General features: G+C 63.6%; 53 protein-coding genes, 1 tRNA gene and 1 pseudogene (2 of these 55 only partly in view). 27 read left to right on the top strand and 28 right to left on the bottom strand.

Translation table 11 applies throughout. The annotated features are described in order from the left end of the window. Window positions 1-2,013 carry the 3' portion of a molybdopterin-dependent oxidoreductase gene (locus AB1A62_RS11330; protein ID WP_366661592.1) on the top strand. Its footprint begins 399 nt before the window's first position, so the window shows 2,013 of its 2,412 coding nt (coding positions 400-2,412); its start codon lies off the left edge, out of view; it ends in the stop codon at window positions 2,011-2,013. A gap of 343 nt (window positions 2,014-2,356) precedes the next feature. Here the strand turns inward: AB1A62_RS11330 and AB1A62_RS11325 are convergent, their stop codons facing one another. From AB1A62_RS11325 to AB1A62_RS11285, 9 genes are read right to left on the bottom strand one after another with little or no spacing between them, the layout of a single operon-like run. Further along, window positions 2,357-3,760, bottom strand: coding sequence for an aldehyde dehydrogenase family protein (locus tag AB1A62_RS11325; RefSeq protein ID WP_366661591.1), 1,404 nt, complete (start codon window positions 3,758-3,760; stop codon window positions 2,357-2,359). Window positions 3,761-3,775: 15 nt separating this feature from the next. Next, window positions 3,776-4,771, bottom strand: coding sequence for a helix-turn-helix domain-containing protein (locus tag AB1A62_RS11320; protein WP_366661590.1), 996 nt, complete (start codon window positions 4,769-4,771; stop codon window positions 3,776-3,778). Continuing rightward, window positions 4,768-5,424, bottom strand: a complete 657-nt coding sequence (locus AB1A62_RS11315; protein ID WP_366661589.1) for a S8 family serine peptidase — start codon at window positions 5,422-5,424, stop codon at window positions 4,768-4,770. The genes AB1A62_RS11320 and AB1A62_RS11315 overlap by 4 nt, the downstream gene beginning before the upstream one ends. Next, window positions 5,421-7,163 carry an ABC transporter ATP-binding protein gene (locus AB1A62_RS11310; RefSeq protein WP_366661588.1) on the bottom strand — a complete coding sequence of 581 codons (1,743 nt, stop codon included), beginning with the start codon at window positions 7,161-7,163 and terminating at the stop codon, window positions 5,421-5,423. The genes AB1A62_RS11315 and AB1A62_RS11310 overlap by 4 nt, the downstream gene beginning before the upstream one ends. After that, window positions 7,160-8,239 (bottom strand): quinohemoprotein amine dehydrogenase subunit beta, encoded by a 1,080-nt coding sequence (gene peaD / locus AB1A62_RS11305; RefSeq protein WP_366661587.1) that lies wholly within the window; start codon window positions 8,237-8,239, stop codon window positions 7,160-7,162. Before peaD ends, AB1A62_RS11310 begins: the two co-directional genes overlap by 4 nt. Before the next feature lie 13 nt (window positions 8,240-8,252). Further along, on the bottom strand, window positions 8,253-8,576 hold the full coding sequence (gene qhpC, locus AB1A62_RS11300) for a quinohemoprotein amine dehydrogenase subunit gamma (protein ID WP_366661586.1): 324 nt from the start codon (window positions 8,574-8,576) through the stop codon (window positions 8,253-8,255). After that, window positions 8,573-9,997 (bottom strand): quinohemoprotein amine dehydrogenase maturation protein, encoded by a 1,425-nt coding sequence (gene peaB / locus AB1A62_RS11295; RefSeq protein ID WP_366661585.1) that lies wholly within the window; start codon window positions 9,995-9,997, stop codon window positions 8,573-8,575. Before peaB ends, qhpC begins: the two co-directional genes overlap by 4 nt. Before the next feature lie 17 nt (window positions 9,998-10,014). Next, window positions 10,015-11,538 (bottom strand): quinohemoprotein amine dehydrogenase subunit alpha, encoded by a 1,524-nt coding sequence (gene peaA, locus AB1A62_RS11290; RefSeq protein ID WP_366661584.1) that lies wholly within the window; start codon window positions 11,536-11,538, stop codon window positions 10,015-10,017. After that, window positions 11,514-12,872: a tryptophan 7-halogenase gene (locus tag AB1A62_RS11285; RefSeq protein WP_366661583.1), complete on the bottom strand. Its 1,359-nt coding sequence runs from the start codon at window positions 12,870-12,872 to the stop codon at window positions 11,514-11,516. The genes peaA and AB1A62_RS11285 overlap by 25 nt, the downstream gene beginning before the upstream one ends. 160 nt (window positions 12,873-13,032) lie before the next feature. Here AB1A62_RS11285 and AB1A62_RS11280 point away from each other — a divergent pair, with 160 nt between their 5' ends. Continuing rightward, a complete protein-coding gene (locus AB1A62_RS11280; protein WP_366661582.1) occupies window positions 13,033-14,043 on the top strand; it encodes an AraC family transcriptional regulator ligand-binding domain-containing protein in 1,011 nt (336 codons plus the stop codon). A gap of 382 nt (window positions 14,044-14,425) precedes the next feature. On the opposite strand, the gene AB1A62_RS11275 is transcribed toward AB1A62_RS11280, so the two are convergent. Further along, window positions 14,426-14,566 carry a hypothetical protein gene (locus AB1A62_RS11275; RefSeq protein ID WP_366661581.1) on the bottom strand — a complete coding sequence of 47 codons (141 nt, stop codon included), beginning with the start codon at window positions 14,564-14,566 and terminating at the stop codon, window positions 14,426-14,428. An 81-nt stretch (window positions 14,567-14,647) separates the two neighbouring features. Here AB1A62_RS11275 and AB1A62_RS11270 point away from each other — a divergent pair, with 81 nt between their 5' ends. The 8 genes from AB1A62_RS11270 (at window position 14,648) to AB1A62_RS11235 (ending at window position 19,711) form a co-directional block, all read left to right on the top strand. Then, window positions 14,648-15,067: a group III truncated hemoglobin gene (locus AB1A62_RS11270; RefSeq protein WP_366661580.1), complete on the top strand. Its 420-nt coding sequence runs from the start codon at window positions 14,648-14,650 to the stop codon at window positions 15,065-15,067. A gap of 73 nt (window positions 15,068-15,140) precedes the next feature. After that, window positions 15,141-15,881: a DUF2189 domain-containing protein gene (locus AB1A62_RS11265; protein ID WP_366661579.1), complete on the top strand. Its 741-nt coding sequence runs from the start codon at window positions 15,141-15,143 to the stop codon at window positions 15,879-15,881. Then, window positions 15,878-16,168: a DUF1971 domain-containing protein gene (locus AB1A62_RS11260; protein ID WP_366661578.1), complete on the top strand. Its 291-nt coding sequence runs from the start codon at window positions 15,878-15,880 to the stop codon at window positions 16,166-16,168. Before AB1A62_RS11265 ends, AB1A62_RS11260 begins: the two co-directional genes overlap by 4 nt. Further along, window positions 16,158-17,780, top strand: coding sequence for a cytochrome-c oxidase, cbb3-type subunit I (gene ccoN / locus AB1A62_RS11255; protein WP_366661577.1), 1,623 nt, complete (start codon window positions 16,158-16,160; stop codon window positions 17,778-17,780). Before AB1A62_RS11260 ends, ccoN begins: the two co-directional genes overlap by 11 nt. Before the next feature lie 6 nt (window positions 17,781-17,786). Next, on the top strand, window positions 17,787-18,518 hold the full coding sequence (ccoO, locus tag AB1A62_RS11250) for a cytochrome-c oxidase, cbb3-type subunit II (RefSeq protein ID WP_366661576.1): 732 nt from the start codon (window positions 17,787-17,789) through the stop codon (window positions 18,516-18,518). Continuing rightward, window positions 18,515-18,682 (top strand): cbb3-type cytochrome c oxidase subunit 3, encoded by a 168-nt coding sequence (locus tag AB1A62_RS11245; RefSeq protein ID WP_366661575.1) that lies wholly within the window; start codon window positions 18,515-18,517, stop codon window positions 18,680-18,682. The genes ccoO and AB1A62_RS11245 overlap by 4 nt, the downstream gene beginning before the upstream one ends. Further along, window positions 18,673-19,545 (top strand): cytochrome-c oxidase, cbb3-type subunit III, encoded by an 873-nt coding sequence (gene ccoP / locus AB1A62_RS11240; RefSeq protein ID WP_366661574.1) that lies wholly within the window; start codon window positions 18,673-18,675, stop codon window positions 19,543-19,545. Before AB1A62_RS11245 ends, ccoP begins: the two co-directional genes overlap by 10 nt. A gap of 40 nt (window positions 19,546-19,585) precedes the next feature. Next, complete coding sequence (locus tag AB1A62_RS11235) at window positions 19,586-19,711, top strand: hypothetical protein (RefSeq protein WP_282103102.1); 126 nt, start codon at window positions 19,586-19,588, stop codon at window positions 19,709-19,711. A gap of 40 nt (window positions 19,712-19,751) precedes the next feature. On the opposite strand, the gene AB1A62_RS11230 is transcribed toward AB1A62_RS11235, so the two are convergent. Continuing rightward, entirely contained in the window at window positions 19,752-20,207 is a 456-nt protein-coding gene (locus AB1A62_RS11230) for an Rrf2 family transcriptional regulator (protein ID WP_366661573.1), read from the bottom strand. Window positions 20,208-20,315: 108 nt separating this feature from the next. On the opposite strand from AB1A62_RS11230, the gene AB1A62_RS11225 reads away from it, so the two are divergent. From AB1A62_RS11225 to AB1A62_RS11205, 5 genes are read left to right on the top strand one after another with little or no spacing between them, the layout of a single operon-like run. Beyond that, complete coding sequence (locus AB1A62_RS11225) at window positions 20,316-20,825, top strand: cytochrome C oxidase subunit I (RefSeq protein ID WP_366661572.1); 510 nt, start codon at window positions 20,316-20,318, stop codon at window positions 20,823-20,825. Beyond that, window positions 20,826-22,286, top strand: a complete 1,461-nt coding sequence (locus AB1A62_RS11220) for a cbb3-type cytochrome c oxidase subunit I (RefSeq protein ID WP_366661571.1) — start codon at window positions 20,826-20,828, stop codon at window positions 22,284-22,286. Then, window positions 22,286-22,885 carry an SCO family protein gene (locus tag AB1A62_RS11215; RefSeq protein ID WP_366661570.1) on the top strand — a complete coding sequence of 200 codons (600 nt, stop codon included), beginning with the start codon at window positions 22,286-22,288 and terminating at the stop codon, window positions 22,883-22,885. The genes AB1A62_RS11220 and AB1A62_RS11215 overlap by 1 nt, the downstream gene beginning before the upstream one ends. Next, window positions 22,882-23,442, top strand: a complete 561-nt coding sequence (locus tag AB1A62_RS11210) for a hypothetical protein (RefSeq protein WP_366661569.1) — start codon at window positions 22,882-22,884, stop codon at window positions 23,440-23,442. Before AB1A62_RS11215 ends, AB1A62_RS11210 begins: the two co-directional genes overlap by 4 nt. A gap of 6 nt (window positions 23,443-23,448) precedes the next feature. Continuing rightward, window positions 23,449-24,264 (top strand): formate/nitrite transporter family protein, encoded by an 816-nt coding sequence (locus AB1A62_RS11205; protein ID WP_366661568.1) that lies wholly within the window; start codon window positions 23,449-23,451, stop codon window positions 24,262-24,264. A 47-nt stretch (window positions 24,265-24,311) separates the two neighbouring features. Here the strand turns inward: AB1A62_RS11205 and AB1A62_RS11200 are convergent, their stop codons facing one another. The 4 genes from AB1A62_RS11200 to AB1A62_RS11185 form a co-directional block, all read right to left on the bottom strand. Beyond that, window positions 24,312-25,436, bottom strand: a complete 1,125-nt coding sequence (locus tag AB1A62_RS11200; protein WP_366661567.1) for a hypothetical protein — start codon at window positions 25,434-25,436, stop codon at window positions 24,312-24,314. A gap of 134 nt (window positions 25,437-25,570) precedes the next feature. Beyond that, window positions 25,571-29,656, bottom strand: coding sequence for a Pls/PosA family non-ribosomal peptide synthetase (locus AB1A62_RS11195; protein WP_366661566.1), 4,086 nt, complete (start codon window positions 29,654-29,656; stop codon window positions 25,571-25,573). A gap of 292 nt (window positions 29,657-29,948) precedes the next feature. Beyond that, window positions 29,949-31,289, bottom strand: coding sequence for a diaminobutyrate--2-oxoglutarate transaminase (ectB, locus tag AB1A62_RS11190; protein WP_366661565.1), 1,341 nt, complete (start codon window positions 31,287-31,289; stop codon window positions 29,949-29,951). Window positions 31,290-31,401: 112 nt separating this feature from the next. Then, on the bottom strand, window positions 31,402-31,722 hold the full coding sequence (locus AB1A62_RS11185; RefSeq protein ID WP_366661564.1) for a hypothetical protein: 321 nt from the start codon (window positions 31,720-31,722) through the stop codon (window positions 31,402-31,404). A 150-nt stretch (window positions 31,723-31,872) separates the two neighbouring features. Here AB1A62_RS11185 and AB1A62_RS11180 point away from each other — a divergent pair, with 150 nt between their 5' ends. Next, a complete protein-coding gene (locus AB1A62_RS11180) occupies window positions 31,873-32,190 on the top strand; it encodes a hypothetical protein (protein ID WP_366661563.1) in 318 nt (105 codons plus the stop codon). Between the two features lie 178 nt (window positions 32,191-32,368). Here the strand turns inward: AB1A62_RS11180 and AB1A62_RS11175 are convergent. From AB1A62_RS11175 to AB1A62_RS11165, 3 genes and pseudogenes are all read right to left on the bottom strand, one after another. Further along, window positions 32,369-32,444 (bottom strand) — tRNA-Thr (locus AB1A62_RS11175). A gap of 189 nt (window positions 32,445-32,633) precedes the next feature. Further along, window positions 32,634-32,837, bottom strand: a pseudogene (locus tag AB1A62_RS11170) (integrase core domain-containing protein); the annotation flags it as partial. Window positions 32,838-32,874: 37 nt separating this feature from the next. Then, window positions 32,875-33,897: a LysR family transcriptional regulator gene (locus AB1A62_RS11165; RefSeq protein ID WP_366661562.1), complete on the bottom strand. Its 1,023-nt coding sequence runs from the start codon at window positions 33,895-33,897 to the stop codon at window positions 32,875-32,877. Between AB1A62_RS11165 and AB1A62_RS11160 the strand changes: the two genes are divergently transcribed. The 3 genes from AB1A62_RS11160 to AB1A62_RS11150 are packed head-to-tail and all read left to right on the top strand — an operon-like array spanning window position 33,896 to window position 36,708. Continuing rightward, complete coding sequence (locus tag AB1A62_RS11160) at window positions 33,896-34,732, top strand: hypothetical protein (RefSeq protein WP_366661561.1); 837 nt, start codon at window positions 33,896-33,898, stop codon at window positions 34,730-34,732. The genes AB1A62_RS11165 and AB1A62_RS11160 overlap by 2 nt on opposite strands. 2 nt (window positions 34,733-34,734) lie before the next feature. Beyond that, on the top strand, window positions 34,735-35,490 hold the full coding sequence (locus AB1A62_RS11155) for a sulfotransferase family protein (protein ID WP_366661560.1): 756 nt from the start codon (window positions 34,735-34,737) through the stop codon (window positions 35,488-35,490). A 36-nt stretch (window positions 35,491-35,526) separates the two neighbouring features. Then, a complete protein-coding gene (locus tag AB1A62_RS11150) occupies window positions 35,527-36,708 on the top strand; it encodes a Coenzyme F420 hydrogenase/dehydrogenase, beta subunit C-terminal domain (RefSeq protein ID WP_366661559.1) in 1,182 nt (393 codons plus the stop codon). Window positions 36,709-36,913: 205 nt separating this feature from the next. On the opposite strand, the gene AB1A62_RS11145 is transcribed toward AB1A62_RS11150, so the two are convergent. Then, complete coding sequence (locus AB1A62_RS11145) at window positions 36,914-37,801, bottom strand: LysR family transcriptional regulator (RefSeq protein ID WP_366661558.1); 888 nt, start codon at window positions 37,799-37,801, stop codon at window positions 36,914-36,916. Between the two features lie 93 nt (window positions 37,802-37,894). Between AB1A62_RS11145 and leuB the strand changes: the two genes are divergently transcribed. Genes leuB through AB1A62_RS11110 form a run of 7 tightly spaced genes read left to right on the top strand, consistent with a single transcriptional unit; the run spans window position 37,895 to window position 46,264 of the window. Further along, on the top strand, window positions 37,895-38,980 hold the full coding sequence (leuB, locus tag AB1A62_RS11140; RefSeq protein ID WP_366661557.1) for a 3-isopropylmalate dehydrogenase: 1,086 nt from the start codon (window positions 37,895-37,897) through the stop codon (window positions 38,978-38,980). Continuing rightward, the gene (locus AB1A62_RS11135) at window positions 38,977-40,614 is read left to right on the top strand and encodes a GMC family oxidoreductase N-terminal domain-containing protein (protein ID WP_366661556.1); all 1,638 of its coding nucleotides are present in this window, start codon (window positions 38,977-38,979) and stop codon (window positions 40,612-40,614) included. Before leuB ends, AB1A62_RS11135 begins: the two co-directional genes overlap by 4 nt. A gap of 21 nt (window positions 40,615-40,635) precedes the next feature. Then, the gene (locus tag AB1A62_RS11130) at window positions 40,636-42,114 is read left to right on the top strand and encodes an aldehyde dehydrogenase (protein WP_366661555.1); all 1,479 of its coding nucleotides are present in this window, start codon (window positions 40,636-40,638) and stop codon (window positions 42,112-42,114) included. An 18-nt stretch (window positions 42,115-42,132) separates the two neighbouring features. Further along, window positions 42,133-43,152, top strand: coding sequence for a sterol desaturase family protein (locus tag AB1A62_RS11125; protein WP_366661554.1), 1,020 nt, complete (start codon window positions 42,133-42,135; stop codon window positions 43,150-43,152). Continuing rightward, entirely contained in the window at window positions 43,149-44,486 is a 1,338-nt protein-coding gene (locus AB1A62_RS11120; protein WP_366661553.1) for an MmgE/PrpD family protein, read from the top strand. The genes AB1A62_RS11125 and AB1A62_RS11120 overlap by 4 nt, the downstream gene beginning before the upstream one ends. Further along, window positions 44,483-46,048: a trimethylamine methyltransferase family protein gene (locus AB1A62_RS11115; protein WP_366661552.1), complete on the top strand. Its 1,566-nt coding sequence runs from the start codon at window positions 44,483-44,485 to the stop codon at window positions 46,046-46,048. The genes AB1A62_RS11120 and AB1A62_RS11115 overlap by 4 nt, the downstream gene beginning before the upstream one ends. Before the next feature lie 3 nt (window positions 46,049-46,051). Further along, entirely contained in the window at window positions 46,052-46,264 is a 213-nt protein-coding gene (locus AB1A62_RS11110; RefSeq protein WP_366661551.1) for a hypothetical protein, read from the top strand. Window positions 46,265-46,543: 279 nt separating this feature from the next. Here the strand turns inward: AB1A62_RS11110 and AB1A62_RS11105 are convergent, their stop codons facing one another. Beyond that, on the bottom strand, window positions 46,544-47,035 hold the full coding sequence (locus AB1A62_RS11105; RefSeq protein WP_366661550.1) for a hypothetical protein: 492 nt from the start codon (window positions 47,033-47,035) through the stop codon (window positions 46,544-46,546). A 167-nt stretch (window positions 47,036-47,202) separates the two neighbouring features. On the opposite strand from AB1A62_RS11105, the gene AB1A62_RS11100 reads away from it, so the two are divergent. Beyond that, entirely contained in the window at window positions 47,203-48,192 is a 990-nt protein-coding gene (locus AB1A62_RS11100; protein WP_366661549.1) for a hypothetical protein, read from the top strand. 6 nt (window positions 48,193-48,198) lie between these two features. Here AB1A62_RS11100 and AB1A62_RS11095 read toward each other — a convergent pair whose 3' ends face one another. From AB1A62_RS11095 to thiC, 8 genes are all read right to left on the bottom strand, one after another. Further along, on the bottom strand, window positions 48,199-49,557 hold the full coding sequence (locus tag AB1A62_RS11095; protein WP_366661548.1) for an amidase family protein: 1,359 nt from the start codon (window positions 49,555-49,557) through the stop codon (window positions 48,199-48,201). Between the two features lie 115 nt (window positions 49,558-49,672). Beyond that, window positions 49,673-50,377: a hydroxymethylpyrimidine/phosphomethylpyrimidine kinase gene (locus AB1A62_RS11090; RefSeq protein ID WP_366661547.1), complete on the bottom strand. Its 705-nt coding sequence runs from the start codon at window positions 50,375-50,377 to the stop codon at window positions 49,673-49,675. Continuing rightward, complete coding sequence (locus AB1A62_RS11085) at window positions 50,374-51,342, bottom strand: HesA/MoeB/ThiF family protein (protein WP_366661546.1); 969 nt, start codon at window positions 51,340-51,342, stop codon at window positions 50,374-50,376. The genes AB1A62_RS11090 and AB1A62_RS11085 overlap by 4 nt, the downstream gene beginning before the upstream one ends. Then, window positions 51,339-51,944 carry a thiamine phosphate synthase gene (locus AB1A62_RS11080; RefSeq protein ID WP_366661614.1) on the bottom strand — a complete coding sequence of 202 codons (606 nt, stop codon included), beginning with the start codon at window positions 51,942-51,944 and terminating at the stop codon, window positions 51,339-51,341. The genes AB1A62_RS11085 and AB1A62_RS11080 overlap by 4 nt, the downstream gene beginning before the upstream one ends. Next, the gene (locus AB1A62_RS11075; protein ID WP_366661545.1) at window positions 51,944-52,711 is read right to left on the bottom strand and encodes a thiazole synthase; all 768 of its coding nucleotides are present in this window, start codon (window positions 52,709-52,711) and stop codon (window positions 51,944-51,946) included. Before AB1A62_RS11075 ends, AB1A62_RS11080 begins: the two co-directional genes overlap by 1 nt. 1 nt (window position 52,712) lies before the next feature. After that, window positions 52,713-52,910 carry a sulfur carrier protein ThiS gene (gene thiS, locus AB1A62_RS11070; RefSeq protein WP_366661544.1) on the bottom strand — a complete coding sequence of 66 codons (198 nt, stop codon included), beginning with the start codon at window positions 52,908-52,910 and terminating at the stop codon, window positions 52,713-52,715. Then, window positions 52,879-53,847 (bottom strand): FAD-dependent oxidoreductase, encoded by a 969-nt coding sequence (locus AB1A62_RS11065; protein ID WP_366661543.1) that lies wholly within the window; start codon window positions 53,845-53,847, stop codon window positions 52,879-52,881. The genes thiS and AB1A62_RS11065 overlap by 32 nt, the downstream gene beginning before the upstream one ends. Continuing rightward, window positions 53,844-54,948: the 3' portion of a phosphomethylpyrimidine synthase ThiC gene (gene thiC, locus AB1A62_RS11060; protein ID WP_366661542.1), read on the bottom strand. Its footprint extends 710 nt past the window's final position; 1,105 of the gene's 1,815 nt are visible here — the last part of the coding sequence; its start codon lies beyond the right edge, outside the window; the stop codon is at window positions 53,844-53,846. The genes AB1A62_RS11065 and thiC overlap by 4 nt, the downstream gene beginning before the upstream one ends.

The following is a 54,948-nucleotide window of genomic DNA, read 5'->3' as shown; positions in this document are numbered from 1 at the left end:
GACATTGAGCTTAATCAGGTGATCGTCTTCAACGCTAACCGCTGCATCCAGTGCCAGCGCTGCGTGCGCATGTGCGAGGAAATCGTCGGTGACGTGGCCTTAGGCACCGCCGAGCGCGGGCTGGATTCGGAAATCACCGGCACCGGCAACAGTCTGAAGGACTGCAGTCATTGCGGCAACTGCATCGAGGTCTGCCCGGTGGGCGCGCTGATGAGCATCCCCTACCGCTACAAGGCGCGCCCGTGGGACATGCAGAAGACCGAAACAATCTGCAGCATGTGCGGCACCGGCTGCAGCATGACGGTGGAGACACGCGACGGTGAATTCAAACGAGTGAAAAGCCGCTTTGATACCGGGATAAATGGCGAACTGCTGTGTGCCAAGGGCCGGTTCGGTTTTGACGCCATCGGCGGCGGTACCCGTATCCTTGAGCCGATGATCAGAAAGAACGGCAGCCTGGCGTCGGCCAGCTGGGCCGAAGCAATCGGCCTCATCGCCGCAAAGGCCTGCGAAGCCCGGGAGCAGGGCGGCCGCATCCAAGGTCAGATTTCTCCGCGGCAGACCAATGAGACTGCGTTCATGTTTCAGCGGCTGGTGCGGCAGGTCTTCAGCTCCCCGGATATTCGCTCCAGCAGCCGCTTCAGCGGTTTGCAGGCTGAAGGGGCAATTGAGGCTCTGGCGCAGACCGCGGGGGGGCTTGCGGCCCGCAGGCCGTTGGAGAGCCTTCTGAAAGCGGACTGCATTTTCGTGCTGGGATCGAATGTGACCGATGAAAATCCGGTTAGCGGCTATCTGATCCGCGCCGCGATGGCGGACGCCGGCAGGCGGCTGCTGGTGGCATCTTCCAGACCTTGCGGCCTGGACGGAATAGCGGCCGCTCAGCTGCGTCTGCTGCCGGGCCGGGAGGCGCAACTTCTGGCTCTGCTGACGGCAGGCGGGCAGGAGATGGAGGACCGCACCATGGCCGGGTTTGCAGCCGCCGCAGAACCGGTTTTGGCAGACGCGGAAAGTATTGCCCTGCTGGTTGGGTGTGAATTCCTGCGCACCGCCGCAGCTGCCGAAACCCTTCAATGGATAGCCTATGCGGTTGCCCACTACGCAGGCCAGGGTAAGGCAGTGCAGCTGCAGTTCCTGTTCGACCGGCCCAATCAGCTGGGCCTGTGGGATATGGGCTGCTTGACGGGTGTACTGCCGGGCTGGCGGCTTGGCGGGGGCGCCGCGGCCTCAGCGGATGAGGCACCGGGGCTGCTGTATGTCCTGGGCGCGGATCCGGCCCGCAATTGGCCGGACGGCGGACCAGGGAACCGGGGCGGGTGGCGGACCGGCTGCCTGGTTGTGCATGGGCCGTATATGAACGCCACGGCGGAACTGGCGGACGTGCTGTTGCCCGCCCCGCCATATGGCGAGGAAGACGGTACCTTCACCAGCAACGAAGGGCGGGTGCAGCAGGTGCAGGCGGTCAAGACCGCTGGCTATGCCGGACCGGTGCCGCGGCAGGTGTTCAGTCAGATTGCCCAAGCCATGGGTGAGGATCTGCAACCGGTTGCGGTAGAACCGGTTCAGGCCGCGATTGCAGCGGAGGTGCCGGGATTTGGGATGTTCACGGCGGACGGGGCACCTGAAATTTCTGCGGAGGCGGTACGGGCACCTGCCTTGCCGCCCTTACCTGCCGACGAAGTTAACCTGGGACAGGAACGCTATCTTGTTACTGGCGACGGCCTGTTCCACTCGGGCCAACTGTCAACCCGTTCGGAGTGTCTGTCCTCGCTTAGCGGCGGACCTTATGTGGAGTTGAATCCGGGAGAAGGCCATGATCAGGCCGCAGGTGCGCTGTCAGCACGGATCTCGCGCAAGGGGGCGAGCTTTACCGCACCGCTGAAAATCAACACCGCTTTTGACGATAAGACTGTTTTTATTCCGGAATGCTTTCTGGCGAAAGGCGGCAGTAATCTGCTTGCAGATGCCGGCTACCCGCCAAAGGTGACGGTGGAAGTATCATCTCTGACAGATTGAGTGTTAGGGCGCCCTCAAGTTATGGCAGCTGGCTGCGTAAAATTCGAAGTGGCGGCATGCCCTTTGCATCTCCGCTGTGAGCAGCGGTAGAGTTGGGGGCCAGTTAAAGGCCCTTACTCCAATCCTTGAAATGTTCTTGGGCCATGTTGACAACTGGCACAGCCAAGGGCGGATTGACGTGATTCCGGCAAAGCCCATCAGGCGCTCGGCGATATTGCTGACCCATCGCTTACTGCAGCGCAGGGCTTACTGCAGCGCAGGGATGGTGATGCAGGGGACCAGATCACTCGGCCCACCAGGACCGGGCTGCCGCGGCAGCAACCCGGCGGGGGTGCAGGGGGGATCAGCCGCGGGCGACGTTGATCACCTGCATCTGGGTGTATTCCGCCAGCCCCTCGACCGATTGCTCTACGCCGAGGCCAGAGCCCTTGAAGCCGGCCATCGGGATATGCGGGCCTATGTTCAGCTGCTGGTTCACCCAGATGGTGCCGGATTCGATGCGCCCTGCGATCTCGGTCGCCCTGGCGGTATCGGCGGAATGCACTGACCCGCCCAGCCCGTAGTCGGAGGCATTGGCGCGGGCGATCACGTCTTCAATGTCGTCAAAGCGGATCACCGGCAGCACCGGGCCAAACTGCTCCTCGTCGACGATCTTCTGCCCGTCGGTCACGTCGCGCACGATGGTGGGGGGCACGAAATAGCCCGGACCATCCTTGGCGCTGCCCCCGGCAATGATCTGCCCGCAGGCGCGAGCGTCCTTCAGGAACCCCTTTATTTTCTCGAACTGCGCCTTGTTCTGGATCGGGCCAATAGTCGTCCCTTGCTTCATGCCGTCGTCAACCACCGCCTGTTCGGCAAGGGCGGCAAGCTCGCCGCAGAACGCCTCATAGATATCACTGTGCACATAGGCGCGCTTTACCGCCAGGCAGACCTGCCCGGCATTCAGGAACGCCCCGCCGTAGACCTTTTCCGCAGCGGCCTTAACGTCCACATCCGGCAGCACGATCGCCGGGTCGTTGCCGCCCATCTCCAGCGTCACCCGCTTCATGGTGTCCGCCGCACTCGCCATGATCCGCTTGCCGGTCTCGGACGAGCCGGTAAAGCCGATCTTGGCCACATCCGGATGCGCCGTCAGCTTGGGACCAAGGCCATTGGCATCGGTGATGATGTTCACGAGACCCGCCGGGAAGATCCGGGCGCAGATTTCCCCCAGCTTCAGCGCCGCAACCGGGGTGGTGGGCGCGGGCTTCAGCACAATGGCATTGCCCGCCATCAGCGCAGGCCCGATCTTCCAGCAGCACAAGAGCAGCGGGAAATTCCAGGCGATGATGCCCGCCACCACACCCAGGGGCTTGTGCCGGGTCTCGATGCGGAATTCGGCGTCGTCCTGGATCACCCGGTCCGGCAGTTCCAGCGTCGCGGTATGCGCGAGGTATCCTTGCGACCAGGCAACCTCGCCCTGCGCCTCGGGCAGCGGCTTGCCTTGCTCCAGTGTGATCAGCCGCGCCAGCTCATCCGCCTCCTCGCCAATGGTGGCGGCCAGCGCCTCGACCTTGGCTCGCCGTTCGGCCATCGGGGTGTCCGCCCAGGCCTTCTGCGCGGATTTGGCTGCGGCTACCGCTTCGTTCATCTGCGCCTCGGAGGCATGTGGCACGCGGGCAAACACCTCCTCTGTTGCCGGGTTGATCACCTCAATCATGCGCTCCGCCGAAACCTGTTCGCCGTTGATCAGCATGCCATAGTCCATTGCTGTTCTCCCTGTTTATCCGTCAGCCGGGTTTGATTGAAAAAGACAAGCACGGCCCGGCGGCGCGGTCTTGGGGGCAGGCGCCAATGAGTTTGCGTCCTGCGCCAATAATCCGTTGTGGTTGCAGGTGCTCAAGAAACCGCGCGGCGAGCAGCCGAACCGTTGGCGGAAGCTGCGGTTGAAATGGGAGATGTCGCCAAACCCTGCGCCATAGGCGACCTGGGCAATCTGCACGCGGGCGCCCTGCCGCGCCGCATGGCGCAGCTTGTCCGCCACCGCGGCCAGCCGCGTGCGGGTCAGGCAGTCGGTGAAGGTCGTGCCGTTTTCCTGAAACTCGCGCTGCAACTGGCGGCGCGACAGCCCGGTGCGCGCGGCCAGCGTATCCACTGTCAGCCCTGGATCGGTGCTCAGCAGATCCAGCGTCTCGCGCACCAGCCGGAACCTGTACTTGCGGCTGCCAAGGCAACCGGCTCCCGGGTGCGCTCCGGCCCCGGCAAAGGCCAGTGGCACCAGGTCATAGATATAGCCTGCGGCGTCATCCGTGCCATCCGCATCCAGCAGCCCGCACAGGCTGGCGTGCAGCGGATGCGCCGGGGTGATCTTGCAGCCTGCCGCGGGTATCTCCCGGCGCCGCTCCAGCACCAGCGCCCGCGGCAGATGCGCCGACAGAAAGGCGGCAGGCCCGCCACTGATGCTCAGCTCCGCCGCGCGGGTGGAATCGAGCAGCAGAAACTCCCCGGGCCTCAGCAGTGTCTCGCGGCCCGCGTGCAGGATGCCGGTTTCGCCCTCCATTTGGCGCAGCAGAAAGAAATGCTCCTGATCGTCGCGAAGGATGCCCTTGCGGGTGCGCTCGATGCGGGCGGGCAGGCAGCGGACCTCGGCCACATCGACGCCGCTGCGCTGGCGCATGTTGAAGGTTCCGGCCCAATCCCGGGCGGTCCGGTCGGGAGCCGCATAATAATGGCCGCAGCTGGCACGCAGGGCGCTGTTCCAATGGTCAAAGCCGTTCATGCAGCCTGCGGGCCTTCCGCCCCGACACGTTCCCGGCCAGTGAAGGACGGGGTTTGCAGCATCGCCTCAACCCCGCCACCCGTGCAGGCCCGGGCCAGCAGCCCACTGAAATACGCCGCCGCCAAGCTGGCGCCCCGCACCGGCGCGCCGGGACTGCCCGGGCAGGCGCCGAAGCGCACCGTGGGCAGATTCAATAACGACCACTGGCCAGCGCTGCAGCGGGCATCACCCTGCACCGAAAGAACCCCTGCGCACCCCGCCGGAAAAACCGGCGCGCCGCGTGCCGGGGCCGAAGCCACCAGCAGCTTCCCCGCCGCCACAACTTCCGCCACGGCCTCCGCCAGCAGCGGGCTGGCCTCCGCATGGCCGAAGGAGCAGTGAACGATCCCCGCCTCCGACTCCGCTGCCTGGCGCAGTGCCTCCGCCACGATGGCGAGCGAGGTGGACAAGCGGCCCGGAAAGATGCTGAGCCCAAGGACTTGCGCCTCCGGCGCATTGGCACGGATAGCGGCCGCCATGTGGCTAGCATGCAGCGCCGCCGGGCTTTCGGCGGCACTCGGATGTATCCCGCAGATATCTGTTCGCGCGGCGAGGCCGGGGGTGTCCGCTGCCAGCGGCCCGTCAATCAGCGCTATTAGCGGTGCGCGGGTCATGGGTTGACCTCCGTTAGGTCGATTTTGATGTCGAAACCCCCGCCCGCCGCCGCGCCGCCGTGGGCGGTCAGGATGCGGGTGGCATCGGGGAAAGCCGTGTCGATATGGGCAAGGATTCGGGCCGCAGTGGCCGGATCCACCTCAGACAGCGCCTCATCCAGGATCAGGATGTCAAATGGCGTCAACAGCGCCCGCAACAGGCACAGCCGCTGCCGCTCGCCGCCTGACAGGGACAGCCCGCTCTCGCCCAGTATAGTGTCCAGCCCCTCCGCCCCGCGGAACCGCTCCGCCAGGCCAAACAGCTCCAGCAGCGCCCAGACCTGCGCTTCCTTCTCAGGATCAGCCCAGAAGGCGCGGCTCTGGAACAGGTTCTCCCGCAGGCTGGCCCGCAAGGTAAACGGCCGCTGCCCGGCATAGGCCATCCGCTCCGGCAAACCAGCCCCGCCCAGCAGGCTCAGATCCGCGCCACCCAAAGTGACACGCCCTGCCAAGGGCTGCGCCCGCCCGCACAGAACCGCCAGCAAGGAGGTTTTGCCCGCGCCGCTCGCCCCTCTCAGCGCCACCTTGCTGCCCTCAGGGATCTTCAGGGTCAGCGGCCCCAACGGCGGCGCCGCCCCGCGGGAGACAGACACGCCCTCCAGCCGCAACGCATACCCGGCAGGCGCAAAACCGGTCGCCCGCGCAGGGCCATCCACCTGCATCACCGCATCCAGCCGCGCCGCCGCAACCTTGACCCGCGCCTGCGCGTGCCACAAGCCCAGCAGCGACTGCATCGGCCCGGTCATGAAGCCCATGTAGGCCGCAAACGCGATCAGCGAGCCCAGCGGCCACTCGCCGCGGATCACCATCAGTCCGCCGATCAGAAAGATCGCCGACCGGGTCAGTGCCGACAGCAGCACGGGCAAAGCACGGGTGAACTCGCCCCAGAGGTTCTGCGCAACCAGCCGCTGGCTCAGCCCGGCATGGTCGCGCAGGCTGCGCCGCTGCGCCCATGCCGTTCCGCGGGCGGCCTGAAGCGCGGGCAGGCCGAACAGGGTCTCCGACAGCCCTGCGGAGTACCGCCCCTGCATCTCGCGCACCGCCGCCGCGTGGCGCTCGGTCCGGGGCCGCGCCCAGATCAGAAAGGCCAGCTCCGCAGGCGCCAGCAGCGCCGTCAGCAGGCCCAGCCGCCAGTCCAGCACCATCAGCATCGCCGAGCCGCCAATCAGCCGGATCAGCGCCGAGGAGCCGCCCAGCACCGCGTTGAAGGCAAACTTCTGCACCTCCGCCGCGTCGCCATCAATCCGCGCCAGCAGCTCACCCGCGCGCTGGCTGGCAAACCAGCCCGCCGGTTTGGCGGCCAGCCGCGACAGCAGCCTCTGCCGCATCCGCGCCAGCATCCGGACCGAGGCGCGCATGTGCAGGATGCTGCTCAGCGCGCCGGTGCCGGTGGCCACAAGGCCGATCCCAAACAGCGCCAGCGACCAGATCACCAGCTGCGCCGTATCCCCTGCCATCAGCCCGCGGTCGATCACCAGCTTGCTGATGTAGGGTGGCAGCAGGCCTAGCCCGGCGGCAGCAAAGCTGATCAGCAAGAGCACCCCCAGCCGCCGCCGGTGCGGGCGCAGCATGGGCAGCAGCCACCCCGCAGTGGCGGGCGTGAAAAGCGCCGCACCTGCACGCGATGGCAGGCGCGCCCAGGCCCGGGCGGCAGCACCGCCGCCCGGCTGGGAGGAGAGTTTGGCCGCAGGCCCGTTCATCCCTGCGGCACGACGTGCAAGGTGGAGACCGACATGTCCCCGCCGGAAGGCATTCGGATCTCGCCCACGCGTTCCAGCGTCTCGCTGTCATAGACACCGATGTCGTCATTTGTGCCCGCGACATAGATCTCACGCCCGTCGCTGGAGACGTTGATGACGTAGTAGGTGTGCGGCAGGTCCACCCGCTTGACCAGTTCCTTGGTCTCCAGGTCGTGCTTGGACAGCTGAGTATAGACGCCATAGAGGTGTTTGGGATCCGTCGCGCTGCGCACGGCGGAGAACATCAGCACCTCGAAGGAGGCGAAATCGGCGATCTCGGTCTCCCCGGTGGTGAGGTCAACCGACTGATACCCCCAGACAAAATCCGCCAGCTCCTGCTGGGTTTCATCGGTGAACACCGCCGCCGTGTACATCAGCAGCATCTCGTCGTTCTGGCTGCCAGTCGGCCAGAACGCCAGCACGTCCGGCGGGCTGTAGGTGGGGCGGTCCCAGCTGGCATTGGCAATCGCCACCTCGGTTTCGCCGTTGGAGGGATCCACCCGGTAGATTTCGTGCCCTGCGACATAGACATTGCCGTTGCGGTCGCTTGCCATCAGGGTGGAGCGGCGCGGTGCCTCGAACACCCCGGCAGGCTTGGCCTCCAGCCCGGCGCCAGCGTCATAAACGGCAAACTCCGGCTGCATCACCTCATAGCGGTCGGTCTTCTTGCGCACCGGATTGCGCACCGTGTAGATCTGGCTGCCGTCCTTGGACACCGCCAGCGACGCCAGCGAGCGGCGGGTCACGTCACCCTCGGACTGGGCGGCATGGAACACCTTTTCGCAGGTCTCGATATCAACCCCGACCACGTCCTGCCAATGGTTCAGCAGCACATAGGCAATGCGGTTGTCCGGCGACATGGCAATGACGCCGGGCGTCACATTCGCCCCCAAGTCGCAGTCGGCCTTGACCGAGCGGTCGGTGGCATCAAAAACGTAGAGGTTGGAGGGCCGGGCCACCGTCACCAGAAGGTCGCCAGCGGCCAGCGGCAAGGCTGAAGCGCAAAACGCAGCAGCAGCAAAAAGCGCGGATTTCATGATGCGGGTCTCCTCAGGTTTCGGCGTCGGTGGGGTAGGTGGCGCCAAGCGCCCGCCAGTCCTTGGCGGCATTGGGCGCGCCCTCGTCCCAGTTCTTGTGGTTGACCATGATGTCGGGCACCTGCGCGGGCCACCAGCAGGGGTCGGAGCAGCCGTAAAGGTCCGCCTCCATCGGCTGGCACAGGGCGGCGAGGCCGCCAAAGGGGTCGACCTCCCAGCCGGGATCGAACGTGGTGGCGCAGCCTGCGGTCACGGTCTGCATCGCGCGGACCTCTTCCATCTGGCCTTCGGCCGCAGCCTGCTGAACGCGTTCGGCTTTCTGATTGAGCGGTTTCATTTTCCAAACGCCCTCCTCGGCGCAACATGGTGGTGAAAGAACTGCGGTGCCTGGGCGATCAGCCGGGCATAGGCGGCGACGCCAAAGTCGATCCAGTCGCGCATCAGGTCGCAGTAATGATAGGTAGGCATCATCGGGTCGCTGAAATGGGCATAGCTCTCGTGATAACAGCCGCCCGCGCACAGGTTGCGGATCCGGCAGGTGGCGCAGCCTTTCTCGGTGCGGTCGGAGCGTGCCTTGATGAACCCCGACAGTTCCTTGCGCTTGATCCCCTCATCGACGCTGCCGAACTGGTCCATTTCCGATCCGGTAAACCGGTGGCACAGGTTCAGCGCGCCGTCATGATTGACCGCCAGCATCCCCACCCCGGCCCCGCAAGGCAGCGCCTTGGAGCGCCCCTCGTAGAGGTCGTTCATCATCTGATGCATGTTGGAAAAGCCGATGTTGCGGCCCTCCAGCGCCGCCTCGACATAGAGCCTGCCAAGGGATTTCATCCCCTCGAACACCTCCAGCAGCTCAGCCCCGTTGAGGTTGAAGGCATCCATCTCGCCTGAAGTGACCGGTGAGAAACCCACTTCGGCAAAACCGATATCGTTCTTCAGATGGTCCCAGATCTCGACGATATTGGTGATGCCGGCGGTCAGGGTGACACGGGCGCCTACCGGTTTGGATGTGTAGCGCGACAGCAGCAGCCGTGCCTTGGCCGCCACCGTATCATAAGTGCCCTTGCCGCCCACCGTTTTGCGGTTCAGGTCGTGCTGCGCTTTGGGGCCGTCGATTGAGACTGTCAGCCCGAACCGGTGCGCGTCCAGCCAGTCGATCAGCGGCTCGGTCAGCAGCGTCGCATTTGTGGTGAGGCTGAAATTCACTTCCTTGCCTAGCGCCGCAAAATGCGGCTTGGCCCAATCCACCACCTGGCGGATCAGCGGCAGATTCGACAGCGGCTCGCCGCCGAAAAACACGATGTTGTAGCTGTCCCGGTCCGGGTTTTCGGCCAGCAGCATCTCCGCCGATTTCCTGGCGGTCTCAAAGGCCATCTTCTGACCCTTGGACGGCACCGCCAGATCCTCCTTGTAGCAGTAGGTACAGGCTAGGTTGCAGCCGGTGTTAACGTTCAGAACGATGGTGGTCAGCGGGAAGGTCTCGATCTCGATCGGCGGCCGTTCCGGCTGCAGCGGGCGTCCGTCATTGACGATATCCAACCGCACCAGCCCGTCGAGCCGCGCCGCCGCGTCTTCAGCTGCAAACCGCGCCTCGAACTCGTCCATCGAAAACGCCTGCTCCTGCGCGGCATAGTCGAGGATATCCCGGTCCACCCCGTCCATCTCGAAGATTGAGGTGGTGGGGACATGGAACAGAACCTCGCGCCCCTCGATCTCAACCCGGTGCGCATTGGCCGGCTGATAGTGAAAGTCTTTCATGATCTCTCTCCCCTGTCTCAGCGGATCGGCGGGTCGATGAAGCGCTGCACGGTGACAATCAGCATCGCCTCGGCCTGCTGGCCCATCGCTTCGGCCTGCACTTTCAGCTCGCCCGCATTGTTGGCGCTGAAGGGGCGGTCGGGATTGGGGCCGGCAATGGCGGGCATAAAGATACCGTTGGCCTGCATGTCGCCCGCAAACTCGGTGTCCTTCATATGCGCTGCGTGCTCGTGTGCATTGGCCACGGACCATTGCGCCTCAACCCGGCCGATGCGCACGTCATCCTCGGTGCCCGCCTTGCCATCGGGACCGTTCCACATGCCAACCGCGTTGAAATAGGCAGGCACCGCTGCCGGGCCTTCCTTGCTGCCGCCGCCAACCCGGGCGATGGTGAACTCCGGCTCCACCTTCAGGCTGTCGACAGAGGTGTAATGGGCGATCTGCCCCTCGGCCCCACCCGCGCTGAAGGTGACAACACCATTGCCCTCAGCCGCCAGCGACAGCGCTGCGCCAAAGGTGTTCGCGGCCGCCTCGCCGCTGGAGCTGTCCAGCCCGTCCAGCCCGGTGCCAACCACCTGCACCTGCGCTTCGCCTGCGGGAACGGCAGAGGGAACCGTGCCCAGGATGACGCTGCCGGCCCCCTGCCGCACGCCGCTAAGCGGCGCGCCCAGGGCGTCGTTGCTGCGGTCGAACTGGCGGCCCTGCAGGCTGTTGCCGTCCTCTGACAACGCCAGCACCTGGCGGTATGCGGTGCCGCCAATGTCCAGATTGGCGCGCCATTCATACCCTGTGTACAGGTTCATCTGCCCCGACGCCGGATACGCAGTGCCGTCCGCCGTCACAAACTCGCCGCTGACCTGATAGGGCGAGGCATCGCCCGTGACTGTCAGCTTGCCGTAGGCCTCACCGATGCCGGGCAGATCGGTCATCACCACCCAATCGCCCGCCACCGGCTGCTTCTCAGCCGCCTGCCAGTCGGTCCAGGCAGCAGTCTCCAGCGGGTTCTGTTCGGCCAGGTAGCCTGCAATCTCGGTCCGGGCGATCTTGTACCACTCGCGATCGCGGCCAAGCGCCTGGTATTCGATGGTCGGGAAATGGCCGACATGGAAATCCATGTGCAGCTCCCATTCCTCCGCGGTGCGGTTCTGCAGCAGCCCTCGCGCGCCGGTATGGCAGCGCGAGCACATCGAGGCGAAGGGCTCGTCAAAGCTTTCCTGTGCGTTCGGAACTTTCTCCAGCGCATAGCGGAAGGGAGCGGCCTCCGACGGCGCCAAACCTTGCGTGTCCGCTAGATGCTGCACGATGGCACGGCGGTCCTCTGCGTCGATCTCCAGCCCGTGCGCCTGCTGCATCCGGACGATGGTCATCATCCAGCCTTCGGGCGTCTTGCGCTGGCCGCTGATCCGGCTCAGCCCGCTGTCCTCCGCCGTGTGGCAGCTGGAGCAGGTGTTCTTCAGCAGCTCCTCGCTGGCCATTGTCGGCACCGCGCCCGCCGCTGATATCAGAAGTGCAGCCGTCAGGCCGCGGGGTCGTAGTTGCATGGATCAGTCTCCCTGTTTGCAGTGTCCCAGGGGATCTGCGCCCCCTCGGTAAACCCTTGTGACAAAAGCCATTGGTGGATCGCCCGCGCCGCCTGCGGCGGGGCCTCAGGCAGAACCGCGCTGTGAAAGCGGGCCGCGTCCGGCAGCGGCTGCCCGTTCAGGCAGCGCAGCAGCGGCACGATCTCCTGCCCGGCGGCAAAAGCCGCGCCGCCCGGGGCGTCCCGGGTGATCAGCACCTCGCGCCGCGCCAAGTGCCCGTCCTGCACCACCACCCGCATAGCGGTGTGAGGGCGGATGTCCGTGTCATGCGCCGGGGCCTCGTCCGGCCAGGCCATGCGCTGTTGCCAGAACGGTGCCTGAAACCCCGCCTCGCGGTAGAAATCCCGGCCCACCCGGGCCTGCCGCCAAAACGTCTCCGCCACCCGGTTGCGGTAGAACTCGCGGGCCAGTTCCGCCTCCCCGGACAAGAGCGCCCGCGCGATGGGCACCGCCATCAGCGCCGAGGACAGCGCCCAGAACATCCCGTGCCCCGACAGGGGATCCAGCGCCACCGCCGCATCGCCCAGCCGCGGGCAGCGCGGATCCAGATCCGGCGCCGCCAGCCGCGGCGCAATCGCATGAACAACGGGGCGGCGGGGCAGCGGGGTTTCTCCCAGAACCGTCTCCCACAACGCCGCCACAGCCGTCTTGCCGCCTGTCTGGCCCAGCGAAGCCGCAGCACCCACCGCCTGCAGCCACAAACGGTCCCGCTCCACAGGCACCGACCAGACCCAGCCATCGGGCCGCGCCTCGATCCGAGGCGTGGTCCTATCTCCCGCCTGCGGGGGTACAAATCCGGCAACGGAGATCGTGTCTGGCCCCGCCAGTTCAGTCCGCTGCATTTCCGTGGATTGGCGCGGCGCACGGCGGCCGCGGGCCTCGAACAGCAGCCGGGCAGACAGGCACGTGCCATCGGCCAGCCGGATTTCACCGGCCTCCGACCGCACGCTAGACACTGCCGCATGAACAACGCTGACGCCTTCGGCCTGCGCCGCTTCCAGCAGCCCGGTGTCAAAGGCGTTCCGATCGGCCAGATGCTCGCTGTTCTGCCCGCCCTGGAACGCGCCCCAGCTGACATGGCGCTGCACCGCCGGGCCGATCCCGGCCAGCGGCAGCCGTTGCCGCGCCAGGATCGCGGCAACGCGCTCGGACATACCCTCATACCGGGCAGCGCACGGCGGCAGGGTGGCCAGCGCCACGCGGAACCCGGCCCGCGCCAGCAGAACCGCTGCCACCGATCCGGCAGGGCCGCCGCCTGCAATCGCAATATCAAAGGTGCCTGTTTGAGGTGCCATTTAGCCAAAGTGCCCCGCCGGGCCGCCCCTTGTGGCGGACACATCCGGACAACAACCCGACATTTCCGGACAGAATCGGCCGCTCGGGCCCCTGTTGCGGCAATTTTTCTCGAATGGCGGATTTTTGCGGTATTCTGGCGCAATCCTGAGGAACTGCGCGATGCCACACACCTACCAACCCCGGATTTCCGCCTCTACCTTGAACGACCCGCTGCGGGCCGTCGAGTTCTTGAGCGGCGATGCCGGCCCGGTATTCCGCAGCGCCGGGATCGCACCTGCGGACCTGAACGGCGAGATCGGTCTGAAGAAGTTCGTGGACTTCTGCGAACACGCCTCGGACATCCTGAAGCTGCCTGATTTCGGCTGGCGGGTTGGCTCGGTCTTCGATCTGCAAAACCTTGGTGAGGTTGGAGATTTCATAAGCCAGGCACCAACACTCGGCGCGGCCTTGTCGCTGTTCCGCAATGCATTCCCAATTGTGCAAAGCGACTCTGAGTTGCGGCTGACGGTGGAGGAGGGCAGGGCTGCACTGACCTACCAGATCCTCGACACCCGCATTTGGCCCCGGCGACAGGATGCGGAGCTGACGCTGGCTGTGTTTCATAACCTGATACGGTCTGCTGCAGGGCCGGACTGGCGCCCGGAACTGCTGTCGCTGGAGCACGAATCAAGCGCTCTGCAAAGCCGCAGCACAGCAGGGCCGCGCTGTCCGGTGCAATATGCAGCACCCTCAAACACGCTGGTGTTTCACGCCAGCCTGCTGGACCTGCCGCTTTCTGTGGGCCAAAACCGGGCGTTCAAAGAAGCGTCACAGCGGATCATCAATTCGGCACGGCAAAGCGAGCGAGCCGCACCGGTCACTGTGCGGGTGCGCCGCGAGCTGCTGGCGCGGATCGGCCGCGAAAGCTTTGAGCAGACCGCCATCGCGGCTGCGCTGGGCATGTCCCGGCGCACCTTGCGGCGGCGGCTGGAGGATGAGGGGCAGAAGTTTTCCCGCCTGCTGTCAGCCTGCCGGATGGAGATAGCCAAGCGCATGCTGCTGGCCCCGGCGACCCAGCTGCATGAGATATCTGATTGGCTGGGATATTCAGAGGTTTCCGCCTTTGAACGCGCCTTCCGGCAGCAAGAGGGGGCTACGCCCAGCCAGTACCGGAAGCAAACGTCTTCCTGAAGCTCTCGGCAGGTGCGGCAAACATGAAATTGGCACCCAAGTGAAACCAGCATCCAAATTGAGCAATGCCTGGAAGGCATAACCTGTGGCAGTGCGATTTTCCCGGTAAACGGTGAGGGAGCCTAAGTGCGATGACGGTCGGCGTTTTTCCTAAGACGGCTGGTATAGACTATCGATATGCACGCTTCGGCAGTTGTTTACGCGGTTGCAACTAGTGCAGCTAGGACGCGTCGGTTGTCTGCCTCCGCAACAAAATGCGGTGCAAAAACAATCCTTACTCACCGCGGGGCTTTCTTTTTACCTCACTGGCGCTGGGAGCACTGTGGAAGCCCGCATGAACAATTCGGGGTGTTGCGATCAGGCGGCACTCAATAGTGGCGCGTTAGCCGCCACTGAAGCCGGGAGCATAACCGGGGAAATCTGTTTGGGAAATTTGGGGGCGCATTTTTGGCAATGCTGCTGATGACCCGAAGAAGCCGTCGAGCATTTGCAGCTGCTTGGTCAGTGGCACGGCACTTTCCATGCTTCCTTTGATTTTTAAATACGACTTTACAATGCCTATTTAATGATACATGAATGCTGCATGCATGAATGGAGTAGTGCCATGAAGGATTCGCCGCACAAGCAGACTTGGCTGTTCGAAGTGACAGCTGAAGAAATCGCTCAGCTTGTCAGTTGTTTCTATGCCCGGGTCCGTGCGGATGCGGTGCTGGGGCCGGTGTTCAATCCGGCCATCGGTGACTGGCCTGCGCATGAGGCAAAGATCGCAGCCTTCTGGCGCGGGGCGATCCTGCGGGAGCCAGGCTATGACGGCAATCCGATGCAGATCCACCTGGCCAATCCGGAGATCAGGCCGGAGCACTTCCCGGTCTGGCTGGCCTTGTTCCGCGAAACCGCGGAGCAGGAGCTGAGGCCGGAAACTGCCCGGGCCTTTGCCGCTTTGGCGGACCGGATCGGCAAGGGGCTGTCGTACGGGCTGGAGAACTTCCGGCGCGAAACGGATGCACCGCCGGTGCTGACGTGACCCGGATGGCAAAGGCAGGGGGCCGAATGTGCTATGCTCACGGTACAGGCCGCAGGTGCGGGGGATAGCTGACATGCCGGATCCACTTTACTCAAAGGCCCGGATCATCTCGGAGCCGCCCGCCCGTGTTGTGCGGCGCTGGCTGGCGGCGGGCTGGGCCGACCTGCGCCGCAATCCCGGATATTCGCTGTGTTACGGCGGCGCGCTGGTGCTCTTGGGCTGGCTGGCAGCCTGGCTGCTGACCGCCACAGGCACCGGCTGGATGCTGCTGCCGCTGCTGGCGGGCGGGGTGCTTGTTGGGCCGGTTGCCACGGTCGGCTTGTACACGGTGGCCCGCGGACGGCGCGAGGTCGCCTCAAAAGGCCAGATCGCGCTGGTGGGCGCAATCCTGATGGTCTTTGCCCTGACCTGGATCCGGGCAGCGACGGTGCTGTTCGCCATCGTCTATGGCCTCAGGCCCTTTGCCGGCTTCATTGAGACGCTGGTGCTGATGATCAGCACGCCGGCGGGCTGGATGCTGCTTATTACCGGGTCTTTGACCGGCGGGCTGTTTGCGGCGCTGGGGTTTGCGGTCTCGGCCTTCTCTTTGCCGATGCTGGTGGAGCGCCGGATCGATGGCTTCTCCGCTATGGGGCTGAGCTTCAACGCTGCCACCCATAACTTCCGGCTGTCGGTCTGGTGGGGGGCGGCGATCACCCTGCTGACCGGGCTGGGGGTGCTGACCGGCCTGCTGGGGCTGGCGGTGATCTTTCCGCTGCTGGGCTACGCGACCTGGCACGCTTACGCAGATCTGTTTCATGGAGAAGCAAGATGAATGAGGCCCTTCCTGAAGGCGCGGTGCATTACGCTACCTCGCGTTTCAACGAGCAAACCCTGCCGGAAAAGCTGCGCACGCACCACAGCACCAAGGCGGGGGTTTGGGGGCAGCTGGCGGTTCAAAGCGGGCGGTTGCTGTTACGCCGTGAAGGCAAAGCGGACCTGTTGATAAAGGCTGGCGAGGCTGCCGTTTTTGCGCCGCAGGAGGTGCATTCGGTGGATGCGCCCGGCCAGGTGGAATTCGAAGTCCGCTTCTTCCGGCAGGAGGCCCCCGATGCTTCGTAGAGTTCCCCTGGAAGATTCCGCAATCCTGTGCGCCCTGTGCCTGGTGCTGCTGGGCGGTCTGGCCATCCTGGGCTGGGGTGTGCCGGTGCCTTATGTGCTGCATGGCTGGCTGATCGCTCTGGCGGCTGGATGGGGCATCCTATGGATGCTGAACCGGATGGGGGAAACCCCGGCAGAGGTGCCGCAAGCCTATAACGACAGGGTGATCCGCTTTGGCGTGGTCGCAGCGCTGATCTGGGCCATCATCGGCTTTGCCGTGGGCGACGTCCTTGCCTGGCAGCTGGCTTTCCCGGCGCTGAACGGCGATATGTCCTGGTCCAACTTCGGACGGCTGCGGCCGGTGCATACCTCCGGCGTGATCTTCGGCTTTGGCGGCAACGCGCTGATTGCCACCTCGTTTTATGTGGTGCAGCGGACCTCAAGGGCGCGGCTGGCGAGCGAGACGCTGCCCTGGCTGGTGTTCTGGGGCTACAACCTGTTCCTGGTGCTGGCGGCGTCGGGCTATCCGCTGGGCATCACCCAGTCCAAGGAATACGCGGAACCCGAATGGTATGCAGACCTGCTGCTATTGGTGGTCTGGGTCGGCTATCTGGCGCTGTATCTCAAGACCCTGGCGCGGCGGGCGGAGCCGCATATCTATGTCGCCAATTGGTATTACCTGGCCTTCATCGTGGTGATTGCGATGCTGCACACGGTGAACAACCTGTCGGTTCCGGTCTCCATCGCCTATCCCAAGAGCTATTCGCTTTTTGCGGGCACCCAGGACGCAATGACGCAGTGGTGGTACGGCCACAATGCGGTTGGCTTCCTGCTGACCGCCGGCTTCCTCGGCATGCTCTATTACTTCTTACCCAAAGCGGTGAACCGGCCAGTCTATTCCTACCGGATGTCGATCGTCGGCTTCTGGGGGATTACCTTCCTCTATCTCTGGGCCGGCTCGCACCACCTGCATTACACGGCTCTGCCGGACTGGGTGCAGTACCTGGGCATGACTATGTCGATCATCCTGCTGGTGCCGAGCTGGGCTTCGGTCTTCAACGGCATCCTGACCATCAATGGCGCCTGGGACAAAGTGCGCACCGACCCGGCTGTGCGGTTCATGATGGTGGCGGTGCTGTTCTACGGGCTGGCGACGTTTGAGGGATCGTTCATGGCGATCCGCCCGGTCAACTCGTTGAGCCACTACACCGACTGGACAGTGGGCCATGTCCATGCAGGTGCCTTGGGCTGGGTTGCCTTTATCACCTTCGGGGCGATGTACAAGCTGGTGCCTTGGGTGTGGAAACGCGATGGTGTCTATTCCCTGAAGCTGGAGGCCTGGCACTTCTGGCTCGCCCTGTCCGGGACGCTGATCTACGTCGGCGCAATGTGGAACAGCGGCATCACCCAATCGCTGATGTGGCAGACCTATGATGCCGATGGCGCGTTCCTCTACTCCTTCCTCGACAGCGTGGTGGAAATGCATCCCTACTATGCCGCGCGCGCGGTTGGCGGACTGCTCTACCTGATTGGTGGCTGCATCGGCGCCTACAACATCTGGATGACGGTGAGCGGGCCGCGAAAGACCCAAACCCGGCAAGCGGGGCCAATCCCCCGGCAGCCTGCGGAGTGATCAGCCATGAGCACACAGCATCAGAAGCTTGAACGGAATTCCATCGGGTTTGCCCTGGCAATCCTGCTGGTGGCCTCGATCGGCGGCATTGTCGAGATCGCGCCGCTGTTCACCATCGAGAACACGGTGGAGGAGGTCGAGGGGATGCGCCCCTATACGCCGCTGGAGCTGGCCGGGCGCGACATCTACGTGCGGGAGGGGTGTTACGCCTGCCACAGCCAGATGATCCGCACTCTGCGCTCGGACGTGGAACGCTACGGCCACTACAGCCTCGCGGCCGAAAGCATGTATGACCACCCGTTCCAATGGGGCTCTAAGCGCACGGGTCCGGATCTCGCGCGGATCGGCGGCAAGTATTCGGATGCCTGGCACGTGGCCCATCTGGAGGCTCCGCGGGAGCTGGTGGCGGGCTCGGTGATGCCTGGCTATGCCTTTCTGTCGGATACTCGGCTGGCGACCGGCCATCTGTCCGCAGCGTTGAAGGCGCTGAGCCGCGCCGGGGTGCCCTATACCGAAGCCCAGATCGAAAACGCAGAGAAGGATGCGGTCTGGCAGGCGGATTTCGAGCAGAACTACGAAAGCGAGCTGCAAGAGAGCTATGGCGCAAAGGTGCAGGTGCGCGACTTTGACGGCCAGCCCGAGCGGCTGACGGAAATGGATGCGCTGGTCGCCTATCTGCAGATGCTGGGAACGCTTGCGGACCTGGATACGCTGGACCCGGAGGAGAGCAACCGATGACCCATGATGCCGTACTTGTGTTCTCCAAGACCTGGGGGGCGATTTACCTGCTGGTAGTGTTCTTGGCGGCAGTGCTTTGGACCTATTGGCCGTCGCGGCGGCGGATCTACGACGATGCGGCGCAATCCCCGCTGGACGGGCGGGAGGATCAGCCATGGCAGTGAGGGAAAAGGACCCGGTTTCGGGCACTGAGCTGACCGGCCACGAGTGGGACGGGATCAAGGAAATGGACACGCCCGTGCCTTGGGCCTCCCGGTGGGCGCTGTGGATCAGCATTGCGGTGTCGGTGCTGTTCTGGCTGCTGTACCCCTCATTTCCGCTAGTCACCGGCTATGCCAAGGGGCTGCTGGGCTATTCCACGCGGGCGGACGTGGCAGCTGCGGTGGATCAAGCCGAGGCGGAGCGGGCGCAGGCCTTTGCGCCGTTCCAGTCCGCGGACATTGCGGCGCTGGCTGCGGACACGGCGCTTGAGGCGCGCTATGGCCAGGCGATCAGCAAACTATATGCCGACAACTGCGCCGCCTGCCACACGGCGGAGCTGACGGGCCAGACCGGGTTTCCCAATCTGACGGATGGGCATTGGCTGTGGTCCGGCAGCCCGGAGGAAGTCGAGTACAGCATCCGCTATGGCATCAATGCGGCCCATGACGACACCCGCAGCGCCCAGATGCTGGCTTTTGGCGCCGACGGGATGCTGGACAAGGTGCAGGTCAAGGAGGCAGTGGAATTTGTGCTGTCGCTGTCCGGACAGGAGCATAACGCGGAGTTGGCCGAAGCAGGCAGGGTGGTGTTTGAGGACAACTGCGCCACCTGCCATGGCGACGATGGGCGCGGCGGCTATGAAAACGGCGCGCCAGATCTGGGTGATGGCCAGTGGATCTATGGCGGCAGCCGGGACGACGTCTACCGCAGCGTCTACTATGGTCGGATGGGCGTCATGCCTGCCTGGGAGGGCCGGTTGAGCGATGCCCAAATCCGGATGCTTACACTTTACGTGCTGTGGAATGGCAGTGATGCCGCGGACTGAGAAAAAACCGTCTGATGAAAACCCGCGCTTCCGCAGAGCGATGTACCTGCTGATACTGGCGCTGCTGGCAGGCTACGCCGGGTTCAAGGCCTGGCATCTGTCGGTGGCGTTTGAAGCCTGGGACGGGCAAGTGCTGGAGGGCACGGTTTCCGGCGCCGCCAAGTGAGGAGCGGCTGAAACAGCCGGGGCCAGGCAAGCGGCCGCAGCTATTTCAAGGCCTGCTCCGCCTCCAGCGCCCGGATCAGGTTCTTCATGCCGCGGTTTCTTTCCAGCACGTCCTTCAGCGTTCGGCTGTCCAGCGCGGCAAAGAAGGCCTCCTGCGCCTCGCTCAGGATCGGCAACAGCCCGCAGGCCGGTGTCATCACGCAGCAGCCGCCGTCCTCCTTCATACATTCCACCAGCGGCGTGCCGTGTTCGGACTTCCGCAGCAGCGCGCCGATGGAGATCGCCTCGGGCGGCAGGGCCAGGCGCATGCCGCCGTTGCGGCCGCGGACCGATTCCACATAGCCCTCGTGGGCCAGCCACTGGGAAATCTTGGCCAGGTGGTTGAACGGCAGCTGCTGCATCCCGGCAATTTCGCGGGTGGTCATCAGCCCGTCCTCGTGGGTGGCGAGGTGGATCAGGATGCGCAGGGCGTAATCTGAAAACTTGGTGATCTGCATAAGCGTTCATCCCACAATTAATATGCATTGAAAAGACGTATTTTGTTGACATGTATCCGTGCCCTCCAATAATAGGCATTCAGAATGCTTATTAAATGGAGGCAGCTCATGCAGCCAGTTGTTCTATTAATCTCGCTTACCCTGATGGCGGCGCTGTCAGCGGTCTTTGTTCTGGCGGCGCGGGCTGCGCGCGGCCCGGCGCCGGGCCCGGGCGCCAACGCAAAACGCACCGGGCTGATCTGGGCGATGACGATTGCGGGTGTGATCGTCTCCGTTGCCTCGCTGCGGGAGTGGCCGCATGCGCTGGCCAGCACTGGCGACGCGCTGCAGGTGAATGTCAGCGGAGGCCAGTGGTGGTGGGACATCGACACCACGGAAATCCCGGCGGGCAAGCCGGTCAATTTCAATGTCACCACCGAGGACGTGACCCACGGGATGGGCATCTACGACAGCAACCTCACGCTGCTGACCCAGGTGCAGGTGATCCCGGGTTACACCACGCGGATCACCTACACGTTCGAGGAGCCGGGCAGCTACCAGCTCCTGTGCATGGAGTTCTGCGGCGTGGCACATCACGACATGGTCAACGAATTCGAAGTTATCGCGGCGGAGGAGTAAATGAGCACTGCATCTGAAACATTCGCATCCGAACCGGCAGCAGCCGGCCCCCAGGCCGGGGCGGTCAAGCTGACGATGATCCTGTCCGGCGCGGTGTTTGCGCTGATGATGGTCTTCGGCCTCGTCATGCGCGCCGCCCAGGGCCAGTGGATCGAGCTGGACCCGGCGCTGTTCTATCAGCTGCTGACCGCGCATGGCGCGGGCATGGTGGGCACCGCGGCGCTGTCGGGCGCGGCGATCATGTGGTACTTTTGCGGCCGTTATCTGGAGCTGGCCGGCGGCATTTACTGGGCCTTCCTGGGACTGTTTCTGCTGGGGGTGGTGCTGATCCTTGGTGCCATCTTCATTGGCGGTTACGGCGGTGCCTGGACCTTCCTTTTCCCTCTGCCTGCACTCTCTGGCGGCGCCTGGGAGGCGGGCGCAGCCGCGGCCTTCATGCTGGGTTATACCGCTATCGGGGTGGGTTTTCTGCTCTATTACCTGGAGCTGGGCCGCCGTATTCATGCGCGTTACGGCAGCCTGGCGCGGGCGCTTGGCTGGAAGCTGATCTTGGGACGCGAGGATAATGATCCCCCGCCGCCTGCGATCGTTGCCGCTGCGGCGGTCACCATCTTCAACTCGATAGGGATTATCCTTGGCGCGGCGGTGCTGGTTGCGAGCCTGGTGCATCTGCTGGCGCCGGGGTTCGAGGTGGATGCGCTCCTGGCCAAGAACCTGATCTATTTTTTCGGCCATGTCTTTATCAACGCCTCGATCTACATGGCGGTGACGGCTGTTTACGAGATCCTGCCGGAATACACCGGCAAGCCCTGGAAATCGAACCGGCTGTTTGCGATTGCCTGGAACGCAGTGCTGATCTTTGTGATGGCGGTCTATTGGCACCACCTGCTGCAGGACGTGGTGATGCCGCCCTGGATGCTGGTGGTGGGGCAGCTGGTCTCCTACTTCAGCGGCATTCCCCTGATCGCAGTCACCGCCTTTTCGACCTTCCTCTATGTGCGCGGCTCCAAAATGACTTGGGATCTGGCCTCGGCGCTCTTGGTGCTGTCGGTTGCGGGCTGGTCGGTGGGGGCTATTCCGGCATCCATCGACGGGATGATCAGTGTCAACAAGGTGATGCACAACACCATGTGGGTGCCGGGGCATTTCCACACCTATCTGCTGCTGGGCGAGGTGGCGATGGCCTTCGGCTTCATGGCCTGGCTGGTGCGCGGCAAGACGATCGCCCGGATGAACGGCATGGACCGGGCGGGATTTGCCATCTACCTGGCGGGGGCTGCCGGTTTCGTGACGGTGTTCCTGGTCTCCGGCGCCGCTTCGATCCCGCGGCGCTGGGCAGTGCATTACGAGGAATGGCTGACCCATGACCGTATCGGCACCGCATTCAGCGTGCTGGTGGTGTTGGGCACTCTGGTCTTTGTGCTGCGCTTCGTGGCGCGGCTCGGGCGGAGCGAGAGCTGATGCTTGCCCGTGTTCTCCCCCCGGTTCTCGCCGCCATTGCCGGCGGCGGGATCCTCTGGCAGGCCACAGACGGGGCCCAGGCCTTTACCAGTGAGGCGGCGAGGCGGCTGGATGTGGTGCAGTCACCCCGCAAAGTGCCCGAAGTGCTGCTGGAGGATATGACCAGCCGGCAGGTGCCGCTGCTGCCGCAAGCGGGCGAGGTTGTGCTGGTCGAGTTCATCTACACCGTTTGCGGCGACATCTGTCAGATCGCGGCGGCAGATTTTGCCGAGATCCGCGACCGGCTGCAGGCGCATGGGGTAACGGCCCGGCTGCTGTCCGTTAGCTTTGACCCGGAGCGGGACACGCCGGAACAGATGTCGATCTATGGCGATGCTCATCAGGCAGACAGCAGGATGTGGACTGTTGCCCGGCCGGACCAGCGCGACCTGCCGGGGCTTCTGGACCTGTTCGGCGTGACCGTCATCCCGGATGAGTGGGGCGGGTTTCAGCATAATGCGGCGATCCACATGATCAGCAGCGACGGCCGGTTTTCAGCGGTCTTCGACACGGACGCTGTGGAGGCGGTGCTTGCCCATCTCCGGGGGGTACAGCCATGAAGATGATCGCCCTGGCCCTGCTGGCCACGGCTGAGGCCGTTGCCCTCCAAGGTGCGGCGGCGGGCAGCCCGATCCAGCATGTGCTGGTGCAGATGCCGCTGCTGGTTCTGGCGGGTGTTCTTCTGGGCTGGGATTTGCACAGTCGGCGTGATTGGGCGGGTCCGCTATTGCTCACGGCGTTGACCGTTTTTCTGTTCTGGATGCTGCCGCGCAACGTGGACTGGGCACTAACGCCTGCGGGGGAGCTGGCGAAATACCTGAGCCTGCCGCTGCTGCTTGGCGTGCCGCTGCGGCTGAGCTGGCCCTGGCTGGGTCCCGTCCTGCGCGGCTTTCTCAAGGCCAACGGGCTGTCGATGCTGGGGGTGCTGGGGTTCCTTTACACCCATGCCCCTGTGCGGATCTGCAATTTCTACCTGGTGTCCGCCCAGCAGGAGCTGGGGTTCGCCTTTCTTTACCTAGCGGCGGCGCTGGCCTGCCTTTGGGCCATCCCGGTTCTGTTCGGGCATCCGCGCCGCGGGCCGTTCGGCACGGCGGGCTGCAACAGATGCGGAGTGTGATGTGATATGACCTATGCCGAAACCGTGCTGAGCTTCGCGCGACTGGCGCAGCAGAAATGCCGCCACTTGCGCACGGACCCGCTGGCTTTCCTGATCCTGGCGCTGAAGGCGGGCGCCTTTGTCGGGGCCGGGATACTCTTGATCTTTTCAGTGGGGCAGGGTGTCGAAGGAGCCTTCCGCCCGATTGTCATGGGCGCCAGTTTCGGCATTGCGCTGATGCTGGTGGTGTTCGCCGGTGCCGAACTGTTCACTGGCCACACCATGTATATGACCCACGGGCTGCTGACCGGCCGGACCGGACCGGGCGACCTGTTGCGCTGCTGGGCGGCCAGCTGGGGCGGTAACCTGGCCGGGGCGTTGCTGCTGGCGGCCCTGTTCACCGCGGGTGGCGGCGGGCTGATCCTGGGCGCGGGCGAGGACGCGCTGCTGTACAAGGTTGCGGCCAAGAAGATGCAGAGCCCTGCGTTGCAGCTCTTCGCCAAGGCGGTGCTGTGCAACTGGCTGGTGTGCCTGGCCCTGTGGTGCTCGGCACGCGCCAGGGACGACGTGGCCAAATGCATCATCATCTTCTGGTGCCTTTACGCCTTCATCGCGGCCGGTTTCGAGCACAGCATTGCCAATATGACGGTGTTCTCGGTGGCGCTGATGTCGGATCACCCGGACAGCATCACATTTTCCGGCGCAGCCCATAACCTGACCTTTGTCACCCTTGGCAATACCTTTGCCGGGGCCGTGATCATGGGCTGGGGCTACTGGCGCGCGGCCTCGGCACAGGAACTGAAGGATGCGGCTAAACAGGAAGCAGCGAGGGAAACCGGTTGAAAAGGCAGGGGGAGCAGGCCGGTAAGGCCTGCTCAGACGCCCGGTATTTAGAATTCAACGCTGTAGGACAGAAAGATACCGGCAGAGTTTGTGTAAGTGCCGTTTGTTCGGTCGCGCTTGTAGGCGAGTTCGACATAGAAACTGTCGTAAAAGGTCTTGCCCACCGACGCGGTTGCGAAGCGATTGCTGCCATTGGCTATTTCATCTATGTCGCTGCTGTTGCTGACGTCCTGGACACCACCACCCAGTGTGGCAACCCAATCCTCGCCAAAATAATAGGCGGCATTTGCCATCAAAGTGTCCTGATCAAAGGAAACACCGTCGTCTTGCGAGTTGTCCAGGCTGACCAGTTCGGCGTACAGCTCCAGACCGTTGCCGTTGCCAAGTTCAATCAGCTTGCTGGCACCGGCTGCAAAACCGGTTTCCGTTTCCTCTCCTGGCAGGCCGCCCTCCTGCGAACGGTAGGTGATGTTGTAGCGTGAATCTTCGATGCCGAAGGCGTCATCCCCCTCAAGCCAGACGGTGTAGGAATTCAGGCCGCCAGTGTTGCTCAGCCCGCCGTCCTCTCGGGAGGCCAGCCGTTCACCGCGCAGGAAACTTTTGGCGAGGAAACTGGTATCCAGCTGAAAGGCGCTGGCGCCCAAGGTGTGTTCGCCACCCAGGGCATCCTCGAATGCATAGGTGACGCCTGCGCCGAGCCGTTCAGTCAGTTCATAGCCGTCGTGGTAGCCGGCGCCGTAGAGTTCGCCCGCAACATCGTCAAATCCAATTCCGAACACCGGATTGAACTTGCCGCCGAAGAACCCGAACCGGTCAAACTCAGCGTTCAGGTACAGTTCTTCAAAATAGAAGTCATAGTCGTTCGGGAAGGTTCCCTCACCCCTAACGGATGCGCCAAGCAAAGAGCCCGCCAGCGAGACATTCTCGTTGAAGTAATACACAACATCCAGCGTCGCGGTATAGTCGTCTTCCTGTTCATCTGGATCATCACTGTTGTTGTGAAGGTATTCCAAGGTCAGCTCGGCAAGAATGGGCCTGTCGGGATCATACCCTTCGTCTTCCGCCTTTTCAGCCAGTTCCAGGAGGGCTCTGCTGTCTTCCTCCGCCCAGCCGGCCACCGGCACCGCATGCGCCGCGGCAAATACCGCGCATGTAACAACAATGGATTTCATTTCCTTGCGGTCCTCCTGGATTCCTGCCCGATCCGTGCACAAGAGACTGCTCCAAGCAGAGCGGTTCCTGCCGGTTGAACATGACGTACAAGACCGGCGTCCGCAATACGGCAGGCAAGCACTGCTTGGAGGAATCATTCGGCGCAAATGGGCTGCTGGCAAGCGTTTATCCGCATCTCTGCCGCAGGTTGGCCTAAGTGGCGCATGCTTTCACTTGCGGCGTGCGGCGGCGCGCAGGCCGGATTGCCGTACCATGCATCCCCAGCACCGACTTCCTCGCCTTTCATCAGGAAGGCATTGGCCCCTAGAACCGCCTTCTCGCCGACGCTGGCCCCGTAATGGACAAATCCGCCAACCCCCACCGTGGCGCCGCTGCCCACTGAGATGTAATCCGACTTGAACACGCCTTCCTCCAGGGAATGGCACTGTAGCGTCGCCCGGTAGTTGAATGTCGCATTGTCACCGATGCTGATCAGGGTACGCTCAACAAACTGGGCGCCGTCGTCAAACATCTTGCGGCCGATCCGCATGCCCAGCAGACGGCCGATGACCCCGCGCATCGGTGTTCCCGCGAACAGGTTGATGACAGGGTGGTCGGTCATTTTCCAATGCCGTTCGTGCGACCAGAAGTAATCGTCAAGCACGATTGCCTGGCGGGGTTTCAGCCTGCCGAAGGAGAGGCTGGCCCGTTCACAAAAGACAAAATAGCCGATGGTGAAGAAGCTCATGAAGATCGCCAGAGCAGCCCAGGCAGGAAATCCGATTGCCAGATAGCCCTGCCAGGCAATTTGTACAGCAAAAAGCATGATGCAGATGAGAACCAGCAGGGCAGCCTGGTAGATCAGCGCCGTATTCAGATTGTGGATGTTTTTCTCCTTCAGCCGGCCGGCGCGGGCAGCTGCTTCAAGCTTGCTTGCCATCGCGGTGTCGCGCTGCACGGCACGGGGGATTTCAAAGGGCGGGGAGCCTAGAATCCCCGTATTCTCGCGGATCGGCCCATCGACAGGTATCATCGCCTTTGTGCCGATGAGGCAGTTTTCACCGGTGCGGCCGCCGGCGGGGTAGTGGATGTTGTTGCCCAGGTAATTTCTTGCGCCGATCTTGACCGGCAGCACCCGGAAAGAGGATGCCGAATACTCAGTGTTGATCATCGACAACCCGTCGGAAACCATTGTCCCGGTGCCAATGTCGCAGAGGAACGGGTTGGTGTGGCGTTGGTTGACTCCGAAGTTGGACCCGGTCTGTATCACCTTGTTCAGATTGTAGCCGACATACTGCAGGTAGTAGACGATCGCCGAGCTGTCGCCGAAAATCAGGTTATAGAAGCGGGAATTCGACCAGCCGGCAACAAGGCCGTGCATGAAGAAGTGAAAGCCGTAAAGCGTGTAGACCCGGCCGGGCTCCACGAACTTATGTGCAATGCGCGGCATGATGCCGATGAACAGCAGCCCTGCAGGGAAGGCCACGAGATAGAGGATAAGTGTGACTTGCACGGCGAGGATTGCCATCTCCCGCAGGTCAGTGATCGCTGCGAATTCATCCACATAGCCGCCCAGGATGACCGTTCCCAAGGCGCTGGAAACGAGCCAAAGCATCAAGAAGCCGAAAACCATCCAGCCAAGCGTATAGGACCACCGGCGCAGTTCGCTGCAGTGGCGGGGTTCGATCCGGCAATAGTTATCCTCTGTTTCGACAGCAGGGGTGCCGTGATAGCGCCTGCCGGAAAGTGCAACTTGATCCCTTTCCAGGTTAGACGCGTGGCCAAGCTGGGTTCCATCTTCCATTGATGAACCGATCTCAAGAATGCAGGCTTCGCCGATGAACACATTGTCGCCGATCGTGACCGGCCCGATTTCGATGAAGCCGGCCTCGGCCTGATAGCCAAGCGCAACCGCTTCACGGCGCAGGATGGTGTTTTCGCCGATCGAAATAAGGTCGGTGCAGACCGGCGTCCCGGAATGTATGACTGTGCCGCGCCCGACTTTGGCGCCAAGCGCGCGCAGATAGACATTGTAAACCGGGGTTCCGGCAAGCAGGGCGGGGGGCGCGCTGCGTATCAGGCCTTTGACCAGCCAGAAACGGAAGTACCCCGCGCTCCAAATCGGAATCCGGCTAGGCTTCCAGCGGCCGATCAATGCCCATTTAGCTGCAATCGGAACCAGGCTGAACACCACAAGCAGACCGAAGCCGACAAGTGTCATGCGCGTGCCAGCCGTTACGGCGCTGGGGCTGCCTGACAGTGCAAATTCCACGGTTTTGACAAACAGCCAGAAACCAAACAGGCCATAGGCAATCATCCAGGCGAATTGCGCGGCGCCGCACAGAAGGTACGCGCGGTCGCTTGCGATGTGTTCGGGCTTGGGCGTCTGCGGCGGCATGCGGACCTGCGGCGCGGGCGCCGCGGCCTTGGCACGTTCGCGCAGCTTCCGGATCGTCGGATTGAGGTAGATATCGCGCATGGAAATGCTTGGCAGACCGGCGCATTTGCGCAGCGCCGCGCAATACCGCGCCATCAGCAGCGAATGAGCGCCAAGATCATCAAAGAAGTGATCATCAATCGATATCTTTCCGGCATTCAGGATCGGGCGCAGCTGCTCAGCGAGCAATTCCTCGACGTCGTCGCGGGGGGCGACGGTGTTCTCGCTGCTGATTGTGAAACGCGGTCCGGCCGGCGGAGGCAGCTTCTTCCGGTCCGCCTTGTTGTTGACGGTCATGGGAATGTTCTGCAGCTCTTCCAGATATGATGGGATCATATAGGGCGGCAGCTGCGCCTTAAGCTTCCGTGCCACGGCCTCCTTGTCCAGTGCTTCAAGCTCATTGTTGAGCGCGTAATAGGCGACCAGCTCACGCGTGCCCGGTTCCGCTTCCCAGGTGTCGACAACTGCTTGGGAAATTTCCGGAAACTCCAGCAGCACCGACTCGATTTCCGTCAGTTCGATGCGGTAGCCCCGGATCTTGACCTGGGTGTCGATCCGCCCGTGGAATTCGATTTCGCCGTCTTCGTTGATGCGCCCCAGATCACCCGTGCGGTAAAGTCGGCGGGAGGGGTTGTCGGGGCCGTTCAAGCAATCGGGAACGAACTTCCTGGCCGTCAGGTTCGGACGGTTGAGGTAACCGGCAGCCAGCCCCACGCCTGCAACGGCAATTTCCCCCAGTTCTCCATCGGCCAGCTCTTTGTCTTCCTCCGGGTCGAGGATCGCGATCGAATAGCTTGGCAGCGGGCCGCCAATGGTTACCGGCTTGCCGGGAAGCAGTTCGGTGATGGTGCAGGTGACGGTCGCTTCTGTTGGGCCGTAAGCGTTCAGAATCGTGCGGCCATCCCGGTGCCATCGTGAGATCAGCCCTTCAGGACAGGCCTCACCCGAAACAAGAAGCAGTCGCAGATCTGGCAACTCCTCTTCCACCGTGGCCAGCAAAGTCGGCACACAGCACATCGCAGTGACCTGACGCCGTCGCAGAAAATCCGCAAGTTCCTCTCCGACCAGGCTTACTCCCGGCTTGGTAGGAACAAGTGCCGCGCCGGCCAATAGCGGCACCCATAGCTCCTCGACCGAAAAGTCGAAGGCAATCGTCATGCCCTGATAGACCCGGTCGTCGGGCCGGTAGCCATAGGTCTCGGCCGCAACCCGCACAAAATTGCAGATACTTGCCTGTTCGATCACAACGCCCTTGGGCTTCCCGGTCGTGCCCGAAGTGTAGATGAGATAGGCAATCTCGTCGCCTCTGCCGCTCAGCTCATCAGGGTTCAGGCGGGCAGTGTCGCATGCTTCGATTTGCGGCGCGGCAAAGTCCAAAAAAAATGCCGGGACATCAATCCCGCTGAAGCAGCCAGCATAACGTTCCAGCGATAGCACCGCGTCGACGCCGGCGTCTTCCAGGATGAAAGCGATGCGCTCAGATGGGAAGCCTTCATCCAGCGGCACATAGGCGGCATGGATTTTCTGCACCGCCAGAAGGGCTGTATAGGAGGCTGCGGATTTGTCGAACATCAGCCCAATCCGGTCGCCTGGCCCCAGCCCGTTTGACAGAAGGTACCGCGCCAGCTGATTGGCACGGTTGTCCAGATCCCGGAACGTCAGTGTTGCGTCCTTTGAAATGACGGCAAGGTGATCGCTGTCGCCAAGCGCGTCGAATTCATCGCAGCGTGTTTCAAACAGGTGGTGCAGCCGCTCACCGGGCTGCCAGCGGACAGAGTTGACTGCTGAATGACACGTAAGCACTTTTAAGCTCCAATAAGCGAAACGCTGTACAGCACAGGCTGTTCATGCGCCGTTGCGTGATGGTGCTGTGCTCTGTGCTATCCTTTGCCCTGGCTTGGTTTGCGCGGATGAATGCGGCTGCAGGTTCGTGGTGTTTTGCGCAGTCCGGTTGGGAAGGAATATTTAGCCCCCCCTTCCCAACCTTTCCGGCCCGATGTCCTCAATTCGGATGCTTCCGGGCCGGAATTCCCCTGCACAGCACTCCCTGAGGGCCTCGACCAGCGCTAAGGAAAGCTGATGCACAGTTGCCGGGTCAGGACGTCGCGATGCGGATTTTCCGGCCGGATCTGCCTGGCGCACCCAGAATGTCCGCTGTTGCACGCTCCAGAATGTCCAGCCCTTCGGCCAATTCACCTCTGGTGATCGTCAGAGGCGACATGCATTTGACGACCTCGTCATCCGGGCCGCAACGCTCGCAAATCAGTCCAAGGGCGAAGCAACGGTCGCGAACATCGCCGGCCGTGTTTGCGCTCGCGAAGCTGATCCCACGCATCAGCCCGCGCCCTTTGACTCGTTCCAGATGCTCGGGGAACCGGGCTGTTATGCCCTGAAGGCGCCCTTCAAGGTATTCTGCTTTCTCCGTGACTTCACGGGAGAAATCCTTGGTCCGCCAGTAGTGGCGCAGCGTTGCCGCGGCTGTCACGAAAGCGTGGTTGTTGCCGCGGAAAGTCCCGTTGTGCTCACCGGGCTGCCAATAATCCAGTTCCCGCTTGAACAGGACCAGCGCAAGCGGCAGCCCATAGCCGGAGAGTGACTTCGAAAGGGTGACGATATCAGGAACAATGCCCGCCGGTTCAAAGCTGAAGAACGTTCCGGTGCGTCCGCAGCCGGCTTGAATGTCATCGACGATGAGCAGGATCTCCAGGCGGTTGCACAGAGCCTCAAGCCTTTGCAGCCACGCCCAGCTTGCGGGGTTGAGCCCGCCTTCACCCTGCACGGTCTCGACGAGCACGGCTGCCGGCAGGTCGATGCCGCTGGAGCTGTCGCACAGCATTTTCTCCAGAACGGCGACCGTATCCACGTCAGCTCCGAGATAGCCGTCGAACGGCATGCAAATTGCGCCGTTCAAGGGCACGCCGGCAGCTTTGCGCAGGGTTTGATTGCCGGTCATCGAAAGCGAGCCAAGCGACACGCCGTGAAAACTGTTGGTGAAGTGCACCACATTGGCCCGGCCAGTCACTTTCCTGGCAAGTTTCAACGCCGCTTCCACTGCGTTTGTGCCGGTTGGTCCGGTGAACTGCGCAACATAGTCCAGACCTCGGGGGCGCAGGATGGTGTCGGCAAGTTCAGCCAGGAACTGCGCCTTGGCCTCTGTGTGCAGATCAAGGCTGTGAGCGATGCCATCGGCATTCACATACTCGGTCAGGGCATTTTTCAGAACGGGGTTATTGTGCCCGTAATTCAGCGACCCTGCGCCGGAAAGAAAATCGAGATAGCGGTCTCCCTTCTCGCTCCAGATTTCGCAGCCGACAGCTTTTGCAAAAATTGCAGGCATTGATCTGGCATAGGATTGCACGTTGGATTCATATCTCGCAAAGATTCCGGCTTCGGAAAACAGAACGTTTTCAGAACCGAATTGCTGCACGTGTTCCATGGTATTCTCCATATCTAACGCAGCACGCCCCAGGCGCAGGCCCGGGCGGGGTATTTAACTGTATTTGAAGTTGCGTGGCGGACCGTTTACGGTGCTCGTGCGGATTGCCCGATTATTCCGAGGAGCCAATGAGCACGTAAACAAGGGGCGCCCTGCAGCCGGCAAGTTCCTGGCGGATAAACCGCGTGGCGGACACGCGGTCCTGAAACACCCCTCCACAGGCGAATTTGGCATCCAGCACCTGCCACAGGCCGGTTTTGGTCTTTGCAAGCTGGAATTTCAGATCTGCCTTCGGAGAACTGTCCAAGCGCCCGGCGGCGGCTTCCTTGCGGATGGCCGCGCGCTCTCCGCGAGAGGAAAGCAGGCTTTTGGGTGCAGAACAAGCATTTACGCCGCTTTGGTTGCCGCAGCGCAATTCCGGCCGAACAATCATTTGATCCCCCCTAGTTTAAAACCCCCTATTTTGCCCCACTAGCAAATGAGAAGAATAGCAAATCGCTATTCCTCACGTTCCATGACCGCGGATGAATACATCACGTCCACGGGTTTACCTTGTTAGGATAAATCGACCACTCACTGTTGCATGGCAGCATCATCATATTACCATTTTGCGAAAATTTCAAGAAATTATTTGAAAGGCAAGCTCTGCTCACTAGCCCGGATCGGGCTTCAAATTGAATTCTGTAGCATAAATTGGAGTTTAGCCGAAGCTCTCCTTCCGCGGGCGGGTTTCCCCTTTGGCCTGTGCGGTAAGTATGCCGCGCCGGGATTGTCCGTACAGGAGGTGGAGGAGCACTTTTTCTTGTGCTGTGGCCGTGTGATCGAAGTCGCGGTCTTTCAGGAAATTCCCCTTGGGCTTACCTTCGCGGCAAGCCTGCGCACGCTATGCTCTGGCTTCTGAAAGGGGCGGCACCTTGATGTTCGCAGCAGTTCGGCCCGGATGTAAAGTCAGGTGCGTCCGCAGTTCAGATGCAGCCGATTGCAAACCCGCTGAAACTCAAAGCTGTCTCGAGAAATATGGTGACCCCGTGCGGACACGAACTCTTATCTTACCGGAACGCAGGCATGAATGAGAGGAATGGTGCCCCCGGAGGGTCTCGAACCCCCGACCCCCTGATTACAAATCAGGTGCTCTACCAGCTGAGCTACAAGGGCCTGACCGTTCCTGAACCTGCGAGTAGCACCTATCTCCAAGCATCTCAAGAGATTATTTTCCGGTAGATGAGAGCACTGGTTCAACCGTATTTTCGAACACATTTATTGCATTGCTTGAACCTCTCTTACTCCTAAGGAGGCCGCCCGTAGCCTCCTGTTGCGAACTCGACCAACCGGGTCTTTCAGACATCACTTTGAAGACATAGGCGCGGGTAGTGTTCTGCAAGCTCTACACCGGGCAAGCCGTAATCGCGGCCGCTGGCTTCTCCATTGGTCCATTGGGACTAAAGCCTCGCGCAGGCTGTAGAATATCTCACCTTTGATCAAGTCGTAGCAGAGCCCGGCGTCGAAGCTTTCGCAGCATCCGTTTTTCCAAGGTGATCCTGGCTCGATGCAAGAGGCCTGGTGCCGCCCGCAGCAATGTTTCCCTTCACTTCTGCGGGCCTGTGCCAGCGGTCATGTATTCAAGCAGCGCGAGGCAGCGTTGAGCCGCCGGGTTGCCCCGGCCGAACCGGGTGAGCTTTGCATAGAGCCGGGTGTTTCTTGAATGCCAGTCCACAGGCATTTCAACCAGGGAACCCCTTGTCAGGTAGGAATCGGCAAAGCTGCGCCAGCCCAGTCCCAGGCCGGCGCCGGCCGCAGCGGCCTCCAGCAGATAGACATAGCTGTCGAATTCCTCTCTGACCTGCCAGCCAGAAAAGTCAGGATGCGCCCGTTGCCAGTCCCGCCAGGTCATCCAGCCGAAATTATCCTTGCTCAGTTCCAGCAGCGGCGGCGGGGCATAGGAACCTTCAAGCGCTCCCTGTGCCTGCTCGATCAGGTCAGGCGTGCCGACCGGTTTGATTTCCTCGTCGCAAACCACAACATGCTCTTCCACCGGCGGGAGTGAAGAGTACTCGAACACGATATCAGCTCCAGTATCTACTGCCGACCGGGTGAGGTTGTATTCAGCGGTCAGCAGCCGCAGTTCCACCTCCGCGCCCAGAGCTTTGCGTAACTGGCCATGGCGTGGCATCAGCAAAAGATGTGAAACCGAATGCGAACAGACCAGGGTGACCAGGTTCCCGCCCCGTGCCAGGCCGCGGACCGAATCCTGCAGCATGTCGAGGCCCTGCACCATCCCAGCATAGAACTGCTGCCCCTTTCTTGTCAGGCGGATGGGCGAGCTTCCCCGGTCAAAAAGCAGGGTGCCGAAGCGGATTTCCAGGTTGCGGATATGGCGGCTTATGGCGGGCTGCGACGTGTTCAGCTCCTCCGCCGCGCGGGCAAACCCTTGAAGGCGGGCCGCCGCTTCGAATGCAGCCAGCGCGTTGAAGGAGGGGAGGGTGTATTTCCGTTCCGGCATATCAGTTTCGATATGTCGCCATGGACGCAAAAGCAATGGAAATCCGCGGGGATCCCAAGGAAGCTCCTGTGCGAAAGACACCCCTAATCGACTGGCGGATTGCAGCATGGACGACTACGAAAAACCACGTAAATGGGCAGATCCCAAGGTGAAGCTCTTTCTGCACCAGGTGGGCTTTACCTGCCCGCCGCATGACTTCGATGCAGCCCCTTCCGACTTTCTCCGCATGGCGCCGCGCAGTGTCGGCGCCCACGGCTGGATGCTGCATGTGCCCGACTACGCGCACCGGCTGGACCAGCGGAAAAAGAACTTCGGCATGCTTGAGGATTTTCTGGAATGCATGGCGAACAACGGGGCCGATGTCTGCGCGCAGGTGGGATCGAACTGGGTGCATGCCTCCGGCCTGGGGGTCGAAGGGATCCGCCGGCATTGCGAGATGCTGAGCGACAAATACGAGACTCCGTTCCACATGGCCGGCTATGCGATGGTCGAAGCGCTGCGCGAAAGCAACATCGAGAAAGTCGCGCTGAACGCCTGTTATCACCCCGACAGCTGGTACAAGGGCACTGTCAGTTTCCTGAAAGAAGCCGGGTTCGACGTGGTCTGGGCCGGAAACTTTTATGATCAGGGCTGGTTTGCTTCTCAGCAGGAGGTCGATGACTGCATCTGGTGCTTCGACGAAGAGCTGATCTGGAAGTCCTTTGAGTATACCGCAGAGCAAGCTCCCGACGCCGATGCTTACCTGATCAACGGAATGAGCAATTACCGCCGCCCATCAGACGGGATTGCGCAGCGCCCGGTCCATTATGCCGCCGCGCTGGAGGAGCGTCTGGGCAAGCCGGTCATCGGCCATGACATCGCGCTTTACTGGCGGATTTTCAAAACTCTCGGCATTGCGCCGGAAACCCCTCTCGGCAGCCTGCTTTCATCTTTGAAGGACTGATCATGCATAAGATTGTTGCCCTTTGGGCCATCCCCCGCTCCACCTCCACCGCGTTTGAATGGATGATGCGGCAGCGCGGTGATCTGGATTGCCTGCACGAGCCTTTCGGTGAGGCCTGGTACCAGGGCGAGGATCCGCTCTGGCCGCGCTTCAGGGAGGGCGAAAAGACAACGCCCGGCCTGACCCTGGAAAGCGTCTGGGGCGGTATCCGGGAACGGGCCCAAAACGGGCCGGTCTTCATCAAGGACTTTCCGCATTACATCAATCACATGTGGAACCCGGAGTTCCTGTCGCATTTCACCCATGCCTTCCTGATCCGCGACCCCGCCAAGACAATCACATCGATGCACCACAAGTGGCCCGACTTTGACGAGCTGGAAGTGGGCTTTCCCGAACAGCGCGCACTGTTCGACTTGCTGACTGCGCTGAACGGCACGCCGCCGCCGGTTGTCGACAGCGACGACCTGCTTGAAAATCCTGCGGAGATGACTCGGGCCTTCTGCGATGCGGTCGGCATCCCCTTCATCGGGGAGGCGCTGAGCTGGGAGGCCGGCGGCGACCCATCGGCCCACAGCTGGTGGGACGGCGGATCCTTTCATGCGAACTTGGCCAAATCCACCGGGCTTACGCCTCAGCAGCGCAAATATGTCGATCTGCAGGACGTGCCGGAACGGGTCCGCCGGGTGCACCGCCGCATGAAACCGCATTATGATCACTTGCACGGGCACCGGATCCGGCCCGGGAACGCCCCCTCCTAAAACGGAAGGACCAGGGAATTGCCGTCACCAACCTCCGTGAAAGACGTTGTGGAAGCCGGGCTGTGCATCGGTTGCGGGCTGTGCGAGGCGCTGGCGCCTTTGCAATGGAAGATGGCCTACACGCCGCAAGGCCGCCTGCGCCCTTCCCGGATCGGCCCGGGGTCCGATGCCGCGATATTGCAGGCCTGCCCGGGGGCGGTTGCCCGCCCCAACGGCGAAGCTGCCCCGCTCGAGGATTCTGTCTGGGGCGGCTACCACCGGATGCAGGAGGCCTGGGCCGGCGAGCCGGATACCCGGTTCCGGGCTGCGACAGGCGGTGTCCTGACCGCGCTCGCCGCGCACCTGCTTCGGTCCGGCGAGGCACGCTTCATCCTGCATTGCGCGGCCGACCCGCAGGCACCGATGCGCTCCGTCTGGTGCCTCAGCGACACTCCCGGCCAGCTCTTGGAGCGCGCAGGATCACGCTACGGGCCGAGCGACACGCTGGCCGGGCTGCAAGCGGCGCTTGAGCGCGACGAACCTTTTGCGGTTATTGCAAAACCCTGCGATGCCGGCGCGTTGCGCGAACTTTCTAAATCCGATCAGCGGCTGGCCCGGAACCTCGTGGCCGTTCTGGTCATGGTCTGCGGCGGCGCATCGGACCTGGGCAAGTCGCAAGCCGTGCTCGACGAATACGGCCTGTCCGAGGCAGACGTCGCACTGTTCCGCTACCGGGGCCACGGCAATCCCGGGCCGACACGGATCGAAACGCGCGACGGCCGCGCCTTCCAGAAAACTTATGGTGAGATGTGGGCTGACGAAGGCGGCTGGCGTATCCAGACCCGCTGCAAGCTCTGCCCCGATGCCTTGGGGGAAGCCGCGGATGTAGCAGCCGCGGACATATGGCCGGATGCCAGCCCCGATGGCGACGACGAGGGCTTCAACGGGGTAATCACACGGACAGCAGCCGGCGAGCAGCTCTTCCGCGCCGCGTGCGAAGCCGGGAGCCTGACCGCCGGCGCAGGCATCACACCCCGCCAGTTCGACTCCTTTCAACCGCATCAGGTCCGCAAGAAACACGCCTTGGCCGCGCGGCTCAGAGGCATGGCCGCGGCGGGCTCCCCGGTTTTTGAGCATGAAGGTCTAAGGCTGGAAGCGCTCGACACCAACGATGCGCAGGAGGAGTCAGGAACCCTGCAGCGTGTCCGCGACGGGAGGTTCCGTGAAGAACTCCCGTAATCGCGGCGTATTGCGCGCACCGGGGCTGCCGCCCGACGCGTAGAAAATCCGCCGCTGCCCTGCCGGTTAGGCGAAAGGACAAGGTGACAGGGTACAGAATCCGCTGAACTCCTCCAGGAGAGCCTCGCCGTCCGGTTCACTGTAAGCATCCACCAGACAGGCAGGACTGCCAGGCAAGGCGCCCGCGGCATGGCGCTGGATATGATCACTCGAGCCGTCCGATCCAATCGAGGAAGTACGTTGTTCCAGCCTTCCGGGCACCCGCTCGGGTCATGGAGCAGTAATACCCGCGATTGGTTTTGCATTCATGCTCGCATGCAAGCGCAAGCGTTCCGTTCGCCAGGAACTCATCCAGTATGTGGCGCCAGCCAATGCCGACACCCAGACCGTTCTGGATGGCCCGCAAGTAGACCATGTAGCTGAGGTAACTGTCATGGGCGGGCGGTTTGGGGATGACAACCTCCGTTTCCTGAAAGAAACGGTTCCAATCATTGCTATGGTCTGAACTGTTCAAATGCAGCAGCTTTTGCCGACCCAGTGATGGCAGGTCCATCGGTGCTCCATCACGCAAAAGACCGGGATGGCAGACGGCAACCATCGTTTCCTTGAAAATCAGCTGGCTCTCTGCCCCGGCCAGGCCGTCTTCGCCGAACAGGATGACAGCATCGCATTTCCTGGGGTCGAAATCCGCGTTCTGATCCCTAGTGATGACCTGCAGCTTGATATCGGGAAAGGTCGCCTGAAACCCGGCCAGGCGGGGTAGCAGGTAGAGGCTGGTAAACCCGATGCTGGCGCTGACGATGATGGTTTCATCGCCGCTCCGGGCGCGCAGCGTCTCAAGCCCCTCGCGGATTGCGTCAAAGCCTGAGGCGACCGCCCCGGCCAGAATTCTCCCTTCCTCTGTCAGTGTCAGCCTCGGTTTGCTTCGGAGGAAAAGGGTCACGCCCAAATCCGCCTCCAGCGCCGCGATGTGCCGGCTGACCGCGGGCTGCTGCACGTTCAGCTCTTGTGCGGCGCGCGAGAAGCTCAGGCAGCGCGCCGCCGCCTCGAAGGCGTTGATCTGATGGAGAGGGATCCGGCGCGACACCATCATTCCTTTGACGAACTATATGCATTCACCATTTCCGCCTTTTTCCACGTTTTCAACTGCGCAATGCTGAATTGAACCTTGAAGAAGGAATGATCCGTGCGGAAACAGGTTCTGGCCCTGGGCGGCGATGGGATTGGCCCTGAAATCCTGGAACAGGGCCTGCGGGTTGCCCGCCATCTGGCCGCGCGCTCCGGCATCGACCTGTCGGTGGAGCATGGCCTGCTGCACGGGGCCTCATGGGAGGCTTACGGAACCTTCTGCACCCACGATGTGCTTGCCCGGGCGCGGGCTTCGGACGCAGTCCTGATCGGCGCCGTTGGCGGCCCGCAGTGGGACGGTATCCAGGTGCCGGGCGGGGCTGAGTGCCAGGACGGGCTGATGTATCTGCGCCACCATTTGCAGACTTATCTGGGCCTGCGGCCTGCCCGCGCCTGGGGGCCGCTTCTGAACCGCACGCCCTTCCGAAAGGGTTTGGCGGACAGGGCCGATGTGCTGATCCTGCGCGAGATGTGCGGCGGGGCGATGTTCGCAACTGAGCGCGGGCGGCGCGACGTGAACGGACTGCGGCAGGGCTTTGACCTGACAGCCTATGACGAGGCCGAGGTTGCCCGTTTCGCCCACGGCGGCTTCCAGCTGGCGCGCAAGCGGCGCGGACGGCTGGTCAGCTGCGACAAGTCCAACGTGATGGAAAGCTACAAGCTCTGGCGCGAGGTTGTCACCGAAGTGGCCCGCCACTACCCGGATGTGGCGTTCGAGAACATGTTCGCGGACAACTGCGCCTATCAGCTGATGATGCGCCCGCATGATTTCGACGTGGTGATCGGCTGCAACCAGCTGGGCGATGTCCTCAGCGATCTGACCGCGGTTTACGCCGGATCCCTGGGCATGCTGCCCTCGGCCTGCCTGTCAGCCAATCCGGACGGCGAGCCGGTCTTCGGACTCTATGAAAGCACCGCCGGATCCGCCCCTGACATCGCGGGGCAGGGCATTGCCAATCCTATTGGCACCATCCTGTCCATCGGCATGATGTTCACCTACAGCCTCGGGCTACCTGCGGCCGGAAAGCAGGTCGAAGAGGCGGTCGGTGAGGTTCTGCAGTCCGGGGTCATGACGCCCGATCTGGGCGGGGCAGCCACAAGTGCTGCAATGACCGATGCGATCCTCGAAAGGCTAGCGGGGTGAGCGCGTTTGATTACGTCATCGCCGGCGGCGGGTCCGCTGGTTGTGCGCTGGCGGCGCGGCTGGCCGAAGACCCCGGTGTTTCGGTCTGCCTCGTTGAGGCCGGCGGTAAGGGGCGCGGCCTGTTCATCCGGATGCCCGCGGGAAACGGGTTTGTCTTTGGCAATCCGAGGCTCGACTGGGGCTACACTTCAGTCCCGCAGCCGGGACTGAACGCGCGCCGGGTCTATTTCCCGCGCGGCAAGGCCTTGGGCGGGTCCTCCATAGTCAATGGCATGATCTATATGCGCGGGGTCGCGGCGGACTACGACACCTGGCAGCAGATGGGGCTCGACGGGTGGTCTTATGCGGATGTGCTGCCGTATTTCCGCCGGTCCGAAGGCGCACGCGGCCGGCGCGACGCCTGGCACGGGGCGGACGGGCCCCTGAAAACCGAGCCGGCGCGGAATTTCGGGGAGATGGAGCAGGCATTCCTCGACGCCGCCGTGGCTGCGGGGCACCAAAGGATCGACGATTTCAACGGGCCGCTCCGCACCGGCGTCGCGCGCAATGACAGCACCGTGTCAAAGGGCGTGCGGCAATCCTCGGCGATTGCCTATCTGAAGAACCCCCCGCGCAATCTGACGATCCGCACCCACACCCAGGTCGCACGGGTCGTGATCGAGAAGGGCAGGGCGGCGGGGGTGCAAACGTTGAGCGGAGAGATGATCCGTGCCGCGCGCGAAGTGGTCCTGTGCCAGGGGGCTGTCGGCACGCCGCAGCTGCTGATGCTGTCGGGGATCGGACCCGCGGATCATCTGGCCGGGCATGGGATTAATGTGGTGGCCGATCTGCCGTCTGTGGGCGCCCATCTGTCGGATCATCCTGATGTGCCGCTGCAATACGGCTCGGACCGGCTGGATCTGAGCCACGCCAGATACCAGCGGCTGGACCATGCGGCCAGGCTGATGGGTCATTGGCTGTGGAATGGCGGCGGCCCCGGGGGCGGGGCGTTCTTTTCCACGGTGCTGTTTCATGCCTTTGGCGACCCGGCCCTGCCTGAGCTGGAGGTCTTCATGACCCCCATGGTGGTCGAGGAAAACCTCGGAAACGGTGCCGGGGAGGGCGTGCCGGTGCTGCAACGGCTCGGCCGCAAACTGCTGGTGCGCGGGCGCAAGATGGCCCTGCCGGGGGTGCAGATTGACATCAACCTCGAAAGGCCTCGGTCCGAAGGCACGGTGCGGCTGGCCAGTGCGGACCCAAGGGCCCATCCGGTGATCGACCCGAATTACTTTGCCGACCCCCACGATATTGACGTTTTGAAACGCGGGGTTGCGGTGATGCGGGAGGTTATGGCCCAAAACCCGATTGTACGGCTTGTCACCGGCGAGACCGGCGTGTGGAAAGACGCCCGGTCCGACGCCGAAGTCACCCAGGCCATTCGCGAAACCGCCTATACCGGCCATCACCTGGCCTGTACGGCCCGCATGGGCGACGTGCTGGACAGCCAGTTGCGCGTGCATGGGGTCGAGGCGCTGCGGGTTTGCGATGCGTCGGCCATGCCTATGCAAATCACTGGCAACCTTTATGCCACGGTGGTCATGATGGCGGAAAAAGCTGCCGACATGATCCTTGGCCGTGCGCCCTTGGCCCCCTGAATTCCCGATGGAGACCGCCAAATGACGATCCGAAACTTTCAGTACTTCGCCGGCAACGCGTGGCACGACCCCGCGGAGGGCGGCTATATCGACAGCGAAAACCCCGCGAACGGGCAGGTCTGGGCGCGCGTGCCCGATTGCCGGTCCGCAGATGTCGGCCGCGCGGTGGCTGCGGCGAAATCCGCCTTCTACGACGGCCCCTGGGGGCGGATGCAGCCAGCGGAGCGCGGGCGCTGCCTGCGGCGCATGGGCGATGCGGTCTCGAAACACGCCGAGCGGCTGGGATTGGTCGAGACCCAGGACAACGGCAAGCTGCCGTCGATGATCACGCCGGGGCTGCGTGAGGGGCAATGGCTGGTCGACAGCTTCCACTATTACGCGGGCATGTGTGACAAGTTCGAAGGCCGCGTGATCCCGGCCGAGGCCCCGGACATCCACAACTACGTCAAATGGGAACCCTTTGGCGTGGTGGCGCAGGTGCTGCCGTGGAACTCGCCGCTCGGGACCCTGTTCTGGAAACTGGCGCCCTGTCTTGCGGCCGGGAACACGGTGGTGATCAAGCCGTCGGAGCATTCAAGCTGTTCCACCCTGGACCTGATGGAGGTGCTGCTGGAAGCCGATCTGCCGCCGGGCGTGCTGAACGTGGTCACGGGCTATGGCCCAACCACCGCTGCGCCGATGATCGAACACCCGGATGTGCGCATGGTCAGTTTCACCGGCGGCACGGTCGGCGGGCGCGCGGCAGCGGTTGCCGCGGCCCGGCAGGTAAAACCGGTGGTGATGGAGCTTGGCGGAAAGTCCCCCCAGATCGTTCTGCCGGACGCCGATCTGGACCTTGCGGTGAACGGCGCCGCTGCGGGCATCTTCCCGCCGGGAGGTCAAAGCTGCATCTCCGGCTCGCGGCTTCTGGTGCATCGCGGCATCATCGGTGAATTCACGGAGCGGCTGGTTGAAGTCGTCAAGAAAGCCCGCGTGGGTGATCCGCTGGATCCTTCCACCCAGATCGGCCCGATGGCCAACCGCCCGCATTACGAAAATGTCCTGAAACGGATCGGGGCCGCAGAGAAAGCCGGCCACAGGCTGCTTCTGGATGGCCGCAGCGCCTGCCGGGACTCCGGATATTACATTGGCCCGACAATCTTTGCCGATGTCCCCAACAGTGCCGATCTGGCCCAGAACGAGGTTTTTGGACCGGTGGTCAGTACAGAGGCCTGGGACGACGAAGACCAGGTCATCCATACTGCCAATGACACGGTTTACGGCCTCGCCGCCGGCATCTGGACCCGCGATGTGGCAAAGGCGATGCGCATGGCCGACCGGATCGAGGCCGGCACGGTTTACATCAACAACTACTTCAACGCCGCCACCCAGTCCCCCGTCGGCGGCTGCAAGCAATCGGGCTACGGGCGCGAGAACGGCTGGGACGGCATGCGGTGCTTCCTCCACACGAAATCCGTCTGGCTGTCCACCAATCCCAGCCTGCCTGATCCCTTTGCCTGAATTCGCGAGGTTTGAATAATGGAACGCAAGCGCAATGCCGCCTGGAACCACCATCCCGATCTGCCGATCCCGGTCTCGCCGATCCTGAGCTGGCCGCCAAGGCCCCTGGCCTGGCTGAAGTGGCTTTCAACCTATTGGCTTGCGCTGAGTTCCGTCACGGTCGAGCTGTTTCTTGCCTGGGCCGTCTACCAGTGGTTTCAGCCCGGCTGGGAGGAAATGCAGAGCCTTGCGCCCGCGTGGATGGTGCAAATCTGGCTGCGTAATTTCCTGTTGCTGATGCTCGTCGCGGGCGGCCTCCACCTGTGGTTCATCACGCTCAAGGGCCAGGGAAAATATCTGAAATTCGACGGCCGCGATCAAGCGGCGGACAACGGCCATTTCACGTTCCGCAATCAGGTCCACGACAACATGTTCTGGTCGATCGCCTCCAGCCTGACCTGCTGGACACTGTATGAGATCGGCTATTTCTGGGCGGCTGCGAACGGGATGGTGCCGCAGATCACCCTGGCGTCCAATCCCGTCTGGTTCCTCGCCTGGCTGGTGATCATTCCGGTCTGGTCCAGCTTTCACTTCTACTGGGCGCACCGCCTGCTGCACTGGCCGCCGATGTACCGCCTGGCCCACTCGCTGCATCACCGGAACATCAATATCGGCCCTTGGGCCGGCATTTCGATGCACCCGGTCGAAGCCGTCCTGTATTTCTCAACGCTGCTCATTCACTTCATCGTGCCCTCGCACCCGGTCCACTTCCTGTTTCATTGCTACGTGAACGGCCTCAACCCGTGCGTGTCGCATTCAGGCTTTGAAAAAATCAGCGTGAAGAACAGGAACCGTTTCACCGCGGGTGACTTTTTCCACCAGTTGCACCACCGCTATTTCGAATGCAACTACGGCACCGCCGAGATGCCATGGGACGTGATTTTCGGCTCGTTCCACGATGGCAGTGAAGACGCTACCCGCATCACCCGTGAACGCAAGAAGCGCATGCACGCCCATGGTCAGGACAGGGCGCCCGCCGCGCGGGACAAGGTGTCATGACCCCGGTTTCCCGGCTGGCGGCCTTTGCGGTTTCGGCAGCGCCGGATGCCGGGCTGAAACAGGTGATTGCCCCGGCGGTCGCGGATTGCTTCGGCTGCATTCTGGCCGGAGCCGGCAGCAGCGCTGCCCGCCGGGCGACGCAGGCGCTGGCCGCATTCGGTCCGGGCCCGGTCCCTCTCTACGGCACCGGGGATACGCTCAGCGCGCCGATGGCCGCGCAACTCAACGCCGTCGCAGGCCATGCGTGGGACCTCGATGACTGGGAGGAACCGGGGAACACGCACCCAACGGTGATCCTGCTGCCAGCCCTGCTGGCGGCCAGCCATATCCGCAGGTCCGGCGGTGCGGATCTGTTTGCCGCCTATGCCGTCGGGGCCGAGATCATCATGCGCCTTGGCGAGGCCGTGTCCTTGGACCACTACGCGCGCGGCTTTCACTCCACGGCAACTCTTGGCGTCATTGGTGTTGCGGGCGCCGCAGCACGATTGCTGCGTTTGACAAAGGAACAGACAGCACATGCCCTCGCATTGGCGGTGTCCCAATCCGCCGGCTTCACGCTGCAGTTCGGCTCCAATGCCAAACCCCTTCAGGCGGGGTGGGCCGCACGGGGCGGGCTGGAGGCCGCGCTGCTTGCCGCGCAAGGCGTCACGGGTCAGCCGCATGTCCTGGACCACGCACGCGGCTTCGCGGGGCTCATGGCCGATTTTGATCCCCGGCGGTTCTCGCAGGCATTGGACAGGCTTGGCGCCCCCTGGGCCTTGGACGAATACGGGCTCGTCCTCAAACCCTGGCCGTCCTGCGGATATACACACCGGCTGATGACGGCGGCGCTGGAGTTGCGCCCCGCCCTTGCGGGGCGGCTTGCCGGGGTAACGTCGATCCGCGCCGGCATGCCCGATTTTCACGCGGCGATCCTACCTTTTGACCGCCCGCGCACGCGGACTGAAGCCCTGTTCTCTGTCCCTGCCTGCATTGCCCAAATGCTCGTGTCCGGGAACCTGACCCTTGACGACAGCGCCGGCGCATTCTGGGAACAGCCGGAGACTGCCCGGCTCATCAGCCTGACGGCGGTTGCGCCTGAGCCGGCCAAAAGGCCTGAAATGAATTATGATCCGCATCAGCCGGATCAGCTGACGATCAGCCTCGGCGGTGGAGAGGTGTTGCAATTCGCCTGCGGCTACCCGCTCGGGGCTGCGCAAAACCCCATGACCCCGGACCAGCTGGACGCGAAATACGCCGCTCTGACGGGGCATCCCGAAAACACCTTCACCAGCCTTCTCCAATGGCCGGATGCACCGGACATTGCCGCATTTTTCCGGAGGATTTCCGCATGACCCACCGCAAACGCTCAGGCGGCCGCGCCGCGCGCCGGCAAATCCGCGGCGACGGTGCCGGATCCGGCCCGACCCCGGCAATATGGCCCGGGATCGAAGGCGGCCGGTTCGCGCCCTTGTCCCGATCCGAAATCGGCATGATCGACCAGACAGCTATTCGCATCCTCGAAGAGATCGGTGTCAAAGGCGCCACGCAATCCTGCATCGGCACGGTTTGCGCCGCGGGCGGCACCTTGACCGAAGATGGCCGCCTGCTGATGCCTGAAACCCTGGTGCGCGAGGTTCTGAAAACCGCAGGCCGGGGGTTCAAACTGCATGGTCTGAAGCCGGAATTCGATATCGACCCGTCCGGCAGCCGCACCCATTTCGGCACATCCGGCGCGGCGGTGCATATCATCGACAGCGAAACCGGCAAGATCCGCGACAGCACCCTGCGCGATCTCTACGATATGGCGCGCCTCGCGGACCAGTTGCCCAATATCCACATGTTCCAGCGGACCGTTGTGGCCCGGGACATCACCGACCCGCGTGAGATGGATCTCAACACCGCCTATGCCTGCATGAAAGGCACCGCAAAGCCCACCGGCACCTCCTTCGGATCGGCCGGGGCGATGGAAGAGGCGGTGCAGATGATGGCAATGGTTACCGGCGGTCCGGATACCTTGCGTGCCCGCCCGCCGATGTGTGTTTCCACCTGTTTCATCGTCCCGCCGCTGACCTTCGCCGAAGAAGCGCTTAGCGTCATCGAATGCGCCGCCAGATACGGCATCCCGCTCAAACTGGTTTCGGCGGGCCAAGCGGGCGCGACCAGCCCCGCCCCGCTGGCAGGGGCCGTGGCGCAGCAGACCGCGGAGGTGCTCGCCGGTATCGTCTACGTCAACCTGCTGAACCCGGGACACCCCGCCACCTTCGGCGCCTTGCCCTTTGTCAGCGACCTGCGCACCGGGGCCATGTCCGGCGGCAGCGCCGAGCAGGGCTTGCTGATGGCGGCCTGCGCCCAGATAGCCCGGTTCTATGATATCCCCTGCGCCGTAAGCGCGGGGATGACCGACAGCAAACTTCCCGATTTCCAGGCCGGCTACGAAAAGGGTTACACCGAATTGCTGGCCTCGCTGGCCGGTGCGAACCTGATCTATGAGGCGGCCGGCATGTACGGCTCGCTCCTGGGGGCATCGCTGGAAAGTTTCGTTCTGGACAATGACCTGATCGGGTCGGTCATGCGCGCGACCCGGGGCTTCGAGGTGAGCGAAGACACGCTGTCCCTCGAAACCATACGGGATGTCTGCATTGGCGGGCCGGGGCATTTCCTAGGCCATGACCAGACGATCAACCGCATGGAAAGCGACTATTTCTACCCGGCAATGGCCGACCGGCGCACCCCCCAGGAATGGGCGGGGGCATCCGACAAGGACCTTCTTGAACACGCCCGGACGCGCACCAGGGAATTGCTGGCCCGGCCCGCGCCCGCGCACATCCCTTATGAGGTGGATCAAGCCATTCGCCGGCATTTCCCGATACACCGGCTTGGAGATGGTCTTGAACCGGTGCTGCAGCAAAGCTGACATTTGCCGCCGCTGCCGTATCGGGTGGTGTTCTCAATTCCGCATTTCTTAGGCTCGCCGCGGCCCGCGCTTCGGGGCCGCAGCCTCTATCCGGAAGCGGAACAGCTTGAAATCTTCATGGCACTGCGCAACCCGGCCACCTTTTTGCCGGCGCTGTTTGCAACAACCGCCTGCGGCACCAGGCACGAAGTGCTGCGCGGATGCGACCCGCCGTAGCTGCGCTGGTCCGGGCTGGAGCGCCTGCGCGCCTACCTGGGCGCCTGTCCGGATATGACAGAGGTCCCAATGTGCCGGCTCTGTGCGGCCCTTCTCGAAAACTCGCACCTGAGAATGCTCTCGAGGAGGGGCTGGGTTTCCCCGGCCGGACCGCGCAACTGGTTGAGAAATTGAGCGGGATCTATGAAGAAGATCTCTATGCCATCCAGCGGAGGCCCGGGGTGCCGCTCATTTCCCGGCAGCCCCGATTATCCCGGCAGAATGCAGGCCTGCTCCAGCCTATTGCACCGGCTGGCCGTTGCGGCCGAATGTCAGGTTTTCGGTCGTCAGGTCGTCATAGGTCACCTCGACCGCGATCTGCTGGATCGAGCCCAGCGGGTAGCTGCGGTAGGGCAGGCCGTCCTCTTCCTTGATCATGTTGGGAAAGCCTTCCTCCAGGTGGCAGTCCGGCAGCGGCCAGATTTCCGGCGCCGCGCCGTTCACCCCCAGCCTGACCTGCGCCAGCCCGCAGCGCCAGGACCACAGGTGGGTCACGTAAAGCAGGTCCTGGCCGTCGAACTCGCGCACATGGATCCAGTTGGCCTGGGTTGCGGCCAGGATCGGCTTGACCTCCAGCGCGGTGGTGAAGCGGCCGGTGGCCTCCTGCGGTTCCGCTGCCAGGGCGGTTTGCTCCGCTGCCGGAGCGGGCGCTGCAGCCGCAGTTTCCTGAGTGCGGCCCTCCGTCCCAGGCTGTGCGGAAGCGGCAATAATGGCCAGGATCACATCAAACATCATCTCTCTCCACTCACGGGCGCCCTTTGCGTCACAAGGCGTCCCGAAATTCCATTGGCCTGTTGCACGGCACCTTGCCGGCTTATAGCTACCTTAGCAGGCAATTCTCTTTGCGGCCTTAACGCGCAGTCCTAACCGCCTGGCAGAGACGGAAAACGGGGAAAACAATGGCAAATGCCCCCTTCAACGTGATGATCGTCGGCCAGGCGGGCCGCCTGCAGTATGAGGCGCTGCTGTTTGCCGCCTCGTTGCGCCACTGTTCCCCGGGGTTTGCCGGGCGCCTGTTTGTGGCGGTGCCGCAGCCGGGCCCGCTGTGGGACAAGGACCCCGGCATCCGCAATCAGGACGTCCTGCAGGCGTTGGCCGATCTGGGCGCAGAGATCCTGCCATTTGAAAGCAAGGTGTTCGGCGCCGCATACCCCTATGGCAACAAGATCGAGGCGCTGCAGGCGCTGCCCGAGGGCGAGCCGTTTGTGTTCTTCGACACCGACACGCTGATCACCGGCGAGCTGGCAGAGGTGCCGTTTGATTTCTCCCGCCCTTCGGCCTCGCTGCGGGTCGAGGGCACCTGGCCCAAGCCGACGCTCTACGGGCCCGGCTATGCGGGCATCTGGCAGTCGCTCTATACCCGCTTCGGCCTCGACTACCCGTCCAGCCTCGACCTCAGCCAGCCGGATGAGTTCTGGAAGCGCTACCTCTACTTCAATGCAGGCTTCTTCTACGGCGCCTGTCCGCGGGCCTTCGGCAAGCGGTTCCTGGTCTATGCGCAGTCGGTCAGGGACGATCCGCCGCCTGAGCTGGCGGGCCAGAGCCTGGATCCCTGGCTGGATCAGATCGTGCTGCCCCTGGTGATCCACTCTTTCGGCGGCGGCCGCGATGCGCTTCCCGCAGGCTATCTGGACGGCGAAACCAGCTGCCACTACCGGCTGTTCCCGCTGCTCTATGCGCGCGAAAGCGACCGCGTGGTGGAGGTGCTGCAAGAGGCCGCCGCGCCGAACCGGATTAAGAAGGTGCTGAAGGGCTGCGAGCCGATCAAGCGCATGGTCTATCAGGGGCGCGGCGGGAAAGTGCGGGCGCTGTTTGACCGCGAAAACCTGCCCCGGCGCGAGCAGGCGATCCGCAACAGGATCAAGTCCGAAGGCTTCTGGATGCGCTGAGGCGGATCAGCCCTGGATTGCCCGCTCGATACTGCGGGCAAATTGCAGCAGCCGTGCGTCCGACCCTCTTGGCCCGGTGATGTGCAGCCCCGCCGGCATTCCGTCCGCAGAGGTGCCGAAGGGGATCGAGATTGAGGGCAGCTCCATCGGCGGCGTCAGGGTGACCGTGCGCCAGTCCTCGGTAATCTCCCCGTCGCGCAGGTCAGCGGAAAACGGCATCCCCGTCGCGGTGGGCCAGAGGGCAAAGTCATAGCGCTCAAAGAAGGTGCAGACATCAGCCCAGACCCTGGCGCGGGTAGTCTGATAGGCGATCAGCTCCGCCAGGCCGCGCCCCTCGGCCTGGGCGCAGGCGGTGCGGTAGCTTTCGCCTGCCAGCGCCATGTCCGGCGCCAGCGCCGCGCGCAGCTGCAGCGCGCATTGGCCCCGGATGATGTCGCCATGCGCCATGAGCGGCTCCAGGGGCGGCGCGTCTTCCGCCACCTGCCAGCCCATCTCGCGGCAGAGCCTTTCAACCGGGGCAACCGCCGCTTGCACCGACGGCTCCACGCTTGCACCAAACGGCGACAGTGACAGCGCCGCCCGGCCTGTGCGCCGGGCAGGGGCCTCTTCCAGGTCCGCCAGCCGCGGCAGCTCCTGCCAGTACCCCAGCGGCTGGCAGGCCGCATTGCCCTGCATCACCTCCAGCATCAGCACCAGGTCCCGCACGTTCCGTGCCATAGGGCCCGGCACCGACAGCCCGTCAAACGGGGACGGATTCGGGCCATAGGGGATCAGGCCGGAGGTCGGGCGCATCCCCACAACCCCGCACCAGGCGGCAGGCGTGCGGGTGCTGCCGCCCAGGTCCGATCCATCGGCCAGCGCCGCCATGTTTGCCGCCAGCACAGCCGCCGCGCCGCCAGAGCTGCCAGCGACGGATTTCTCCGGGTCCAGCGGGTTGCGGGTGGTCCCCGATACCAGGTTGCTTGTCTGGCCGGACAGGGTGAACTCCGGCGTGTTGCTCTTGCCGGTTATCACCGCACCGGCTGCGCGCAGCCGGGCGACATGCAGCGCGTCATAATCCGGCACATGGGCTTCAAAGCTCTTGGACCCCCAGGTGGTGCGCAGTCCCTTGGTTTCAAAGCAATCCTTGATGGCAACCGGCAGGCCGTGCAGCGGGCCGGCAAACTCACCGCGTGCCGCCAGCGCATCCAGTTCTGCCGCGCGTGCCTCAGCCGCCTCCCAGTCCAGAGTGACAAAGGCGTTCACAGTGCCTTCCTGCGCTTCGGTCTGCGTCTTGTGTGCTGCCAGCACCTCACGGGCGCTCAGTTCACGCGCGCGCAGTTTGGCGGCCATCTCCTCGGCGCTGAGCGCAGTGATATCGGTCATGCGGCGGGTCTCCCGGTTCACGTGGCAGCGGTGCTGCCGCGACCCTAGGGAGACTGAACGCTTCACTCCGTCCTGAAACCGGCCTGAAAACCGCTCGTCAGCGACCTTGCCGCGATCAGCGGCGCAGCCAGCGGTGCACCGCGTCCTTGGCGCCGCGGCAGGCCTCCGCCAGCGAAGCCCCCTTGGCCAGCTGGCAGGCGATGGCGGTGGCCAGGCTGCATCCTGTGCCGCGTTTGGAGACTGCCAGCCGCGGCGCGGAGAAGCGCGTGACCGCGCCATCCGCTGTGAACAGCAGGTCGGTGCTCCGGGTGCCGGTGCCGTGCCCGCCCTTGACCAGCACGGCTTGCACTCCTTGTGCCAGCAGCGCAGCCGCTTGCGCCTCGACCGGGCCGCCAATACCGGTCAGCACCTCCAGCTCTGCCAGGTTCGGCGTGACCAGGGCCGCACGGCGCAGCAAGGCGCCAAACCCGTCCGCATCCATCAGTGTCCCGCCGGAGGTTGCCTTCAGCACCGGGTCCAGCACGACGGGAAGGCCGGCGGGCAGGGTGGCCGCCACAGCCTCCGCGACTGCGGCAGAGCCAAGCATGCCGATCTTCGCAGCCCCAGGTGCCGGGGGTGTTGCCAGGGCAGCGGACGCTTGATCCGCAACAGCCTGGGGCGCGCAGGGGTGGACGGACAGAACCGCCTCATCTGTCTGCACGGTGACGGCAGTCACCACCGGGCGCAGGGTGATGTCCAGGTCCGCGGCCATCGCCGTATCCCGCGTCAGCCCCGCTCCGCCGCTGCTGTCGGTGCCGCCAATGGCCAGAATGACCGTCACCAGCCATCTCCCGCCGCCAGCAACGCCAGGTTGCCATAGCCCGCCTGCCGCAGATCCTGCGCCGCCCCCCAGGCGCGCAGCCCGCTGCGGCAGCACAGCACGATCCGCCCCTCGCGCGGCAGCCCTGCCGCCGCCAGGTCCGCGCGGGCAACCCGCCGGGCCTGCGGCGCCGGCAGCTGCGGCGCCTCCGCGGCGCCGCGCAATTCGATCACCGTGTCCTGAGCCGTGATGTGGCTGGCAGCGATGAAGGGCAGGGCATCTTCCGGCTCCTCCGCTTCGTCAAAGCGGAAGGAACTCATCTGCAGCTCTCCGAGCCGGAAAACAAACAGCTGCCCCAGCGGCGAGGGCTGATGATCCAGCAGCGCCTTCAGCGCCAGTTGCGCCTGCAGGGCGCCGACCAAGCCCACCACCGGCCCCATCACTCCGGCGGTTGCGCAGGTCGCCGCCTGGGCGGGCAAGTCCGGGAAAACGGCACGCAGCGACGGCGCGCCGCCGCAGAAACCGCCGGCATAGCCGGACTGCCCCAGCGCCGAGGCGGAAATCAGCACGTTGCCCTGCCGCAGGCATTCATCCGAGAGGATATAGGATACCGCAAAACTGTCTGCCGCATCCACCACCAGATCGGCTTCCGCCACCATCCGCTCCGCGTTGGCTGCATTTAGGCGCAGAACCCGTGCCGTCACCTGTAGACCCGGATTGGCCGCCAGCAGGTGCTGCCGGGCGGCCTCCGCCTTGGGCAAACCGATGTCTGCGGTGGAGTAGAGCACCTGCCGGTGCAGGTTGCTTTCCTCCACCACGTCACCATCCATCACCGTGATCCGGCCCACGCCGGCGCCGCCCAGGTATTGCAGCACCGGGCAGCCGAGACCCCCGGCGCCAACTACCAGCACATGGGCGCGGGCCAGCCGCGCCTGGCCCTCCGCCCCCACTTCCGGCAGGATCGTCTGGCGTGCATAGCGGCTCATGCCTCTTCCCTGACCCGGCAGGCCTGTACCCACTCACGGGTGCGGGCCTCGGGATCCTCCGCCAGCTGGATATCGGTCACCACCGCCGCGCTGTCGGCGCCTGCGGCAAAGACCCCCGGAAGCCGCTCCGGTGTCAGCCCGCCGATCGCAACCAGCGGCACATCGCCCGCCATCTGCTTCCAGCGCGTGACCCGCTCCAGCCCCTGCGGCCCCCATTTCATCTTTTTCAGCAGCGTCGGATAGACCGGCCCCAGCGCCACATACTCCGGCCCGAGAGACAGCGCGCGGTCCAGCTCCGCCTCATCATGGGTCGACAGGCCGAACCGCACCCCCTTGCGGCGCAGCGCAGCAAAATCGGCGCTGTCCATGTCCTCCTGCCCCAGGTGCACGAAATTGCAATTGAGGTCCAAGGCCGCCTGCCAGTAGTCATTCACCACCAGCTGGCAGTTATGCACCGCGCAGAAGTCGCGGGCGCGGGCGATCTGGCGGCGCGCCTCACCCTCCGGCTCGTCCTTGATCCGCAGCTGCACCAGTTTAACCCCGTGGGGCACCAGCAGCTCCAGCCGCCCGACATGGCCTGTGATCAGATAAAACCGCTCCATCATGCAAACTCCGCCAGGCCCAGAACCGGGGTCGAGGGCACCGCCATATCGCGCCGCTCCATCACGCCGGCCTCATATCCCGCCCGGCCAGCCTCAACTGCCAGCGTCATTGCGCGGGCCATCCCCGCAGGGTCGCCGGCCTTGGCAACGGCAGTGTTCAGCAACACCGCATCCATGCCCAGCTCCATCGCCTGCGCAGCGTCCGAGGGCCGCCCGATCCCGGCATCGACAACCAGCGGCACCCCCGGGAAATGCGCCCGCATCGCGCGCAGGGCATCGGGATTGCGCAATCCCTGGCCGGAGCCGATCGGCGCCCCCCAGGGCATCAGCACCTCGCAGCCCGCCTCCAAGAGCTTCTCCCCCACCACCAGGTCGTCGGTGGTATAGGGAAAGACCTGGAAACCCTCGGCGCACAAAATGCGCGCGGCCTCGACCAGCCCGAACACATCCGGCTGCAGCGTGTCGGAATGGCCGATCACCTCCAGCTTGATCCAGGGCGTATCAAACAGCTCCCGCGCCATACGGGCGGTTGTCACCGCTTCCTGCACCGAATGGCAGCCCGCGGTGTTCGGCAGGATGCGGCAGCCGGTCTTCCGCAACTCCTGCCAAAAGGCCGTGCCGGACCCATCGGCGGTCTCCCGGCGCAGGGACACGGTGATGATCTCCGTGCCGCTGGCCTTCACCGCCTCCGCCAGCACCGCAGGCGACGGGTATTGCGCCGTGCCCAAAAGCAGCCGCGAGGTGATCTCTGTTCCGTAGAATTGCATCTCAGCCTCCCTGCATCGGGGCCAGGACTTCCAACTGGTCGCCCTCTGCCAGTTGCACTTCTGCCCGCTGGCCGCGGGCAATAAATGTGCCGTTCAGAGCGGTCGCAACAGAGGAACAGGCAAAGCCGAGTTCTCTCAGGGCAGATTGCAGGTCACTTGCCGAAACCTCATGCGGTTTGGCGTTCACGATGATCTTCATCTGATGTCTCCGGTAGCAGGTGGTCCGCGGCCTGCTGCGCCATCGCGGGCGCCAGCAGAAATCCGTGGCGGTACAACCCGTTAAGGTAAAGTGTGCCGTCCTGTTCAGTGAGCCGCGGCAGGTTGTCGGCAAAGGCCGGGCGCAGGCCTGCACCGGTCTCCACCACACTGGCCTCGGCAAAACCCGGGTGAAGGGCGAAGGCAGCACTCAGCAGTTCACTCAAGGACCGCAGGGTGATCGCACGGTCCGAGCTGCTCTCGATCATGGTGCCGCCGATCATGAAATACCCATCACCGCGGGGCACCAGGTACAGCGGCATCCGCGGGTGCAGCAGGCGCAGGGTGCGGCGGATCTCCAGCTCAGGGCAGTGCAGGATGGCCATCTCGCCCCGCACCGGACGCAAGCCGGGCAGGGGGGCGGACATCCCGGTGCAATCCAGCGTGACCCTGGCCGGCGCAGGGGTGCCGTAACGGATCTCCACCCCCAGTTCCTGCACCTTGGCGCTTAGGTCCCGCAGCGCGCGGCGCGGGTCCAGATGCGCCTCCTGTCCGAAGAACAGCCCCTGCGCAAACCGCCCCGCCAGTGCCGGCTCCAGTTCGCCGATCTCCGCCCCGTTCACCCCCCGGTGGCCGCTGGAGCGGCGGGCAAAACGGGTGAGCTCGGCCCGGTCGCGGGCAGGTGCCACCACCAGCGTGCCGCGCCTGTGGACGGTCGTGACCCTGGCCCACCAGTCGAAGGCGCGGCTGCCGAGGGTGATCACCTCCTCCTCGGCGCTTTCCCGTTCGCACCAGGGCGCCAGCATGCCGCCCGCAAAGCGCGCGACGCTGCTGTCCCCGAGGGTCTCGCCCCGCTCATAGACGGTGACCGCCGCCCCGCGCTGCGCCAGTTCATAGGCGCAGGCGAGGCCGGCAAGGCCTGCACCGGCGATGGTGATCATTCCGCGGGCTCCGCAGCCTCGGCGGCAGGCACATACAGCTCGCCACCCTCGCGGAACTTGGCGGCCATCGCCTCCATACCCTCTTTCTGCGCTTCCGAGCGGATGTCGTGCGAAATCCGCATGGAGCAGAACTTCGGCCCGCACATGGAGCAGAAATGCGCCACCTTGTGCGCCTGTTTCGGCAGTGTCTGGTCGTGGAACTCGCGCGCGGTGTCGGGGTCCAGCGACAGGTTGAACTGATCTTCCCAGCGGAACTCGAAACGGGCGCGGCTGAGGGCATCGTCGCGGCGCTGGGCGCCGGGCAGACCCTTGGCGAGGTCGGCTGCATGGGCCGCGATCTTATAGGTGATCACGCCTGTCTTCACGTCGTCACGGTCGGGCAGGCCCAGGTGCTCCTTGGGTGTCACGTAGCACAGCATCGCGCAGCCGAACCAGCCGATCATCGCCGCGCCGATGCCGCTGGTGATGTGGTCATAGCCCGGCGCGATGTCGGTGGTCAGCGGCCCCAGCGTGTAGAATGGCGCCTCGTGGCAGCACTCCAGCTGCTTGTCCATGTTCTCCTTGATCTTGTGCATGGCGACATGGCCCGGCCCTTCGATCATCACCTGGCAGTCCTTGGCCCAAGCGATTTTGGTCAGCTCGCCCAGGGTCTCCAATTCAGCAAATTGCGCCTCGTCATTGGCATCGGCGATGGAGCCGGGGCGCAGCCCGTCACCAAGCGAGAAGGAGACGTCATACTGGCGGCAGATGTCGCAGATTTCCTCGAAGTGCTCATAGAGGAAGCTTTCCTTGTGGTGATGCAGGCACCACTTCGCCATGATCGAGCCGCCGCGCGAGACGATCCCCGTCACGCGGTTCACCGTCATCGGCACCATATGCAGGCGCACGCCCGCATGGATGGTGAAATAGTCGACGCCTTGTTCCGCCTGCTCGATCAGCGTGTCGCGGAACACTTCCCAGGTCAGGTCCTCGGCGATGCCGTTCACCTTCTCCAGCGCCTGGTAGATCGGCACCGTGCCGATCGGAACCGGCGAGTTTCGCACGATCCATTCGCGGGTGTTGTGGATGTTGCGGCCGGTGGACAGGTCCATCACCGTGTCG

The organism is Leisingera sp. JC11, assembly GCF_040704725.1.
In the GTDB taxonomy this organism is placed as follows: domain Bacteria; phylum Pseudomonadota; class Alphaproteobacteria; order Rhodobacterales; family Rhodobacteraceae; genus Leisingera.
Note: the sequence above shows the minus strand (reverse complement) of the source record. Positions and strands in the feature narration are given on the sequence as shown.

What these genes read in the sequence shown, in the direction of transcription:
- AB1A62_RS11325 (WP_366661591.1), bottom strand. Translation starts at nt 3,760, where the DNA reads ATGGACTATGGCATGCTGATCAACGGCGAACAGGTTTCGGCGGAGCGC.
- AB1A62_RS11320 (WP_366661590.1), bottom strand. Translation starts at nt 4,771, where the DNA reads ATGAACGGCTTTGACCATTGGAACAGCGCCCTGCGTGCCAGCTGCGGC.
- AB1A62_RS11315 (WP_366661589.1), bottom strand. Translation starts at nt 5,424, where the DNA reads ATGACCCGCGCACCGCTAATAGCGCTGATTGACGGGCCGCTGGCAGCG.
- AB1A62_RS11310 (WP_366661588.1), bottom strand. Translation starts at nt 7,163, where the DNA reads ATGAACGGGCCTGCGGCCAAACTCTCCTCCCAGCCGGGCGGCGGTGCT.
- peaD (WP_366661587.1), bottom strand. Translation starts at nt 8,239, where the DNA reads ATGAAATCCGCGCTTTTTGCTGCTGCTGCGTTTTGCGCTTCAGCCTTG.
- qhpC (WP_366661586.1), bottom strand. Translation starts at nt 8,576, where the DNA reads ATGAAACCGCTCAATCAGAAAGCCGAACGCGTTCAGCAGGCTGCGGCC.
- peaB (WP_366661585.1), bottom strand. Translation starts at nt 9,997, where the DNA reads ATGAAAGACTTTCACTATCAGCCGGCCAATGCGCACCGGGTTGAGATC.
- peaA (WP_366661584.1), bottom strand. Translation starts at nt 11,538, where the DNA reads ATGCAACTACGACCCCGCGGCCTGACGGCTGCACTTCTGATATCAGCG.
- AB1A62_RS11285 (WP_366661583.1), bottom strand. Translation starts at nt 12,872, where the DNA reads ATGGCACCTCAAACAGGCACCTTTGATATTGCGATTGCAGGCGGCGGC.
- AB1A62_RS11280 (WP_366661582.1), top strand. Translation starts at nt 13,033, where the DNA reads ATGCCACACACCTACCAACCCCGGATTTCCGCCTCTACCTTGAACGAC.
- AB1A62_RS11275 (WP_366661581.1), bottom strand. Translation starts at nt 14,566, where the DNA reads ATGGAAAGTGCCGTGCCACTGACCAAGCAGCTGCAAATGCTCGACGGC.
- AB1A62_RS11270 (WP_366661580.1), top strand. Translation starts at nt 14,648, where the DNA reads ATGAAGGATTCGCCGCACAAGCAGACTTGGCTGTTCGAAGTGACAGCT.
- AB1A62_RS11265 (WP_366661579.1), top strand. Translation starts at nt 15,141, where the DNA reads ATGCCGGATCCACTTTACTCAAAGGCCCGGATCATCTCGGAGCCGCCC.
- AB1A62_RS11260 (WP_366661578.1), top strand. Translation starts at nt 15,878, where the DNA reads ATGAATGAGGCCCTTCCTGAAGGCGCGGTGCATTACGCTACCTCGCGT.
- ccoN (WP_366661577.1), top strand. Translation starts at nt 16,158, where the DNA reads ATGCTTCGTAGAGTTCCCCTGGAAGATTCCGCAATCCTGTGCGCCCTG.
- ccoO (WP_366661576.1), top strand. Translation starts at nt 17,787, where the DNA reads ATGAGCACACAGCATCAGAAGCTTGAACGGAATTCCATCGGGTTTGCC.
- AB1A62_RS11245 (WP_366661575.1), top strand. Translation starts at nt 18,515, where the DNA reads ATGACCCATGATGCCGTACTTGTGTTCTCCAAGACCTGGGGGGCGATT.
- ccoP (WP_366661574.1), top strand. Translation starts at nt 18,673, where the DNA reads ATGGCAGTGAGGGAAAAGGACCCGGTTTCGGGCACTGAGCTGACCGGC.
- AB1A62_RS11235 (WP_282103102.1), top strand. Translation starts at nt 19,586, where the DNA reads ATGTACCTGCTGATACTGGCGCTGCTGGCAGGCTACGCCGGGTTCAAG.
- AB1A62_RS11230 (WP_366661573.1), bottom strand. Translation starts at nt 20,207, where the DNA reads ATGCAGATCACCAAGTTTTCAGATTACGCCCTGCGCATCCTGATCCAC.
- AB1A62_RS11225 (WP_366661572.1), top strand. Translation starts at nt 20,316, where the DNA reads ATGCAGCCAGTTGTTCTATTAATCTCGCTTACCCTGATGGCGGCGCTG.
- AB1A62_RS11220 (WP_366661571.1), top strand. Translation starts at nt 20,826, where the DNA reads ATGAGCACTGCATCTGAAACATTCGCATCCGAACCGGCAGCAGCCGGC.
- AB1A62_RS11215 (WP_366661570.1), top strand. Translation starts at nt 22,286, where the DNA reads ATGCTTGCCCGTGTTCTCCCCCCGGTTCTCGCCGCCATTGCCGGCGGC.
- AB1A62_RS11210 (WP_366661569.1), top strand. Translation starts at nt 22,882, where the DNA reads ATGAAGATGATCGCCCTGGCCCTGCTGGCCACGGCTGAGGCCGTTGCC.
- AB1A62_RS11205 (WP_366661568.1), top strand. Translation starts at nt 23,449, where the DNA reads ATGACCTATGCCGAAACCGTGCTGAGCTTCGCGCGACTGGCGCAGCAG.
- AB1A62_RS11200 (WP_366661567.1), bottom strand. Translation starts at nt 25,436, where the DNA reads ATGAAATCCATTGTTGTTACATGCGCGGTATTTGCCGCGGCGCATGCG.
- ectB (WP_366661565.1), bottom strand. Translation starts at nt 31,289, where the DNA reads ATGGAACACGTGCAGCAATTCGGTTCTGAAAACGTTCTGTTTTCCGAA.
- AB1A62_RS11185 (WP_366661564.1), bottom strand. Translation starts at nt 31,722, where the DNA reads ATGATTGTTCGGCCGGAATTGCGCTGCGGCAACCAAAGCGGCGTAAAT.
- AB1A62_RS11180 (WP_366661563.1), top strand. Translation starts at nt 31,873, where the DNA reads ATGGCAGCATCATCATATTACCATTTTGCGAAAATTTCAAGAAATTAT.
- AB1A62_RS11160 (WP_366661561.1), top strand. Translation starts at nt 33,896, where the DNA reads ATGGACGACTACGAAAAACCACGTAAATGGGCAGATCCCAAGGTGAAG.
- AB1A62_RS11165 (WP_366661562.1), bottom strand. Translation starts at nt 33,897, where the DNA reads ATGCTGCAATCCGCCAGTCGATTAGGGGTGTCTTTCGCACAGGAGCTT.
- AB1A62_RS11155 (WP_366661560.1), top strand. Translation starts at nt 34,735, where the DNA reads ATGCATAAGATTGTTGCCCTTTGGGCCATCCCCCGCTCCACCTCCACC.
- AB1A62_RS11145 (WP_366661558.1), bottom strand. Translation starts at nt 37,801, where the DNA reads ATGATGGTGTCGCGCCGGATCCCTCTCCATCAGATCAACGCCTTCGAG.
- AB1A62_RS11130 (WP_366661555.1), top strand. Translation starts at nt 40,636, where the DNA reads ATGACGATCCGAAACTTTCAGTACTTCGCCGGCAACGCGTGGCACGAC.
- AB1A62_RS11125 (WP_366661554.1), top strand. Translation starts at nt 42,133, where the DNA reads ATGGAACGCAAGCGCAATGCCGCCTGGAACCACCATCCCGATCTGCCG.
- AB1A62_RS11120 (WP_366661553.1), top strand. Translation starts at nt 43,149, where the DNA reads ATGACCCCGGTTTCCCGGCTGGCGGCCTTTGCGGTTTCGGCAGCGCCG.
- AB1A62_RS11115 (WP_366661552.1), top strand. Translation starts at nt 44,483, where the DNA reads ATGACCCACCGCAAACGCTCAGGCGGCCGCGCCGCGCGCCGGCAAATC.
- AB1A62_RS11105 (WP_366661550.1), bottom strand. Translation starts at nt 47,035, where the DNA reads ATGTTTGATGTGATCCTGGCCATTATTGCCGCTTCCGCACAGCCTGGG.
- AB1A62_RS11100 (WP_366661549.1), top strand. Translation starts at nt 47,203, where the DNA reads ATGGCAAATGCCCCCTTCAACGTGATGATCGTCGGCCAGGCGGGCCGC.
- AB1A62_RS11095 (WP_366661548.1), bottom strand. Translation starts at nt 49,557, where the DNA reads ATGACCGATATCACTGCGCTCAGCGCCGAGGAGATGGCCGCCAAACTG.
- AB1A62_RS11085 (WP_366661546.1), bottom strand. Translation starts at nt 51,342, where the DNA reads ATGAGCCGCTATGCACGCCAGACGATCCTGCCGGAAGTGGGGGCGGAG.
- AB1A62_RS11080 (WP_366661614.1), bottom strand. Translation starts at nt 51,944, where the DNA reads ATGGAGCGGTTTTATCTGATCACAGGCCATGTCGGGCGGCTGGAGCTG.
- AB1A62_RS11075 (WP_366661545.1), bottom strand. Translation starts at nt 52,711, where the DNA reads ATGCAATTCTACGGAACAGAGATCACCTCGCGGCTGCTTTTGGGCACG.
- thiS (WP_366661544.1), bottom strand. Translation starts at nt 52,910, where the DNA reads ATGAAGATCATCGTGAACGCCAAACCGCATGAGGTTTCGGCAAGTGAC.
- AB1A62_RS11065 (WP_366661543.1), bottom strand. Translation starts at nt 53,847, where the DNA reads ATGATCACCATCGCCGGTGCAGGCCTTGCCGGCCTCGCCTGCGCCTAT.